This window comes from Vibrio jasicida CAIM 1864 = LMG 25398 (genome assembly GCF_000400365.1).
Classification (GTDB): Bacteria; Pseudomonadota; Gammaproteobacteria; order Enterobacterales; family Vibrionaceae; genus Vibrio; species Vibrio jasicida.
The window spans coordinates 1-57,671 of the sequence record NZ_BAOG01000004.1 but is presented as its reverse complement, the minus strand read 5'-3'; the positions used below and the strand labels follow the sequence as shown (position 1 = coordinate 57,671).

Annotated in this window: 58 protein-coding genes (1 of these 58 running past the window's edge); 26 read left to right on the top strand and 32 right to left on the bottom strand. The window is 46.0% G+C overall.

The window, feature by feature from the left end; translation table 11 throughout:
• The 22 genes from VJL_RS01905 to VJL_RS01805 form a co-directional block, all read right to left on the bottom strand.
• On the bottom strand, window positions 1–317 hold the 5' portion of the coding sequence (locus VJL_RS01905) for a F0F1 ATP synthase subunit epsilon (protein WP_005429758.1). Its footprint begins 106 nt before the window's first position; 317 of the gene's 423 nt are visible here — the first part of the coding sequence; the start codon lies at window positions 315–317; the stop codon falls past the left edge of the window.
• Window positions 318–335: 18 nt separating this feature from the next.
• Window positions 336–1,739 (bottom strand): F0F1 ATP synthase subunit beta, encoded by a 1,404-nt coding sequence (gene atpD / locus VJL_RS01900; RefSeq protein ID WP_038870187.1) that lies wholly within the window; start codon window positions 1,737–1,739, stop codon window positions 336–338.
• A 35-nt stretch (window positions 1,740–1,774) separates the two neighbouring features.
• A complete protein-coding gene (gene atpG / locus VJL_RS01895; protein WP_038870188.1) occupies window positions 1,775–2,641 on the bottom strand; it encodes a F0F1 ATP synthase subunit gamma in 867 nt (288 codons plus the stop codon).
• Window positions 2,642–2,685: 44 nt separating this feature from the next.
• The gene (atpA, locus tag VJL_RS01890; RefSeq protein ID WP_038870189.1) at window positions 2,686–4,227 is read right to left on the bottom strand and encodes a F0F1 ATP synthase subunit alpha; all 1,542 of its coding nucleotides are present in this window, start codon (window positions 4,225–4,227) and stop codon (window positions 2,686–2,688) included.
• Window positions 4,228–4,240: 13 nt separating this feature from the next.
• Window positions 4,241–4,774, bottom strand: a complete 534-nt coding sequence (gene atpH / locus VJL_RS01885; RefSeq protein ID WP_038870190.1) for a F0F1 ATP synthase subunit delta — start codon at window positions 4,772–4,774, stop codon at window positions 4,241–4,243.
• A 14-nt stretch (window positions 4,775–4,788) separates the two neighbouring features.
• Window positions 4,789–5,259, bottom strand: a complete 471-nt coding sequence (gene atpF / locus VJL_RS01880; protein ID WP_005451032.1) for a F0F1 ATP synthase subunit B — start codon at window positions 5,257–5,259, stop codon at window positions 4,789–4,791.
• Between the two features lie 56 nt (window positions 5,260–5,315).
• Window positions 5,316–5,573, bottom strand: coding sequence for a F0F1 ATP synthase subunit C (gene atpE / locus VJL_RS01875; protein WP_005372317.1), 258 nt, complete (start codon window positions 5,571–5,573; stop codon window positions 5,316–5,318).
• Window positions 5,574–5,628: 55 nt separating this feature from the next.
• Window positions 5,629–6,441 carry a F0F1 ATP synthase subunit A gene (gene atpB / locus VJL_RS01870; protein ID WP_020195196.1) on the bottom strand — a complete coding sequence of 271 codons (813 nt, stop codon included), beginning with the start codon at window positions 6,439–6,441 and terminating at the stop codon, window positions 5,629–5,631.
• An 8-nt stretch (window positions 6,442–6,449) separates the two neighbouring features.
• Window positions 6,450–6,839: a F0F1 ATP synthase subunit I gene (locus VJL_RS01865; RefSeq protein ID WP_038870191.1), complete on the bottom strand. Its 390-nt coding sequence runs from the start codon at window positions 6,837–6,839 to the stop codon at window positions 6,450–6,452.
• A 189-nt stretch (window positions 6,840–7,028) separates the two neighbouring features.
• Complete coding sequence (locus VJL_RS01860) at window positions 7,029–7,910, bottom strand: ParB/RepB/Spo0J family partition protein (protein WP_038875194.1); 882 nt, start codon at window positions 7,908–7,910, stop codon at window positions 7,029–7,031.
• Window positions 7,911–7,933: 23 nt separating this feature from the next.
• A complete protein-coding gene (locus VJL_RS01855; protein ID WP_038870193.1) occupies window positions 7,934–8,707 on the bottom strand; it encodes a ParA family protein in 774 nt (257 codons plus the stop codon).
• Between the two features lie 10 nt (window positions 8,708–8,717).
• Entirely contained in the window at window positions 8,718–9,353 is a 636-nt protein-coding gene (rsmG, locus tag VJL_RS01850) for a 16S rRNA (guanine(527)-N(7))-methyltransferase RsmG (RefSeq protein WP_038875192.1), read from the bottom strand.
• Window positions 9,354–11,249 (bottom strand): tRNA uridine-5-carboxymethylaminomethyl(34) synthesis enzyme MnmG, encoded by a 1,896-nt coding sequence (gene mnmG / locus VJL_RS01845; RefSeq protein WP_038875190.1) that lies wholly within the window; start codon window positions 11,247–11,249, stop codon window positions 9,354–9,356.
• A gap of 469 nt (window positions 11,250–11,718) precedes the next feature.
• Window positions 11,719–12,159, bottom strand: coding sequence for an FMN-binding protein MioC (mioC, locus tag VJL_RS01840; RefSeq protein ID WP_038870197.1), 441 nt, complete (start codon window positions 12,157–12,159; stop codon window positions 11,719–11,721).
• 99 nt (window positions 12,160–12,258) lie between these two features.
• The gene (mnmE, locus tag VJL_RS01835; protein WP_038875188.1) at window positions 12,259–13,620 is read right to left on the bottom strand and encodes a tRNA uridine-5-carboxymethylaminomethyl(34) synthesis GTPase MnmE; all 1,362 of its coding nucleotides are present in this window, start codon (window positions 13,618–13,620) and stop codon (window positions 12,259–12,261) included.
• A gap of 132 nt (window positions 13,621–13,752) precedes the next feature.
• The gene (gene yidC / locus VJL_RS01830) at window positions 13,753–15,375 is read right to left on the bottom strand and encodes a membrane protein insertase YidC (RefSeq protein WP_038870200.1); all 1,623 of its coding nucleotides are present in this window, start codon (window positions 15,373–15,375) and stop codon (window positions 13,753–13,755) included.
• Window positions 15,376–15,377: 2 nt separating this feature from the next.
• Complete coding sequence (gene yidD / locus VJL_RS27645) at window positions 15,378–15,635, bottom strand: membrane protein insertion efficiency factor YidD (RefSeq protein ID WP_005451046.1); 258 nt, start codon at window positions 15,633–15,635, stop codon at window positions 15,378–15,380.
• Complete coding sequence (gene rnpA, locus VJL_RS01825; RefSeq protein WP_009699098.1) at window positions 15,602–15,925, bottom strand: ribonuclease P protein component; 324 nt, start codon at window positions 15,923–15,925, stop codon at window positions 15,602–15,604. Before rnpA ends, yidD begins: the two co-directional genes overlap by 34 nt.
• A gap of 46 nt (window positions 15,926–15,971) precedes the next feature.
• Window positions 15,972–16,106, bottom strand: a complete 135-nt coding sequence (rpmH, locus tag VJL_RS01820; RefSeq protein ID WP_005378825.1) for a 50S ribosomal protein L34 — start codon at window positions 16,104–16,106, stop codon at window positions 15,972–15,974.
• Between the two features lie 242 nt (window positions 16,107–16,348).
• Complete coding sequence (locus VJL_RS01815) at window positions 16,349–17,086, bottom strand: amino acid ABC transporter ATP-binding protein (protein ID WP_038870201.1); 738 nt, start codon at window positions 17,084–17,086, stop codon at window positions 16,349–16,351.
• Window positions 17,083–17,754: an amino acid ABC transporter permease gene (locus VJL_RS01810; RefSeq protein WP_038870202.1), complete on the bottom strand. Its 672-nt coding sequence runs from the start codon at window positions 17,752–17,754 to the stop codon at window positions 17,083–17,085. Before VJL_RS01810 ends, VJL_RS01815 begins: the two co-directional genes overlap by 4 nt.
• Window positions 17,755–17,859: 105 nt before the next feature.
• Complete coding sequence (locus tag VJL_RS01805; RefSeq protein WP_038875186.1) at window positions 17,860–18,621, bottom strand: amino acid ABC transporter substrate-binding protein; 762 nt, start codon at window positions 18,619–18,621, stop codon at window positions 17,860–17,862.
• Between the two features lie 430 nt (window positions 18,622–19,051).
• Here VJL_RS01805 and dnaA point away from each other — a divergent pair, with 430 nt between their 5' ends.
• The 5 genes from dnaA (at window position 19,052) to VJL_RS01780 (ending at window position 26,150) form a co-directional block, all read left to right on the top strand.
• Entirely contained in the window at window positions 19,052–20,458 is a 1,407-nt protein-coding gene (gene dnaA, locus VJL_RS01800) for a chromosomal replication initiator protein DnaA (protein WP_038870205.1), read from the top strand.
• A 63-nt stretch (window positions 20,459–20,521) separates the two neighbouring features.
• On the top strand, window positions 20,522–21,622 hold the full coding sequence (gene dnaN / locus VJL_RS01795; protein WP_038870207.1) for a DNA polymerase III subunit beta: 1,101 nt from the start codon (window positions 20,522–20,524) through the stop codon (window positions 21,620–21,622).
• Window positions 21,623–21,631: 9 nt separating this feature from the next.
• Window positions 21,632–22,711: a DNA replication/repair protein RecF gene (gene recF, locus VJL_RS01790; protein ID WP_038875184.1), complete on the top strand. Its 1,080-nt coding sequence runs from the start codon at window positions 21,632–21,634 to the stop codon at window positions 22,709–22,711.
• A gap of 13 nt (window positions 22,712–22,724) precedes the next feature.
• Entirely contained in the window at window positions 22,725–25,142 is a 2,418-nt protein-coding gene (gene gyrB, locus VJL_RS01785) for a DNA topoisomerase (ATP-hydrolyzing) subunit B (RefSeq protein WP_038875180.1), read from the top strand.
• Between the two features lie 570 nt (window positions 25,143–25,712).
• Window positions 25,713–26,150 (top strand): Hsp20 family protein, encoded by a 438-nt coding sequence (locus tag VJL_RS01780; RefSeq protein WP_005440850.1) that lies wholly within the window; start codon window positions 25,713–25,715, stop codon window positions 26,148–26,150.
• A gap of 150 nt (window positions 26,151–26,300) precedes the next feature.
• Here the strand turns inward: VJL_RS01780 and VJL_RS01775 are convergent, their stop codons facing one another.
• Window positions 26,301–27,554 (bottom strand): valine--pyruvate transaminase, encoded by a 1,254-nt coding sequence (locus VJL_RS01775; RefSeq protein WP_038875177.1) that lies wholly within the window; start codon window positions 27,552–27,554, stop codon window positions 26,301–26,303.
• 327 nt (window positions 27,555–27,881) lie between these two features.
• Here VJL_RS01775 and VJL_RS01770 point away from each other — a divergent pair, with 327 nt between their 5' ends.
• Genes VJL_RS01770 through VJL_RS01705 form a run of 14 tightly spaced genes read left to right on the top strand, consistent with a single transcriptional unit; the run spans window position 27,882 to window position 39,265 of the window.
• A complete protein-coding gene (locus VJL_RS01770) occupies window positions 27,882–28,100 on the top strand; it encodes a Flp family type IVb pilin (RefSeq protein WP_038875175.1) in 219 nt (72 codons plus the stop codon).
• Between the two features lie 9 nt (window positions 28,101–28,109).
• The gene (locus tag VJL_RS01765; protein ID WP_038875173.1) at window positions 28,110–28,547 is read left to right on the top strand and encodes an A24 family peptidase; all 438 of its coding nucleotides are present in this window, start codon (window positions 28,110–28,112) and stop codon (window positions 28,545–28,547) included.
• Window positions 28,548–28,554: 7 nt separating this feature from the next.
• A complete protein-coding gene (gene cpaB / locus VJL_RS01760; protein WP_038875170.1) occupies window positions 28,555–29,361 on the top strand; it encodes a Flp pilus assembly protein CpaB in 807 nt (268 codons plus the stop codon).
• A gap of 8 nt (window positions 29,362–29,369) precedes the next feature.
• A complete protein-coding gene (locus VJL_RS01755; protein WP_038875169.1) occupies window positions 29,370–30,698 on the top strand; it encodes a type II and III secretion system protein family protein in 1,329 nt (442 codons plus the stop codon).
• Window positions 30,695–31,165 (top strand): hypothetical protein, encoded by a 471-nt coding sequence (locus tag VJL_RS01750; protein WP_038875167.1) that lies wholly within the window; start codon window positions 30,695–30,697, stop codon window positions 31,163–31,165. The genes VJL_RS01755 and VJL_RS01750 overlap by 4 nt, the downstream gene beginning before the upstream one ends.
• 18 nt (window positions 31,166–31,183) lie before the next feature.
• Complete coding sequence (locus tag VJL_RS01745) at window positions 31,184–32,407, top strand: CpaE/TadZ family protein (protein WP_038875165.1); 1,224 nt, start codon at window positions 31,184–31,186, stop codon at window positions 32,405–32,407.
• A gap of 13 nt (window positions 32,408–32,420) precedes the next feature.
• Complete coding sequence (locus tag VJL_RS01740) at window positions 32,421–33,704, top strand: TadA family conjugal transfer-associated ATPase (RefSeq protein WP_038870222.1); 1,284 nt, start codon at window positions 32,421–32,423, stop codon at window positions 33,702–33,704.
• A gap of 3 nt (window positions 33,705–33,707) precedes the next feature.
• The gene (locus VJL_RS01735) at window positions 33,708–34,625 is read left to right on the top strand and encodes a type II secretion system F family protein (RefSeq protein ID WP_038875162.1); all 918 of its coding nucleotides are present in this window, start codon (window positions 33,708–33,710) and stop codon (window positions 34,623–34,625) included.
• The gene (locus VJL_RS01730) at window positions 34,625–35,512 is read left to right on the top strand and encodes a type II secretion system F family protein (protein ID WP_050566715.1); all 888 of its coding nucleotides are present in this window, start codon (window positions 34,625–34,627) and stop codon (window positions 35,510–35,512) included. Before VJL_RS01735 ends, VJL_RS01730 begins: the two co-directional genes overlap by 1 nt.
• Window positions 35,505–36,269: a tetratricopeptide repeat protein gene (locus VJL_RS01725; protein WP_038875160.1), complete on the top strand. Its 765-nt coding sequence runs from the start codon at window positions 35,505–35,507 to the stop codon at window positions 36,267–36,269. The genes VJL_RS01730 and VJL_RS01725 overlap by 8 nt, the downstream gene beginning before the upstream one ends.
• Window positions 36,259–36,744 (top strand): TadE/TadG family type IV pilus assembly protein, encoded by a 486-nt coding sequence (locus VJL_RS01720; protein ID WP_038875159.1) that lies wholly within the window; start codon window positions 36,259–36,261, stop codon window positions 36,742–36,744. The genes VJL_RS01725 and VJL_RS01720 overlap by 11 nt, the downstream gene beginning before the upstream one ends.
• Window positions 36,719–37,288 (top strand): tight adherence pilus pseudopilin TadF, encoded by a 570-nt coding sequence (gene tadF, locus VJL_RS01715; RefSeq protein ID WP_038875157.1) that lies wholly within the window; start codon window positions 36,719–36,721, stop codon window positions 37,286–37,288. The genes VJL_RS01720 and tadF overlap by 26 nt, the downstream gene beginning before the upstream one ends.
• Window position 37,289: 1 nt before the next feature.
• Window positions 37,290–38,618: a pilus assembly protein TadG-related protein gene (locus VJL_RS01710; RefSeq protein WP_038875154.1), complete on the top strand. Its 1,329-nt coding sequence runs from the start codon at window positions 37,290–37,292 to the stop codon at window positions 38,616–38,618.
• 11 nt (window positions 38,619–38,629) lie between these two features.
• A complete protein-coding gene (locus tag VJL_RS01705; RefSeq protein ID WP_038875152.1) occupies window positions 38,630–39,265 on the top strand; it encodes an OmpA family protein in 636 nt (211 codons plus the stop codon).
• Here VJL_RS01705 and VJL_RS01700 read toward each other — a convergent pair.
• The 5 genes from VJL_RS01700 to glyQ form a co-directional block, all read right to left on the bottom strand.
• Entirely contained in the window at window positions 39,262–40,629 is a 1,368-nt protein-coding gene (locus VJL_RS01700) for an ATP-binding protein (RefSeq protein ID WP_038875149.1), read from the bottom strand. The genes VJL_RS01705 and VJL_RS01700 overlap by 4 nt on opposite strands.
• 9 nt (window positions 40,630–40,638) lie before the next feature.
• Complete coding sequence (locus VJL_RS01695) at window positions 40,639–41,319, bottom strand: response regulator transcription factor (protein WP_038875147.1); 681 nt, start codon at window positions 41,317–41,319, stop codon at window positions 40,639–40,641.
• Between the two features lie 117 nt (window positions 41,320–41,436).
• Window positions 41,437–43,521 (bottom strand): alpha-amylase, encoded by a 2,085-nt coding sequence (locus VJL_RS01690; RefSeq protein ID WP_038875144.1) that lies wholly within the window; start codon window positions 43,519–43,521, stop codon window positions 41,437–41,439.
• Window positions 43,522–43,738: 217 nt separating this feature from the next.
• Complete coding sequence (gene glyS / locus VJL_RS01685) at window positions 43,739–45,805, bottom strand: glycine--tRNA ligase subunit beta (RefSeq protein WP_038870239.1); 2,067 nt, start codon at window positions 45,803–45,805, stop codon at window positions 43,739–43,741.
• Between the two features lie 13 nt (window positions 45,806–45,818).
• Entirely contained in the window at window positions 45,819–46,736 is a 918-nt protein-coding gene (gene glyQ, locus VJL_RS01680; RefSeq protein ID WP_038870241.1) for a glycine--tRNA ligase subunit alpha, read from the bottom strand.
• Window positions 46,737–47,219: 483 nt separating this feature from the next.
• On the opposite strand from glyQ, the gene VJL_RS01675 reads away from it, so the two are divergent.
• Window positions 47,220–47,774, top strand: coding sequence for a TMEM165/GDT1 family protein (locus VJL_RS01675; RefSeq protein ID WP_038870243.1), 555 nt, complete (start codon window positions 47,220–47,222; stop codon window positions 47,772–47,774).
• A 159-nt stretch (window positions 47,775–47,933) separates the two neighbouring features.
• A complete protein-coding gene (locus tag VJL_RS01670) occupies window positions 47,934–48,194 on the top strand; it encodes a hypothetical protein (protein ID WP_038870244.1) in 261 nt (86 codons plus the stop codon).
• 44 nt (window positions 48,195–48,238) lie between these two features.
• Here VJL_RS01670 and tusA read toward each other — a convergent pair whose 3' ends face one another.
• Window positions 48,239–48,487, bottom strand: coding sequence for a sulfurtransferase TusA (gene tusA, locus VJL_RS01665; RefSeq protein WP_005426051.1), 249 nt, complete (start codon window positions 48,485–48,487; stop codon window positions 48,239–48,241).
• 132 nt (window positions 48,488–48,619) lie between these two features.
• On the opposite strand from tusA, the gene VJL_RS01660 reads away from it, so the two are divergent.
• Together VJL_RS01660 and VJL_RS01655 are read left to right on the top strand one after the other, a co-directional pair.
• Window positions 48,620–48,802, top strand: a complete 183-nt coding sequence (locus VJL_RS01660) for a hypothetical protein (RefSeq protein ID WP_005458692.1) — start codon at window positions 48,620–48,622, stop codon at window positions 48,800–48,802.
• Between the two features lie 168 nt (window positions 48,803–48,970).
• Window positions 48,971–49,912 carry a LysR family transcriptional regulator gene (locus tag VJL_RS01655; protein WP_038870249.1) on the top strand — a complete coding sequence of 314 codons (942 nt, stop codon included), beginning with the start codon at window positions 48,971–48,973 and terminating at the stop codon, window positions 49,910–49,912.
• Between the two features lie 73 nt (window positions 49,913–49,985).
• Here VJL_RS01655 and acuI read toward each other — a convergent pair whose 3' ends face one another.
• The 3 genes from acuI to fadB all read right to left on the bottom strand — a co-directional run bounded on the left by acuI (window position 49,986) and on the right by fadB (window position 54,594).
• Window positions 49,986–50,966, bottom strand: coding sequence for an acrylyl-CoA reductase (NADPH) (gene acuI / locus VJL_RS01650; protein ID WP_038875139.1), 981 nt, complete (start codon window positions 50,964–50,966; stop codon window positions 49,986–49,988).
• 266 nt (window positions 50,967–51,232) lie between these two features.
• The gene (gene fadA, locus VJL_RS01645) at window positions 51,233–52,408 is read right to left on the bottom strand and encodes an acetyl-CoA C-acyltransferase FadA (RefSeq protein ID WP_038875136.1); all 1,176 of its coding nucleotides are present in this window, start codon (window positions 52,406–52,408) and stop codon (window positions 51,233–51,235) included.
• Between the two features lie 14 nt (window positions 52,409–52,422).
• Window positions 52,423–54,594, bottom strand: a complete 2,172-nt coding sequence (gene fadB, locus VJL_RS01640; protein WP_038875134.1) for a fatty acid oxidation complex subunit alpha FadB — start codon at window positions 54,592–54,594, stop codon at window positions 52,423–52,425.
• A gap of 268 nt (window positions 54,595–54,862) precedes the next feature.
• Between fadB and VJL_RS01635 the strand changes: the two genes are divergently transcribed.
• Genes VJL_RS01635 through hemG form a run of 3 tightly spaced genes read left to right on the top strand, consistent with a single transcriptional unit; the run spans window position 54,863 to window position 57,527 of the window.
• Window positions 54,863–55,486 (top strand): YigZ family protein, encoded by a 624-nt coding sequence (locus VJL_RS01635; RefSeq protein WP_038875131.1) that lies wholly within the window; start codon window positions 54,863–54,865, stop codon window positions 55,484–55,486.
• A gap of 46 nt (window positions 55,487–55,532) precedes the next feature.
• On the top strand, window positions 55,533–56,990 hold the full coding sequence (locus tag VJL_RS01630) for a TrkH family potassium uptake protein (protein ID WP_038875128.1): 1,458 nt from the start codon (window positions 55,533–55,535) through the stop codon (window positions 56,988–56,990).
• A gap of 9 nt (window positions 56,991–56,999) precedes the next feature.
• On the top strand, window positions 57,000–57,527 hold the full coding sequence (hemG, locus tag VJL_RS01625; protein WP_038875125.1) for a menaquinone-dependent protoporphyrinogen IX dehydrogenase: 528 nt from the start codon (window positions 57,000–57,002) through the stop codon (window positions 57,525–57,527).
• Window positions 57,528–57,671 lie beyond the last annotated feature (144 nt).

Here is a 57,671-nt window from a genome sequence, read left to right as displayed (position 1 = left end):
TGCTCCTCAGCGCGACGCTTGGCTTCTTCTGCCTTCGCTGCGTCTAGATCTTCACCACGAATCGCTGTATCAGCCAGTACTGTAGCAGTACCAGGCTGAACTTCGACCATACCACCAGAGACATAAATGAACTCTTCGTGGCCGTGCTGTTTCACAATACGCACCATACCAGGCTTAATAGCGGACAGGAGCGGAGTGTGGCCGTGGAAAATACCCAGCTCACCTTCGCTACCGGTCACCTGAAACGTTTCAACGCGACCTGAGAAAATACGTTTCTCAGCGCTTACTACGTCTAGGTGAAAGGTTATTGGTGCCATATCGCCTCCTAGTTAGCCTTATAGCTTCTTCGCATTCTCGATAGCATCGTCAATCGAACCGCAGTACATGAACGCTTGCTCTGGAATGTCATCGTATTCACCAGCTAGTAGACCTTTAAAGCCACGTAGAGTCTCTTTAAGAGGTACGTAAACACCAGGGTCACCTGTAAATACTTCCGCTACGTGGTAAGGCTGAGTTAGGAAACGCTCAATCTTACGTGCACGAGATACAACTTGCTTATCTTCTTCAGATAGCTCGTCCATACCTAGAATCGCGATGATGTCTTTCAGCTCTTTGTAGCGCTGAAGAGTCTGCTGAACACCACGAGCTGTGTCGTAGTGGTCTTGACCAACAACCAATGGATCTAGCATACGAGATGTAGAATCCAGTGGGTCGATCGCAGGGTATAGACCCATTGCTGCGATGTTACGGTTAAGTACAACCGTTGCATCCAAGTGCGCGAACGTTGTTGCTGGAGATGGGTCAGTCAAGTCATCCGCTGGTACGTATACCGCCTGTACAGACGTGATAGAACCTTGCTTAGTTGACGTGATACGCTCCTGTAGTACACCCATTTCTTCTGCAAGCGTAGGCTGGTAACCTACCGCAGATGGCATACGACCTAGAAGTGCTGATACTTCTGTACCTGCAAGCGTGTAACGGTAGATGTTATCGATAAACAATAGAACGTCACGACCTTCATCACGGAAACGCTCAGCCATCGTTAGACCTGTCAGAGCAACACGTAGACGGTTGCCCGGTGGCTCGTTCATCTGACCGTAAACCATTGCTACTTTTGATTCTTCAGGTTTCTCGATGTTTACAACACCCGCTTCCTGCATCTCAAAGTAGAAATCGTTACCTTCACGAGTACGCTCACCAACACCTGCAAACACAGATAGACCTGAGTGTTGAAGTGCGATGTTGTTGATAAGCTCCATCATGTTAACGGTCTTACCTACACCTGCACCACCGAATAGACCGATTTTACCACCCTTAGCGAATGGACAAATCAAGTCGATTACTTTAACACCGGTTTCTAGAAGTGCAGTTTCGTTTGATTGCTCTTCGTAGCTTGGTGCTTCACGGTGGATAGAGTAAAGCTCTTCCGCACCGATCTCACCACACTCATCAATCGCGTCACCTAGAACGTTCATGATACGACCTAGGGTTTTAGTACCTACTGGTACTGAAATTGGAGCGCCAGTGTTAACCACTTCAACTCCGCGACGTAAACCATCAGAGCTACCCATTACGATACAACGAACTACGCCACCGCCTAGCTGTTGCTGAACTTCAAGAACAAGACGTTCTTTTGAGTCCGTAACGTTTAGAGCGTCATATACACTAGGTACATTGCTCTGTGGGAACTCTACGTCGACTACCGCACCAATGATCTGTACGACCTTACCTGTAGCCATCGTTAATCCTCTAAACTATTTCGTTTAACCTAAGCTTAAACCGCTGCAGCACCTGATACGATTTCAGACAGTTCTTGTGTAATCGCAGCCTGACGGGCTTTGTTGTACACAAGTTCTAAGTCTTCAATCAGGTCACTCGCGTTATCCGTTGCAGCTTTCATCGCAATCATTCGAGCCGCTTGCTCACAAGCAAGGTTCTCAACCACACCTTGGTAAACCTGAGACTCTACGTAACGCACTAGAAGTGTGTCCAGTAGAGGTTTTGGTTCAGGCTCATAGATGTAATCCCATGAATGCTCACGCTGCATCTCTTCGCTGTCCGATTTAGGCAAAGGTAGCAATTGATCGATCGTTGGTTGCTGAACCATAGTATTCACAAATTTGTTAAACACTACGTACAGGCGATCCAATTCACCCTCATCGTATTTCTTTAGCATTACGCTTACAGAACCGATTAGGTCTTCAAGGCTTGGGCTATCACCCAGACCTGAAACCTGAGCAGCAACTTTTGCGCCACTGCTTTTGAAAAATGCTGTCGCTTTTGAACCAACAACTGCCAGTTCAACTTCTGCACCTTTCTCTTTCCAAGCCTGCATATCTGTCACAGCTTTTTTGAACACGTTAATGTTCAAGCCGCCACACAGGCCACGGTCTGTAGAAACGATGATGTAACCAACACGCTTGGCTTCACGCTCTTCTAGGTACGGATGACGGTACTCTAGGTTTGCGTTTGCCACATGACCGATCACTTTACGCATTGTTTCAGCGTATGGACGAGAAGCTTCCATTGCATCTTGAGAACGACGCATTTTTGAAGCTGCTACCATTTCCATCGCTTTCGTAATTTTCTGCGTGCTTTTAACACTACCGATTTTATTACGTATCTCTTTTGCGCCGGCCATCGTTACTCTCCGTTAGTTGGTGGCAGAAACTGCCACCGACCTAATTACCAAGTTTGGGTTGCTACGAAGTCGTCAGTCAGCTTCTTCAACTGAGCTTCAACTTCATCGTTGTACGCACCCGACTTGTCGATCTCAGCTGCAAATTCAGCGTATTGACCGCGAGCATACGATAGTAGAGCCGCTTCAAAATCTAGCAGTTTGTTTAGTTCAACATCTGCTAAATAGCCGCGCTCTGCCGCGAAGATAACTAGTGCTTGGTCAAATACAGACATTGGAGCGTACTGCTTCTGCTTCATTAGTTCTGTTACTTTTTGACCGTGGTCTAGCTGTTTCTTCGTTGCTTCATCAAGGTCAGACGAGAACTGTGCGAATGCAGCTAGTTCACGATACTGAGCTAGTGCAGTACGGATACCGCCAGATAGCTTCTTGATGATTTTCGTCTGAGCTGAACCACCTACACGAGATACTGAGATACCTGGGTCAACGGCTGGGCGAACACCCGCGTTGAATAGCTCAGTTTGTAGGAAGATCTGACCATCGGTAATCGAGATTACGTTAGTCGGTACGAATGCTGAAACGTCACCTGCTTGAGTTTCGATGATAGGAAGAGCAGTTAGAGAACCAGTCTTACCTTTCACTTCACCGTTAGTGAAACGCTCTACGTACTCTTCGTTTACACGAGCTGCACGCTCTAGTAGACGAGAGTGTAAGTAGAATACGTCACCTGGGAATGCCTCACGGCCTGGTGGACGTTTTAGTAGTAGAGAGATCTGACGGTAAGCTACCGCTTGCTTAGATAGATCATCGTAAACAATCAGTGCGTCTTCACCGCGATCGCGGAAGTATTCACCCATCGCACAACCTGCGTATGGCGCTAGGTATTGTAGCGCTGCAGATTCAGAAGCAGATGCAACAACAACGATAGTGTTAGCTAGCGCGCCGTGCTCTTCTAGTTTGCGAACTACGTTAGCGATAGTCGATGCTTTCTGACCGATTGCTACGTAGATTGAGAAAATACCAGAGTCTTTCTGGTTGATAATCGCATCGATCGCCATTGCTGTTTTACCAGTCTGACGGTCACCGATTACAAGTTCACGCTGACCACGACCGATTGGGATCATTGAGTCAACTGATTTGTAGCCAGTTTGTACAGGTTGGTCTACCGATTTACGGTCGATTACACCTGGTGCGATTACTTCTACAGGCGAAGTCAATTTAGCTTCGATTGGACCTTTACCATCGATAGGTTCACCTAGCGTGTTTACTACGCGACCTAGTAGCTCTGGACCAACTGGCACTTCAAGAATGCGGCCAGTACCTGTAACTTTCATGCCTTCCTTAAGGTCAGCATATGGGCCCATTACTACCGCACCAACCGAGTCACGCTCAAGGTTAAGTGCTAGTGCATAACGGCCACCCGGTAATTCAATCATTTCACCTTGCATCACGTCCGCTAGGCCGTGGATGCGGATGATACCATCGCTTACCGATACGATAGTACCCTCGTTGCGAGCTTCACTAACAACGTCGAAAGATTCGATGCGTTGTTTGATTAGATCGCTAATTTCCGTGGAATTAAGTTGCATGCTCCAATCCCCATTAAGACTGCAATGCATCGCTCAGGCGGTTCAAACGACCTCGCGCTGAGTCATCGATGACTAGGTCTCCGGCTCGAATAATAACCCCACCAAGTAGGGTCTCATCTACGCTGCAATTCAGCTTCACTTTGCGTTCAAGACGCACTTCAAGTTTGCTGCCAATATTTGCTAGCTGTTCATCAGAAAGTTCGCTTGCTGAAATGACTTCAACATCGATTTCTTTCTCATGTTCTTTCTTCAATAAGAAGAATTGCTCACAAACATCGGGAAGGGCCGTTAAACGACCATTCTCAGCCATAACCTTAATCAGGTTTTGACCGTGCGCATCAACTTGTTCACCGCAAACTGCAACAAAAATTTCTGCCATTTTCTCGGCGGAAACAGAACCGGTTAAAAGTTCATTCATTTGTTCGTTTTTGGCAACTTCAGTAGCGAAAGACAACATTTGGCCCCATTGGTCCAACTGGTCTTTGTCTACAGCAAAGTCAAAAGCTGCTTTAGCATAGGGGCGTGCGATTGTAGTCAAATCAGACATATGCGCCCCCAGACTTAAAGTTTTGCAGTAATGTTGTCGAGAATATCTTTCTGAGCGTCTTTATCGATAGTACGCTCAAGGATTTTCTCGGCACCAGCTACAGCCAGAGTAGCAACTTGTTTGCGCAGCTCATCGCGTGCACGATTACGTTCAGCTTCAAGTTCTGCTTCCGCTTGCGCTAGGATTTTCTGGCGTTCTGCCTGAGCTTCCTCGCGAGCTTCATCAATAATTTGAGACTTACGCTTATTCGCTTGGTCGATGATCTCAGTTGCTGTGCGCTTCGCTTCTTTCATCTGATCAGAAGCGTTGGCTTGTGCTAGATCCAAGTCTTTTGCAGCACGTTCTGCTGCTTGAAGACCATCAGCAATTTTCTTCTGACGTTCTTCGATCGCTTGCATCAACGGTGGCCATACATACTTCATGCAGAACCACACAAATAGTGCGAACGAGATTGCTTGACCTAGCAGAGTTGCGTTTATATTCACAACAGCTACTCCCTTTTAAGAATCAACTACAAAAATACAATTAACAGAGTTGTTAATTAGCCTGCTAGTTGACCCACAAATGGGTTTGCGAAAGTGAATAGTAGCGCGATTACGATACCGATCATTGGAACCGCATCAAGTAGACCTGCGATGATGAACATCTTAACTTGTAGCATAGGAGCCATTTCTGGTTGACGTGCAGCACCTTCTAGGAATTTACCACCTAGCAGTGCGAAACCAATCGCTGTACCAAGAGAAGCAAGACCGACGATAATACCTACGGCGATTGCAGAAAAGCTCAGTAAAGTTTCCATTACTATCTCCAATTTATAGTTGTTGGCTTAGTGCCCAAATAAAAAGCTTAAAAAATTAATGATCAGCGTCTTCGTGTGCCATTGACAGGTAAACAATTGTCAACATCATGAATACGAAGGCTTGAATCGTAATAACCAAGATATGGAAGATTGCCCACGGTAGTGAACCCATCCATTGTAAGTACCATGGTAGCATTGCCGCACAAAGAATGAATACAACCTCACCCGCGAACATGTTACCGAATAAACGCATACCAAGAGAAAGAGGCTTCGCTAGTAGCGATACCACTTCGATCAGTAGGTTAAACGGAATCATTAGTGGGTGATTGAATGGATGTAGTGCAAGTTCTTTTGCGAATCCACCTAGACCTTTCACTTTGATGCTGTAGTAAATCATCAATGCGAAAACGCCTAGAGCCATAGCCATGGTGATATTCACATCAGCAGACGGTACAACCTTAAGGTAAGGGATACCTAGCCAATGCTCTGCTGGGTAAGGCAAGAAGTCGATCGGGACTAAGTCCATCACGTTCATCAAGAATACCCAACAAAAGATAGTCAGTGCTAAAGGCGCGATCAGTGGGTTGCGTCCATGGAACGTGTCTTTGACGTTTTCCGCGACAAATTCAACGATCATTTCTACAGCACACTGAAGCTTACCCGGTACACCCGCTGTTGTTCCCTTCGCTACTTTGTAAAAAATTCCGAGGAAAATTAAACCAGTAAACCAAGAAAAAAACAGGCTATCGATATGTACGTTCCAGAAACTTGCTTCATCCGCTACCAAGCCTAACTTAGCTAAAGAAAGGTTTGATAAGTGGTGGGCAATGTATCCGGACGATGTTAGCGCTTCACCTGGCGCAGCCATAACTCATCCTATTTTTTGTTGTTAATGAATAGCACTGGTGCACAGATATTAATACCTAGTACCAGCAAATAGGTTAGTTTGAGGGGAACAAGTTCCACCTGCATATACATGTAGGCAACGTAGAATAGCGCAACCGTGATGAGAATTTTCAGAGCTTCGCCTGTGAAAAATGAAGCTGCAATACGCTTTGCAGCGCGAGCCCCACTAAACATAAAAGCAAAGAGCGCGAATACTGCATTGGCAACGACAAAAATGCCACCACCAACCAACGCTGAAAATCCCCATTCAGGATTCACGGCCACCGCCATTCCTGCCGCCACAAAAATAACCGCGCCAGACTGGATCATTAACAATTGCTTTGCGAGCTCTCGTCCTGGTCTAGCTAACGCAGCTACCATGTATTCGTACCTCTAGTAATATCCACTTCGCACTAAACTCTATGTGCAGGGAAATTGGCGAAAATTATACGGTGAGAACAATTGAATGCAATTATATTGCATCAAAAACTTACAGTTTTGTTTACAATCCGACAACTTTCACACAAAATTCGATTAAATTGATTAATTGACCTAAATCAATTATCTCATCTAGGCCTCTAGCTTGGCAATCAGTTGATCCAATTTGTGAGGCTCATCAAGACTTATCGTCACTTTCGCTTTGCCGTTTGCAGAACGGACCAAAGAAACCTTAGCATCAAGCAGTTGACTCAATTTATGCGACATTTGCTCCGCTTCGGTATCTTCTTGTTGCGCTTTTTGCTCATTTTGTGGCGCTAAGCACTTTTTTACTAACTGTTCGGTTTGGCGAACTGTCATTTGCTTCTTAGCGACTTGCAGAGCTACTTCAATTTGTTGTTCGCCTTCTAAAGCCAACAATGCTCGAGCATGACCCATTTCTAATTTTTTATTAGCGACCAGACCTTTTACGTCAATTTCTAATTGATTCAGACGTAATAAGTTACTGACGGTCGTTCTTGATTTGCCAATCACATCGGCCACTTGCTGATGAGTCAGCGTGAATTCATCTTGCAAACGCTCAAGCGCTTGCGCTTCTTCAATCACATTCAAGTCTTCACGTTGAATGTTCTCAATCAGCGCCATTGCGATGGCTGCTCGGTCTTCAACCTTTTTCACCAAGCAAGGAACACGTTTCAGCCCTGCTTGCTTAGCAGCGCGCCAACGGCGCTCACCAGCGATAATTTCAAACTGACCGCCTGCGACTTGACGTACAACGATAGGTTGAATGATGCCTTGTGATTGAATAGAAGCCGCTAGCTCTTCTAGGGCTTCTGGCGCCATATCTTTACGCGGTTGGTAAACACCCGGTTGCAATTGACCGATCGCTAAATCCGTCAGTTCACCATCTGCCGACAATGCTTGGCTGTGCGATGCAATATGCTGTTTTTCACGAGCCAGCGAACTGGTCGACAACAGCGCATCCAGTCCTTTTCCTAGACCACGCTTAGACATGGGATGAATTCCTTAGGTTAGAGTTAAACTGGGATTTCTTCGCGGCGGAGCATTTCGCCCGCTAGAGCAAGATACGCTTTGGCGCCTGCGGAGTACTTGTCATAGTACATTGCCGGTTTACCGTGGCTCGGCGCTTCGGCCAAACGCACATTACGTGGGATCACGGTACGGTAAACTTTACTACCAAAGTGTTTTTTAAGTTGATCGGATACTTCATTAGACAGGCGGTTACGTGGATCGTACATCGTACGCAGTAAACCTTCGATTTTGAGGTTTTCATTGACCACGGCCGCTAACTTGCTGATTGTATCCATAAGAGCAGTTAAACCTTCTAACGCAAAGTATTCACATTGCATCGGCACCAGCACAGAGTCGGCTGCGGCCATGGCATTGATTGTAAGAAGGTTTAGAGAAGGAGGACAATCAATAAAGATGAAATCATAGTTATCGCGAACTGGCGCAAGTGCGTTTTTTAAACGAACTTCGCGAGCGAACACTTCCATCAATTTGATTTCCGCAGCGGTAACGTCTCCGTTCGCAGCGATAAGATCGTATTTACCAGTGGTTTCAGTGCAAACCACTTGTTCAAACGGGGTATCTTCAACCAGAAGATCATACGCCGTTGCGTCAACCATGTATTTGTCGACACCACTGGCCATAGTAGCATTACCTTGAGGGTCGAGATCGATCACCAAAACCTTGCGCTTTGTTGCCGCCATCGAAGCTGCTAAGTTAATGCACGTTGTTGTTTTGCCGACCCCACCTTTCTGGTTGGCGATTGCTACTATTTTACCCACGATTACCTCGCTAATTTTCCTTGCGCGATAAGATTACTAGATGACGATCACCTTCCAACTCAGGAACAGCTAAAGATATGATCTCTGTCACACTACACCATTCAGGAAGCTGATCCATTTCATCTTTAGGGTGCTGTCCTTTCAGTGCTAGGAACACCCCGTTATCTTGTTTAGGCAGATGGTGACACCATTCCACCATGTCCGTCATTGAAGCAAAAGCTCGACTCAGAACGCCATCAAATTTTTCTTCTGGTTGGAATTCTTCGACACGACTTTGAATAGGCGTCACATTTTTCAGACCTAGCGTATGAACCACTTGTTTAATAAAACGAATGCGTTTGCCTAGACTATCTAGCAAGAAGAACGTTTTATCAGGACTCATTATGGCCAGAGGAATACCTGGTAAACCAGGGCCAGTACCCACATCGATAAAACGCTCGCCTTGTAAGTGAGCGCTAACCACTATGCTATCAAGAATATGTTTCACTAACATCTCAAGTGGATCACGAACCGATGTGAGGTTATACGCTTTGTTCCACTTGTCGAGCAGTTCGACATAGCCGACCAACTGCTCGCGTTGTTTTTCAGATACCTCTAAATCGGTTTTTTCGATTAGGGCATCCAGTTTTGTGCGTAGTGCGCTCATTTACTCGTCCTCGCCTTTTTTCAGCAAGCCGTGTTTTTTCAAGTGAACCAGCAAAATAGAAATTGCCGCAGGGGTAATACCTGAAATTCGAGAGGCAATCCCGATACTTTCCGGTTTTGCTTCCGTCAGCTTAGCTACAACTTCATTAGAAAGACCTTTCACGTATTTGTAGTCCAGATCAGTTGGTAACTTGGTATGCTCATGACGCAATGATTTTTCAATCTCTTCTTGCTGGCGCTTAATGTAACCATCGTATTTCACTTGAATTTCAACTTGCTCTGATGCTTGTTGATCGTCGAGTGCTGGTGCGAACGCATCAAGTTGCGTCAGTTGTGAATACGAGATCTCAGGACGACGAAGAAGATCTTCACCGCTAGCTTCACGTGCCATTGGCGTTTTCAATAGCTTGTTTAGCTCATCGATACCTGCAGAATTCGGATTCATCCACGTCGATTTCAGACGTTGACGCTCGGTTTCCATGTTGTCGATTTTTTCATTGAAACGCGCCCAACGAACATCATTAATCAAACCAAGTTCTCGCGCTTTTTCCGTCAAACGTAAGTCGGCGTTATCTTCACGCAGCAACAGACGGTATTCAGCACGAGACGTAAACATGCGGTATGGCTCTTTGGTACCCATGGTCGACAAATCGTCAATCAACACGCCCATGTAAGCTTGATCACGGCGTGGGCTCCAACCTTCTTTGTCTTGACTATGCAGACTAGCGTTCAGGCCAGCCATTAAACCTTGCGCTGCAGCTTCTTCGTAACCAGTCGTACCGTTGATTTGCCCAGCAAAGAATAGACCACTGATGAATTTGGTTTCGTACGTTTGCTTCAAATCACGAGGGTCGAAGAAATCGTACTCAATCGCGTAGCCTGGACGAACGATATGTGCGTTTTCAAAACCTTTCATTGAACGAACAATTTGCACTTGTACGTCAAATGGCAGGCTGGTGGATATACCGTTCGGATATAACTCGTGCGTTGTTAGACCTTCTGGCTCGATGAAAATCTGATGGCTGTTTTTATCTGCAAAGCGCATCACCTTGTCTTCGATAGACGGGCAGTAACGTGGACCGATACCTTCGATCACACCCGCATACATTGGGCTACGATCGAGGTTATTACGGATCACCTCATGAGTTTGCTCATTGGTGTGCGTAATAAAACATGGGATTTGACGTGGATGTTGATCACGATTACCCATGAAAGAAAATACAGGCGTTGGATTATCACCATGTTGTGCTTCAAGCACTGAGAAATCAACACTGCGTGCATCAATACGTGGTGGTGTGCCTGTTTTTAGACGATCCACACGGAACGGTAGTTCGCGTAGTCGATCCGCTAATGCGATCGACGGTGGATCCCCAGCACGGCCACCAGATGAGCTTTCCATACCAATGTGGATCTTTCCGCCAAGGAAAGTACCAACGGTGAGTACCACCGCTTTAGCTCGGAATTTAAGACCCATTTGCGTAACCACACCAACCGCTCGATCTTGCTCAACAATTAGATCATCAACCGATTGCTGGAACAAAGTAAGGTTTGGGGCGTTTTCTAATGCATCGCGAACATACGCTTTGTACAGCGCTCTGTCCGCTTGTGCACGTGTTGCACGTACTGCCGGACCTTTAGAGGCGTTCAGTGTTCGAAATTGAATACCTGCATGGTCGATAGCTTCTGCCATCAAACCGCCCATAGCATCCACTTCTTTTACTAAGTGACCTTTACCGATACCACCGATAGCTGGGTTACAAGACATTTGGCCTAATGTATCGATGTTATGGGTAAGGAGAAGCGTTTTTTGTCCTGTGCGTGCAGATGCGAGCGCGGCTTCCGTTCCTGCGTGTCCGCCACCGACAACAATGACGTCAAAGTTTTCGTGATAAAGCATGAACTGACCTCAGGTATTCAAAGGATTTAATGGACAGATAAAAAAGAGCGGTATTTTACCTTTTTTCTCTGTGAGAGAGAATCGTTTTCTCGCTTTTCAAATTTTAGTCTCCAAGACTATATATATAAGATCTATATATATGATCTTTTATTGGATCTATTATTAGGATCGACCATTTCTGTGGATAAGTAGAAAATGATCAACAAGATCATGGATCTTCTTTGGATCAAAAGTTGTGATCATGATTTGATCTGATCGAGGATTACCTGAGATCAAAATCGCTACTTATGCACAGGGGTAAAAATGGATCAAAGTTATTATTTGGATAACTAAAGGAAAGTCACTGGATCTTAGTATACTTATCCACAGATGGTTTGGGTGTTTTTTGAGCGGTTGAACAAAATTTTTTGAGAGAAGTTATTTACAATAGGGAGAAACAGAGCCGCAATGCGACTCTGTGATAGAGGAATTAAGCAGAAAAGCGAGCCAGATTTTCCTTCAACCACACTTCTGCAGCGTCTTCAGGTACGTCGTAGCTAAGTACATCAATCTTCAAGCAGTCTGTGATTGGTGTTGCGCCAATGTCTTCTAATAGGTCGAAAGCATGTTGGCCAGCAGCACAGAACGTATCGTAACTTGAGTCACCAATTGCTATCACAGCAAACTTTACGTCTGCCATCTTAGGCGGTGTGTTTTGTAATGCAGCAATAAAAGGCTGAATGTTATCTGGATATTCACCCGCGCCGTGAGTTGAAGTTATCACCAACCAAGTGCCTTGATTCTCGATAGCAGACAACTCTGGCTGGTTGTGGATCGTTGTTTCGAAGCCGTTTGCGTTGAGGAGATCACTTAAGTGATCTCCTACGTATTCCGCGCCACCTAAAGTACTGCCTGTAATAATGTGGATCATGTGTCTTCCTTATTGAGTCATACCAACGCCCGTAGGTATCTGAGCGTCAGTACAAAAAGAAACGCGGTGGTAAGCTCAAGCCTAACACCGCGCATTTTATTATTTGCCGATACAGAATGAAGAGAAAATTCGGCCGAGTAAGTCATCAGAGCTAAACTCACCAGTAATTTCATTGAGGTGCTGCTGAGTAATGCGTAGCTCTTCTGCGAGGATTTCCCCTGCCATGTACCCTTCTAGCTGCTCTTGGCCGATTTGAAGGTGTTGAGCTGCGCGTTCTAGCGCATCTAGGTGTCGACGGCGCGCCATAAAACCACCTTCAGTGTTACCAGAAAAGCCCATGCACTCTTTTAAGTGAGTGCGCAAAGCATCCACACCCGAGCCCGTCTTCGCTGAGAGGCGGATTAAGGTTGGATCATTGACGTGGCAGATCCCCATACTTTCACCGGTTTGATCCGCTTTATTACGGATCACTGTCATGCCCATATTGTTCGGCAAGCGATCGACAAAATCAGGCCAGATGTCTTTAGGATCGGTGGCGTCGGTTGTTGTACCGTCCACCATGAAAAGCACACGGTCAGCTTGTGCAATTTCGTCCCAAGCGCGTTCGATACCGATTTTCTCTACTTCATCTGAAGCGTCACGCAGACCAGCAGTATCGATGATGTGCAGTGGCATTCCATCAATATGGATGTGCTCTCGTAGTACGTCACGAGTAGTGCCTGCGATATCGGTTACGATGGCGGACTCTTTACCTGACAGTGCATTCAATAGGCTTGATTTACCCGCATTAGGACGACCTGCAATGACAACTTTCATGCCCTCGCGCATGAGCGCACCTTGGTTAGCTTCTTTACGCACGGCATCAAGGTTGTCGATGATGGCTTGCAAGTCTCCAGACACTTTACCATCTGCAAGAAAGTCGATTTCTTCTTCAGGAAAGTCGATAGCTGCTTCTACGTAGATACGCAGATGAATAAGAGATTCCACCAGCGTTTGAATACGCTGTGAGAATTGACCTTGTAGCGACTGAAGTGCCGATTTTGCGGCTTCTTCAGAGCTAGCATCAATCAGGTCAGCGATGGCCTCTGCTTGGGTTAAATCCATCTTATCGTTTAAGAACGCGCGCTCAGAGAACTCACCAGGACGTGCGGCACGAACGCCCTCAATACCCAAGATGCGCTTGATCAGCATGTCCATTACCACGGGGCCACCGTGGCCCTGCAGCTCTAACACATCTTCGCCTGTGAACGAGTGTGGGTTAGGGAAGTAAAGGGCAATGCCTTGGTCTAGCACGGTGCCATCTTCTGCTTGAAATGGCAGGTATTCTGCGTAGCGAGGCTTTAGGTTTTTACCGGTTACCTCTAGTGCTACTTGGTTGGCCTTAGGGCCAGAAACACGAATAATGCCGACACCGCCACGACCCGGTGCGGTTGCTTGAGCGACAATCGTATCTGTAGTCATAATCTTGCCTTTTGAGCTGGGCTATAGGATTTGAAGTCCTAGGGAGCCATAACCATTAATTAGCTGAATTGTAATCAGCCAAAAACAAAAAGGCGACCTTTTGGCCGCCTTTCTTATTCTTTTACTAAAAGGTTACTTGGTGTGTAAGCCTTTTTTCTCCAGCGCTTTGTAAATCAAAGTTTGTTGGATCAGCGTAACGATGTTCGACACCAACCAGTATAGAACTAGGCCTGATGGGAAGAACAAGAAGAAGAAGGTAAACATAACCGGCATAAAGGTCATGATCTTCTGCTGCATTGGATCCGTTACTGTCGTTGGGCTCATTTTCTGGATTAGGAACATTGATGCACCCATCAGAAGTGGCAGGATGTAGTACGGGTCCTGCGCTGAAAGGTCATGAATCCAACCGAAGAATGGTGAGTGACGTAGCTCAACCGATTCCATTAGTGCCCAGTATAGCGCGATGAAGATTGGCATCTGTAGGATAAGAGGTAAACAGCCACCCAGTGGGTTCACTTTCTCTTTCTTATACAGTTCCATCATCTCTTGGCTCATACGCTGACGGTCATCACCGATACGTTCACGCATTGCTTGCAGTTTAGGCTGTAGCATGCGCATTTTCGCCATAGACGTATATTGCGCTTTCGTTAGTGGGTACATTGCACCACGAACGATGAAGGTCAAACAGATGATTGCCACACCCCAGTTACCCACGAAGCTTTGGATGAAAGCAAGCAATGAGTGAAGTGGTTTAGCGATGAACCATAACCAACCGTAGTCAACTACTAAGTCTAGGTTTGGTGCTACTGCTGCCATGTCATTTTGTAGTTTAGGGCCAACCCATAGCGTCGCTTCGAACTGAGCTTGGTCACCTGTTGCGATAGTTTTGTTCGGCATACGAACGCCGATATCGCCAAGGTTACCAATTACGCGAGTGTATAGGTTTGTACCTGGTTCGTTACGTGGGATCCACGCTGCAGCGAAGTAGTGTTGGATCATTGCTGCCCAACCTTGGCCGTCTGCTAGGTTGATAGACAGGTTACGATCCTGCATATCTTCGAAGCTGTATTTCTTGTAACGAACATCTTCAGTTGAGTAAGCACCGCCACGGTAAGTTGGCATCGTGATGCTACCGCCTGCGTCCATTAGGTTTTGACGCAAGTGAGCGTACATACCAAAGGTTGCATTGTTACCTGAGTTGTTCACGACATCGTATTCTACGTTTAGCGCGTAGCTGCCACGTGTGAATACGTAAGTCTTAGTGTATTCGATACCGTTCGCAGTGAAAGTCATTGGAACACGCAGTTCGTCTTGACCGTCAGCCATAGTAAAGCTGTCTGCGCTCACGTTGTAGTGAGGACGGTTAGTGCTGCTTAGGTCAATACCTTGAGGACCCACTAGACCGCTTTGTGCGATGAACTGGTGGCCTTTAGTATCTTTAAGCAGAACGAAAGGGTCTGATGAATCAAGTTCAGCAGCGTATTTGTTTAGGTCGGCATGTACCACATCGCCACCAACGGTGTCGATCGACAGAGTTAAAACATCAGTCGTTACTGTGATAGTTTTTGCAGAAGCTTGCTGTTGACCAGGAACTGGGTCTAGATCGTCAGCAAAAGATGGTGCAGGTAGAGTACTGCTTGATTGAGCCTGTTCAACCGCTTGAGGTGCTGGGTTCTTTGCTACTTGCCATTGTTGAAATAGCAAGAAAGAAACCAGTGCCAGAGCGATGAGCAGGATATTACGTTGAGAATCCATCGTTAGTTATCTCTGTCTTGTTTTTGGACTGGTGGAACGGGGTCATACCCCCCTTCATTCAAAGGGTGGCATTTTAATAGACGTTTGCCTGATAACCAACATCCTTTTACAAAACCGTGAGCTCTCAAAGCTTCTAGCGCGTAAGTAGAACAAGTTGGTGTGAACCGGCAACGAGGACCAATCAAAGGGCTGATAAACCAGCGATACAGATTAACGAGCCCAATGGCTATCCACGTGAAGGGCGAGACAGGCGATGCCATAGCTTATCAAACAACTTAAATAGTTCCTCATTGCTTAAATCTTGCGCGCTTTTCTTGGCAATCACAACAAAATCTTTATTTGGAAGTTGATGTTGATTGTTACGAAAGCTTTCACGAGCCAAACGCTTAAAGCGGTTTCTACCGACAGCAGTTTTGATTTGCTTTTTCGGAACAGCTAAACCTAATCGTGGGTGAGAAAGTTTGTTATTGCGAGCAATGATGGTGAAATGAGGCGAGCCAGCTCGATGAGCTTGCTGGAAGACGTTTTGATAATGCTCGGGAGTTAACAAGCGTAACTCCCGATTAAACGCGTACGTGTTCAAAATAAACTAGCGATTATTTTGATAGGCGCGCACGGCCTTTTGCACGACGTGCGTTGATAACTTTACGACCGTTCTTAGTTGCCATGCGAGCACGGAAGCCGTGAGTACGCTTGCGCTTTAGAACTGTAGGTTGAAAAGTGCGTTTCATGATAATTACCTTTACTGATCAGTAGTTTTAGGTTCTTGTTAAACCCGGCGTGGGCAATATGCTTTCTTATATAAAGAAACTCTTTATATAGAGAGAAGCAACCGACGCCTCTCAACAAAGAGGCGGAATTGTAATCACACTCACATAATGTGTCAATGACTCATGAGTACGAAATTCCGGCCGAGCGATTATACGTAGTGTGAGTAAAATCTCAAGGATCGATTGATCTTGATGCTTGATCTTTACTCTATCCCCACTTGGTTAAGGAATTTTTGCAGTCGAGGATCTTGTGGATTATCGAAGATATCTTGTGGAGAACCTTGCTCGACAATGTTGCCTTCGGCCATAAAGATCACTCGGTCAGCGACTTCTTTCGCAAATTGCATTTCATGTGTGACCACCAGCATGGTCTGATGTTGGTTAGCTAACTTCTTCATTAATGAGAGAACTTCTCCAACCCATTCAGGATCCAACGCAGAAGTTGGCTCATCAAACAGCAGCAGTTCAGGTTGAAGTGCCATCGCTCGACCGATGCCCACACGTTGTTGTTGGCCACCAGACAATGCCGCTGGATAACTTTCGCCTTTATCACCAAGACCGATGTCATCCAGAATCTCTTGAGCACGCTGAAGTGCGTCGTCTTTCTTCCAACCGCGTACCGTGATCAAGCCCTCTGCGATGTTCTGACGTGCATTCATATGGGCAAACAAGGCATAGTTTTGGAAAACAAACCCAGTGCGGCGTCGCAGGGCTAATACTTCGGCTTTGGTATGCTTTTGTGTGTCGACGGAAATGTCATCAACGGTGATGCGACCTTCATCCGCTTGCTCAAGAAAGTTCACCGTGCGCAGTAATGTCGATTTACCCGTACCGCTGGACCCTATAATGACGATGATCTCACCTTGTTGGATATCGAGATCAATGCCTTTTAACACTTCAGTGTCACCAAAGCGTTTGTGGATGTTTTCTAATTTGATCATCGTACGTACGCCTTATTCAATTTCGCTTCTGCCCAAATTTGTACTCGCGTCAGAATTACAACTACCCCCCAGTAAATTAGGGCGACAGCAAGAAACGCTTCAAAGAAGCGGAAACTCGATGACGCTTCCATTTGTGCTTTGGCCATGATTTCTGCCACACCAAGAGTGAAGGCGAGGGAAGTCGACTTAATCATATCGATGAAATAGTTCATCAATGAAGGCAGTGCGACACGCGTTGCCTGCGGAAGAATCACACGGCGCATGGCCTGTGGGGTTGTCATTCCAACCGATAAGCTCGCTTCCATTTGGCTACGATCAATGCCGATGATTGCGGCTCGGATGCTTTCCGCCATATACGCAGCAAAATGCAGTGTTAAACCAATCACTGCCGCTGAGAAGGCATCAAGACCGACCATGATCGGGAAGATTTGTGGTAAGCCGTAGTAAAGTAAAAACAGTTGAACTAAAAGTGGGGTCCCACGGAAGAAGCTGATGTAAAGTTGGCTCAATTGATCGAGAACTGGCAGCTTAAATACGCGAATATTAGCTAAAATGATGGCTAAAATCAGTGAAAAGACCAATCCCCATGTGGCCATTTCCATGGTTGTGCCAAGATACTTGAGCAGTATTGGCAGCAGTTCCAACATGTAATTAAAATCAAATCCCATACGACTTACCTTGAGAAAAGAAAAGGTGGAATACGAAGTTCCACCTTGTCATTGAGTTAAAAAAGGACGCGAGATAAAGCTCTGCGTCCTAAAAGAAGAAAAGTTTTACTTAGTGATGTCGGCACCAAACCATTTCACTGAAATCTTCTCTACTGTTCCGTCGGCGCGCATTTCTGCAAGTGCTTTATTCACTTCCGCCTGTAGCTTACGACCTTTTTCGTTATCAACGAATGGCCAAGCGTTTTCAATGGTTTCAAATGGTTCACCCGCCAGTTGCAGCGGTAGACCTGTTTTCTTAATCAGTTCTAGTGCAGACAAACGGTCCATGATGAAGGCATCAGCACGGCCCAGCGCCACATCATGTTCAATACCCGTATCGTAAGTTTTGATGTTAATCTTGCCGTCTTTGTCGTAACTGCGAAGCAACTGTTCAAAGTTAGAGCCTAGGTTAACTGCAACCGTTTTGCCTGCTAGGTCTTCCACGCCTTGGATGCTGTCATTGCCTTTACGTACCGTGATTTGAGCGCCATCTACCACGTATGGATCAGCAAATAGGTATTTCGCTTTACGTGCGTCTGTCATGGTGATTTGGTTCGAGATGGTATCAATACGACCTGTTTCTAGCAGGCCAAACAAACCAGAAAAGTTCGCTGTGACGTATTCGATCTTGTAGTCGTTACGTTTACCGATTTCATCCCACATATCCACTTCGAAACCTTGCAGCTTATCTTGCTTCACAAAGGTGAATGGGAAGTAGCGGCCAGACATGCCTACTTTTACTTCAGTAGCGGCAGTGTCGACAGCTGCTTGAACAGTCGCAGCAGACAAAGCGATGGCTGCAACGGCAACCTTAATCCAGTTTTTCATAATACATCTCCATACTTTTATGGTTGGAAATACTACTGTCAGTTAGCTCAATTAAATAAATAACCAAGTGCAATAACCTAGTCCTGAGAGTAATAAGATCGTATTTGGTATAGAGAGTAGGCAAAAATTAGCAATAAATGATGAAAAAACGATCGAAAAGAGCAGGAGTGGCGATCAAAAAACAACGGTGACGGAAAATTCATACACAGAGTTATCACCAATTACTGGATCTGACGGATTTTGCCCAAATGTGGATCGTTGTGTGGGCAATCTTGGGGCAAGATGTGTTGATCTCTCTATGTTCAGCTAAATAATTGTGAATAACTTAGATCTTATTCACTGGATCGTCGATCAATTGCTGGCGATCTTGGTTATCAACAGGTAAAATTGCCAGTCTTTTCCGATAATTCAAATACTCAGTGGGGGCACCGTGTCATCTTCGCTTTGGTTGCAATGTTTGCAGCAGCTTCAAGAAGAGCTACCAGCTACAGAATTCAGCATGTGGGTTCGTCCGTTACAAGCGGAGCTCAATGACAATACTCTCACTCTGTTCGCCCCAAACCGCTTTGTTTTGGACTGGGTTCGTGACAAGTACCTGAACAGCATCAACCGTTTACTGCAAGAATACTGCGGTAACGACGTCCCTAGCTTGCGCTTTGAAGTGGGCAGCCGCCCAGTTGCAGCGCCTAAGCCGGTACCGACACGTACGCCGGCCGATGTGGCTGCTGAGTCTTCAGCGCCTGCACAATTGCAAGCTCGCAAACCTGTACATAAAACGTGGGATGACGACGCTCAAGCGATTGCGAACATCAACCACCGCTCAAACGTGAACCCGAAACACAAGTTCAACAACTTCGTTGAGGGTAAGTCGAACCAACTTGGTTTAGCGGCAGCACGTCAGGTTTCAGATAACCCAGGCGCAGCCTACAACCCACTTTTCCTATATGGTGGTACGGGTTTAGGTAAAACACACTTGCTTCACGCTGTAGGCAACGCGATTGTGGATAACAATCCAAACGCAAAAGTGGTGTACATGCACTCTGAGCGTTTTGTGCAAGATATGGTAAAGGCACTGCAAAACAACGCGATTGAAGAATTCAAACGTTACTACCGCAGTGTTGATGCACTTCTTATCGATGACATCCAATTCTTTGCTAATAAAGAGCGTTCACAGGAAGAATTTTTCCATACCTTCAACGCGTTATTGGAAGGCAACCAACAGATCATTCTAACGTCTGACCGTTATCCAAAAGAGATCAGCGGTGTAGAAGATCGTCTGAAATCTCGCTTTGGTTGGGGTCTGACTGTTGCGATCGAGCCACCAGAACTTGAAACGCGCGTGGCGATCTTGATGAAGAAAGCAGAAGACCATCAAATCCACCTAGCGGATGAAGTGGCCTTCTTTATTGCTAAGCGTCTACGCTCAAATGTTCGTGAGCTCGAAGGTGCACTGAACCGCGTTATCGCAAACGCAAACTTTACGGGTCGTCCAATTACGATTGATTTCGTTCGTGAAGCGCTACGTGACTTGTTGGCACTGCAAGAAAAGCTCGTGACCATCGACAACATTCAAAAGACGGTGGCGGAATACTACAAAATTAAAGTGGCGGACCTGCTGTCTAAACGTCGCTCTCGCTCGGTTGCTCGTCCTCGCCAGTTGGCAATGGCATTAGCAAAAGAGCTGACCAACCACAGCTTGCCGGAAATCGGCGATGCATTTGGTGGTCGTGACCACACCACGGTACTGCATGCTTGTCGCAAGATTGAGCAGCTGCGTGAAGAGAGCCACGATATTAAAGAAGATTACTCTAACTTGATTCGCACCCTGTCTTCTTAATCGGTTAGAATGACAGTATTCCAAGCAAATCATTAATTGAGCTGACAGCGTAAAGAGCCAAGCATGAAATTTACTATTGAACGTAGTCATTTAATCAAACCGCTACAACAGGTTTCAGGCGCATTAGGCGGCCGACCGACCCTACCAATTCTGGGTAACCTACTGCTTAAAGTAGAAGATAATGTGTTATCCATGACCGCGACCGACTTGGAAGTGGAATTGGTGAGCAAAGTGACTCTAGAAGGGGATTTTGAAGCGGGCAGCATTACCGTTCCTTCTCGTAAGTTTCTCGATATCTGCCGCGGTCTTCCAGATGACTCTATCATCACCTTCGTGCTGGAAGGCGATCGTGTACAAGTTCGTTCTGGTCGTAGCCGTTTTTCATTGGCCACACTTCCTGCGAACGATTTTCCGAACATCGAAGATTGGCAGAGTGAAGTTGAAGTGTCACTGACTCAGTCTGATCTACGTACACTGATCGAAAAAACACAGTTCTCAATGGCGAACCAAGACGTTCGTTATTACCTAAACGGCATGCTGTTTGAAATCGACGGTACGACGCTACGCAGTGTAGCGACTGATGGTCACCGTATGGCAGTATCTCAAACACAACTGGGTGCAGATTTTGCGCAAAAGCAAATCATCGTGCCACGTAAAGGCGTACAAGAGCTGGTTAAGCTAATGGATGCGCCAGAGCAACCTGTTGTACTACAAATCGGTAGTTCAAATGTGCGTGCAGAAGTGAACAACTTCATTTTTACTTCTAAGCTCGTTGATGGCCGTTTCCCAGATTATCGCCGCGTAATGCCGCAAAGTACCAACAAAACATTAGAAGCAAGCTGTGATGAATTACGCCAAGCGTTTTCTCGCGCTGCCATTCTTTCTAATGAAAAATTCCGTGGTGTTCGCGTGAATCTTGCGGGCAGTGAAATGCGCATTACGGCGAACAACCCAGAGCAAGAAGAAGCAGAAGAGATGCTGGACGTAACCTTTGAAGGTGACGCGATCGAAATCGGCTTCAACGTAAGCTATGTGCTGGATGTGCTTAATACATTGCGCTGTGAAAAAGTGCGAGTGTCGATGTCGGATGCCAACGCCAGTGCGTTGATTGAAAACGCAGACGACGACAGTGCCATGTATGTGGTAATGCCAATTCGTCTATAAGCCATCTGAATGCCACTTTCTCGCCTTATCATTCAGCAATTTCGAAACATTAAAGCCTGTGATATTCATTTATCGACAGGCTTTAACTTTCTTATTGGACCGAACGGCAGCGGTAAAACCAGTGTCTTAGAAGCGATTTACTTGCTCGGACATGGACGCTCTTTCAAGAGCTCGTTGACCGGACGAATCATCCAAAATGAGTGTGATGAACTGTTTGTTCATGGTCGTTTTTTGAACTCGGATCAATTTGAGCTACCTATAGGCATTAATAAGCAGCGTGATGGTTCAACAGAGGTTAAAATAGGCGGTCAATCTGGGCAAAAACTGGCGCAGCTTGCACAAGTTCTGCCGTTGCAGTTGATACATCCAGAAGGGTTTGATCTCCTTACGGATGGACCTAAACATCGCCGTGCATTCATCGATTGGGGTGTGTTTCATACGGAACCCGCTTTTTATGATGCATGGGGGCGATTTAAACGTCTCAACAAGCAACGTAATGCACTGTTAAAAACCGCTAACAGTTATCGAGAGCTCAGTTATTGGGATCAAGAAATGGCTAGGTTGGCTGAAAATATCAGCCAATGGCGTGCGCATTACATCGAACAGATGAAAACCGTAGCGGAAACCATCTGCCAGACATTTTTGCCAGAATTTGAGATCCAATTAAAGTATTATCGTGGATGGGATAAAGATACACCCTATCATGAGATACTAGAAAAGAATTTCGGGCGTGATCAGTCATTGGGGTACACCTTTAGTGGCCCGAATAAGGCTGATTTGCGAATTAAAGTGAATGGAACACCAGTAGAAGATGTTCTTTCACGCGGTCAGTTAAAACTCATGGTGTGTGCATTGCGTGTAGCGCAGGGGCAACATCTTACCGAGATGACCGGAAAACAATGTATTTACCTAATTGACGACTTTGCGTCGGAATTAGACAGCCAACGTCGCAAGCGTCTTGCTGACTGCTTAAAAGAGACGGGCGCACAAGTATTTGTAAGCTCTATCACTGATAGCCAAATCGCCGATATGTTGGACGATACGGGCAAATTGTTTCATGTGGAACATGGCAGGATAGAGTCAAACTAGAAGAGAGAAACTCATGTCTGAAAATTACGATTCATCGAGTATTAAGGTACTAAAGGGTCTGGATGCGGTTCGTAAGCGTCCAGGTATGTACATTGGCGACACGGACGATGGCACCGGTCTTCACCACATGGTCTTTGAGGTGGTGGATAACTCAATTGATGAAGCGTTGGCAGGTCACTGTAAAGACATCGTTGTGACAATTCATGAGGACAACTCGGTTTCAGTTACGGATGATGGTCGTGGCATTCCAACAGAATTGCACCCAGAAGAAAAAGTATCAGCAGCAGAAGTTATCATGACGGTACTTCACGCTGGTGGTAAGTTCGACGATAACTCATACAAAGTATCGGGCGGTCTTCACGGCGTAGGTGTTTCAGTAGTAAACGCACTGTCTGAAAAAGTAGTACTGACTATCCATCGTGGCGGTCATATCCATACGCAAACTTACCACCATGGTGAACCTCAAGCGCCACTAGCGGTTGTGGGCGATACAGACCAAACGGGTACACAAATCCGTTTTTGGCCAAGTGCTGAAACCTTCACAAATATCGAATTCCATTACGATATCCTAGCAAAACGTCTACGTGAGCTTTCTTTCCTAAACTCTGGTGTTTCTATCAAGTTGGTTGATGAGCGTGAAGCAGACAAGAGTGACCACTTCATGTTTGAAGGTGGTATTCAAGCGTTCGTTGATCACCTAAACACCAACAAAACACCAATCATCGAGAAAATCTTCCACTTCGATTTTGAACGTGAAGATGGCATTGCAGTAGAAGTGGCAATGCAATGGAACGATGGCTTCCAAGAGAACATCTACTGTTTCACTAACAACATCCCACAACGCGATGGCGGTACTCACCTTGCAGGTTTCCGTGCGGCGTTAACGCGTACGCTGAATACCTTTATGGATAAAGAAGGTTTCTCTAAGAAAGCGAAAACAGCAACGTCGGGTGATGATGCACGTGAAGGTCTAACTGCAGTTGTTTCGGTTAAAGTGCCAGATCCTAAGTTCTCTAGCCAAACTAAAGACAAACTGGTTTCTTCAGAAGTTAAATCAGCGGTTGAATCCGCAATGGGTGAGAAACTGTCTGAGTTCCTAATTGAGAACCCGACAGAAGCTAAGATGGTTTGTTCTAAAATCATCGATGCTGCTCGTGCTCGTGAAGCAGCGCGTAAAGCTCGTGAAATGACTCGTCGTAAAGGCGCGCTAGACCTAGCTGGTCTGCCAGGTAAACTTGCAGACTGTCAGGAAAAAGATCCAGCACTCTCTGAACTATACATAGTGGAGGGTGATTCGGCAGGCGGCTCCGCAAAACAAGGCCGTAACCGTAAGAACCAAGCAATCCTACCGCTAAAAGGTAAGATTCTTAACGTAGAAAAAGCACGTTTCGACAAGATGCTATCTTCTCAAGAAGTCGCAACGCTGATCACTGCACTAGGCTGTGGTATCGGTCGTGACGAGTACAACCCGGACAAACTGCGTTACCACAACATCATCATCATGACCGATGCTGACGTCGATGGTTCGCACATCCGTACGCTACTGTTGACCTTCTTCTACCGTCAAATGCCAGAGCTTATCGAGCGTGGCTACGTGTACATCGCTCAGCCACCGCTTTACAAAGTGAAGAAAGGTAAGCAAGAGCAGTACATCAAAGATGAAGACGCGATGAACCAATACCAAGTGGCTTTGGCACTTGATAACGCATCGCTACACGTAAACGCAGAAGCGCCAGCATTGGCAGGCGAAGCGCTAGAGAAGCTAGTTCAGCAATACAACGCAGGTATCAAGCTGGCGGATCGCATGAGCCGTCGTTACCCAAGCGCGCTAGTTCATGAGCTAATCTACACGCCGCGCCTAACGGCAGAGCAATGCCACGACGCTGCAGCAGTAGAAGCGTGGACAAAACAGCTAGTTGAACAGCTAAACGCGAAAGAAGTGGGCGCAAGCCAATACAGCTTCGAAGTTGAGCAACACGAAGAGCTAGGTCTAAACCTACCTAAGATTATCGTACGTACTCACGGTGTGACGCATGACTACGCACTAAGCATCGACCTATTGAACTCGAAAGAGTACAACAAGCTAGCTGAGCTTTCGGAAGCATTAGATGGCCTGATTGAGGAAGGCGCTTACATCAAACGTGGCGAGCGTACTCAGCCTGTAACAAGCTTTGCATCTGCACTTGAGTGGCTAATCAAAGAGTCGCGTCGTGGTCTAAGCCTACAGCGCTACAAAGGTCTAGGTGAGATGAACCCAGATCAGCTTTGGGAAACCACAATGGACCCTGAGACACGTCGCATGATGCAAGTAACCATTGAAGATGCGGTAGGCGCAGACCAATTGTTCACCACGCTAATGGGTGACCAAGTTGAGCCGCGTCGTAACTTCATCGAAGAGAATGCGCTTAAAGTAGCAAACCTAGACGTTTAGACTATTTTTCCTTTGCTGGATATGCTGATTTCGTTGTCGAAGGTGCTCACATACACTTGTATGCTGCGCGCCTTCTCCTAGAACTAAGCATATCCCCCTGCGGAAAAACGAATCTAAATTTCTTTTGATAGAATTTTAAAAGCACTGCCTTCGGGTGGTGCTTTTTATTGAGTGGGAGAAACCAGATAAAAGTAACGAGAACGGCTGCGCCCTATGAATATGGGAACGCTTCGAGAGAGAGGAACGACCGAGTTGGGGATCTAAAAATATTTTCACCGGAGCCCTTGAAAGCCCATTTTTCGACCTTATATCTAGTTATGAAGAGGGATGGCTAACTTGCTCAACAAGAGAAGAACAGCGCCTCTGGAATCGCTAAACGAGATCGCTCAGGAGAGGATACTCAGTATTAGCACACAACTTGACCCTAGATTCGACATCATGTCCCCGCACCTAAAGAGTAGGTCAGAGGAATGAACCATCGGATCCCTTAGCTCGGTGTTTTCTTGCATAAATGCGCCACGTGGATGACCTTCGTCTGGGCTAAGACTATTGCTTAAAAGAGGATAGATTATGCGTAATGTAGATTTCTCACCACTATACCGTAATGCAATTGGCTTCGACCGTCTGTTCAACCTGATGGAAGCAAGCTCTGCGAAGAACACTTCTGGCGGTTACCCTCCATACAACATCGAGCAAAAAGACGAGCACAACTACCGTATTACTATGGCAGTTGCTGGTTTTGCTGAAGATCAGCTCGATTTGACTCAAAACGAAAACATGTTGATCGTGAAGGGCGAGCGTAAAGCCGAAGAAGGTAAAAACTACGTTTACCAAGGCATTGCAGAGCGCGACTTTGAACGTAAATTCCAACTTGCGGATTACGTAAAAGTTGTCGGTGCATCAATGGAAAACGGTCTGCTGCATGTGGATTTAGTTCGTGAAATTCCAGAAGCAATGCAACCACGTAAGATTGCTATCGGTGGTAACAACCTGATTGAAAACAGCTAATCAGCTAAAGATATTTCAGCTAACCACACGGTTATAGAATGAGAAAGAGCGCCTTCCATTATGGAAAAGGGCGCTCTTTTTAGTTTGGGGCTTTCAAAGCCACTATTGCAAGGCCGTAATTTCAAAGAGAAGCGGCTGAGTTTAATCGGTCTATTTACCTTTGCGGTAAGCCTTTTCCACTTCTTCAGCAATAATCGTAATGCCTTTTTGCATCATCTCATCATCTTGAACGTAGTTCATACGCAAGCATTGGTGTGCATGATCCCACTCGTCTTTCTGACCAATAAAGAAGTATTCTCCCGGAACAATCAGAACCCCACGCGCTTTCAAGCGTTGGTACAGTTCCATTGTCGTAATTGGCAGTTCATCAAACCATAGCCACAAGAATATAGCGCCCTCTGGTTTGTGGATACGGAAGCGCTCATCGGTAATTGCTTCTTGGAGCAGTTCAACTGCACGTTGAGACTTCTGCTTGTAGAATGGCTTAATCACCTCAGAGCTCAGTTTAAGCAGATCGCCTTTACCAATGATGTGGTTTGCCAACGCTGGACCAACACTGCCTGGAGCTAGGCTGATGATGCCGTTCATATTGGTCAACGCTTGCGTGATTTCCTCACTCGCAATCACAATGCCACAACGCACGCCCGGCAAGCCAAGTTTAGATAGGCTCATGCACAGGATGGTGTTTTCATTCCAGAACGGTTCGACATCTTCAAAGATGATGTTCGGGAAAGGTAGACCGTAGGCGTTATCGATAATCAGTGGGATGTTGTTCTCACGTGCTAGCTTGTCCAGCTTACGAACTTCCTCATCTGTCAGTACGTTACCTGTTGGATTGGTTGGGCGAGACGCGCAGATTGCCGCAACAGAGCCATCGACGGTGAGCTGCTCAAAATCGACATGGTATTTAAACAGACCGTTATCTAGCAGCTCGATCTCTGGGTGGTATGAGACAAAGATATCTTCATCAATGCCTGCATCACCATAACCGATGTACTCAGGCGCGATAGGCAGTAGCACTTTCTTGTGCGAACCGTCTGGCTGTTTACCTGCTAACAAGTTGAACAAGTAGAAGAAGCCGCTTTGGCTGCCGTTAGTTAGGCTGATGTTCTTCTCGGAAATATCCCAGCCGTAAGTTTCACGGAATAACTGAGCCAACGCTTTAACGAACGCGTCTTTGCCTTGCGGACCATCATAGTTGGCGAGGGCGGCGACGAGCTCCCCACTGGCGAGCATTTCTTCACTGGCTTGGCGAAAGTAATCGAGCATGGCAGGAATGGCGGCTGGGTTGCCTCCACCGAGCATGATGGCACCTGGTGTGCGCAGACCATCATTCAAATCGTCCATTAACTGCGTGATACCTGAATACTGATTAAATTTTTCACCAAACTTTGAGAACTGCATTTGTCGTTATACCTAATTCATTGTGATTGCTTTATGTGTCTTAACGCCAGTCTTTGACTAGTCAATAGGATAATCCTTGACCTTACCTTAATGTCTATACGACGCAAAGTGTGAATTAAGCCGAAAAAGAAAAAATCGGACCACAATGATTTTTGTTGTGATTAAGTAAACGTTTTCCTATGCGAAAACTGAATCCAACCTGAATGAAATCTCGCTATCTGTCAGAGCAGTGTCAGGCAGCATGGTCTTGGTTTGCTCAAAAAGCCCTCAATTCTTATTATTCGCCCCGTCATCTTTTTGACGTGTTAGAAAAATTGAGGAGTCAAAATGTTAACTAACCTATTTGTAAAAACACAACTGTTTATCGAATCATTCAAAAACGACGAGCGCGGCGTAACAGCAATTGAATACGCAATCCTAGGCGTGTGTATGTCTGCAATCGTACTCGCGGTATTTAACGATGCGCTATATGACGCATTAGACGGTGCAGTTAAAACGATCTCAAGCAACATCACTGCTGCAAATGAAGTAACTCCAGGCAGTTAATTATATTTCATGCCGTTAAAACTATGGTGGCTGCTTCCCCTTGCCACCATGGCTTTTATAGCCAGTTATCAAGACATCAAATACCGAAAAATACCCAATGGAGTGGCGTTAAGTGTTGCTTTGCTGGGTGTTTTTTTTGTCTTGAGTAAAGGGGAGTACAGTCACGCACTGTCTTCAATGGTGATATTGGTGATAGGTGCTGTGCTGTTTCAACTACGAATCCTCGCAGCGGGGGACAGCAAATTACTGGCTGCATTTGCACTGATGATTGCACCGCAGTTTTTGCCGTTGACGATTTGGTTGATTGTCACTTTGGGCGGAGTGCTTGCTCTGACGCAGTGGATCGTTAGCCAAGTCGGTAATCATCCTGCTGGGATGGAAAGAGGTGTGCCTTATGGTGTGCCCATTTGTCTCGGAAGCCTGTTTGGCATCGCTGCATCTTTATAGGTGAACCATGAATTCAAAAGTCATTCTTGTTTTGGCGGCGATTGCCATTTCGGTCGGGCTTTATGGCGTGACTCAATCACAGCCAACTGCTCCGGTTGTACAAACACAACAGCCGAAGAAAGAAGAGAAAAAATTTAAAGTCTGGACGTTAAAGCGCGACCTAAAACGAGGTGAAGCACTGCAGCGTCGAGATTTGGTGATTGAATACTTAACCGAGTCACAAGCGGCGCAACAAGGGATTGATAGCGATATTAAGCTCGATTGGAGCAAGCGCCTAATTGCGGTTGAAGCTCTGAATCAAGGTGAATGGGTGACGAAAGAGGTGCTGACTTCTCCGGGAGAAAGCGATTACCTCTCGACCATGGCCAAGCCTGGTTACGCCCCGTTCAATATCACGGTACCGGGTGATGATGTGGTAGGAGGAACGATTGCCGTTGGTGATTTAGTCGATATCTCTGTTATTTCCACCATGGATCAAAACCTCTCGGCAGACAACACCGTGTCGGATATTGAACATCTGACCATGACACCACTGATTGCTCAAGTGCCTGTGCTGTACATGATCTCAAAACAACGCTTAGTCAGTACATTGACTGACCAGAAAACCACTGATGTCACTTTAGTGTTGCAAGTAACTAACCGTCAGTTGGCTAAGTTGTCGGTAGCAAAACGCATTGCAGAAATTACGGTACATAAATCGATTGGTGAGCAGTTTGTGGATGAACTGCATGCGAACTCAAGCGATGTGATTCGTTTTGCTGATGAAAGGCAAACCACGAAAACCCAATCGATCAAAGAATATCGATTCAACTAGGAGGCAAGATGAAAACCATAACTCGATTTAGCATCTATTGCTTAATGCTTGTTTCCACGGCTTTACAGGCTCAGGGCATAACGACGCTTTCGACTGGTGGCGCAAGAACCCTATCGTTTAAAGCTGAAGTTGATTCGGTGTTTGTTTCTAACCAAAAAGTGGCGGACTACCAAGTTATCGATGCTCACAAGGTGGTGTTACTGGGTAAATCAGAAGGTGAAGCATCGTTCATCGTGTTTGACCGTGATGGTTTTGAGCTTATCAACCAAACCCTGATTGTCAGCAAAAGCTACCGCAATATTGAGCAGCAAATTCAAGTGCAGTATCCATACTCTGATGTTCAGGTTAACGGTATTGGTAGCAACGTTGTACTGAGTGGTAGTGCCGTTTCAGACAATGAACGCGACAACATCTACACCTTGGTGGGTGAGTTGTTGGGTAAGTCTTCCAGTAACCATGATTTTGAAATGCCAGAACTCGATAGTTCGACTGACGACCTTCAAGTGGATTTTATGTCTCGCCCTACCTATCAAGGTGTGGTGAACAACATTGAAGTCACCGCGACGAAGCAAGTTAACGTCAAGTTGACCATTGCAGAAGTCTCCCACAGCTTTATTCAAGATTTTGGTATCAAGATGGGCTCTGGCGGTGATGTTGGCATCTTTGTCGATCAGTTAACCAGTTTTAGTGCCGATGACATTGTTTCTGTTATCTCAGCAGTCGGTTCTGACAAGGTCGGCCAAGTGCTGGCTGAACCAAATCTATCGGTAATTTCTGGCGAGCAAGCAAGCTTCTTAGTTGGTGGTGAAATGCCTGTTGTGACGGTGGTCGATGGTGCTAGCGATGTCGATTACAAAGAATTCGGTGTGCGTTTAGATCTGATGGCGAAAGTGCTGCGTGACGACAAAATCAAATTAGCATTGTCACCAGAGGTTAGCTCTTTAGATAACACCTACACCAGTGAAGTGTTTGATTTACCGGCTTTCAAAACTCGTCGTGCACAAACCACCGTTGAATTAGGTGACGGTCAAAGCTTTGTTTTGGGTGGCCTGCTTAATAGTGAAGAGCGCGAATCACTGACACGAATTCCTTTTATTGGTGACATTCCTGTTTTAGGAGCGCTGTTTCGTCACACAGGAACAGAGCGCAACAAAACCGAGCTGATTATTGTGGCAACCGTCAACTTGGTGAAACCAGTGAAAGCCAATCAAATCCAGCTACCAACCATGGAAAAAACCGGTACGTTACGACGCTTTTTTGCACTTGATGGTAGTTATGACAAGGCTCAAGACCAATGGGCTGGTGAGGTTCTTAACGCGGGAGGTTTCCGTCAATGAAAAACTGGATGTTAGCGCTATTTGCGATTACAGCACTATCCGGCTGCGCCGACCATATTGTTGAGCCTCGCGGGACCAGCATTTCACTCAAGCCAACTGAATTTAGCTTTGCGGTACAAAGCCAGAATCAAACTTACGCCATGAATAAGCTCACTCAGTTTGTTCGTAAGTATCCGAATCAAGCGGGCAGTAAATGGCAGATCACCAGCTACAACGCTCAAGGTAAAAAGTTGGCGCAGCAGTACCGCATCGCACTGTTGCAGCAAGGCGTAGCGGCCGAACAGTTAGCACTCGAACATCGCTCAGAGTTTCATCGCTTTGATGTACAAGTATCGGTGATTCAGCTTCAAGCTCAGCTTGAGGTATGCCACCAAGAGGTTATTGGTGATTACGGTTTGGGTCACCTAGGTTGTTATACCGATGGCAGCCGTTGGCAGTCGATGGTTAATCCGCAGAATGCGCTTTGATAATGAGGAACACTCATCATGTTTGATTTAGTGGATAAGTTGAGTAGGAGCACGCCAAATCACACTCAACAAAAAGAAAATAAGTGTGCGTTCTTGTATCAAACCGCTGCGTGCAAAGACTTAGTTCATAAGGCGTTTCGCTTTGAAGGCTTAGTCGAGCCAATTACGGTGAACAACCAAGAAAAAAACTACCCAGAATTGCATACGCACTCAAGTGTGGAAGTGGTGATTGTTGAGCTGAATAAAAGCCAAAGCGTGGTTGAAGATGCAAAAAATATTGCCCATCAATTGCCTACGCATGTGTCGGTTGTGGTCGTTGGCAGCGAAGATGCGATCTCAACGATTCGTGCATTAAAACAGCTTGGTTTTTATTACCTATTTTGGCCTGCGACCGACAAAGAAATCATGGAGTTTTACCATGGTGTACGTCGTAACCGTCAGCAGCAAAGTGGTGTGGCTTCGAATCGAAAAGCAAAGCAAGTGGCGTTTCTTGGTGTGAAAGGCGGTGTTGGAACGTCTTTGATCGCCAGTGAAGTGGCGCGTTCATTGGGGCGTCATCATAAAACGCCTACCTTGTTGGTTGATCATACCTACACCGGCAGTAATATCGATGTGCTTTTAGGTTTGCAGAAATTCAGTAAACGCAGTGTACGCAAAGGTACTTTGGTATCGAGCATTGATGGTGATTTCGCCACTAGTTTAGTACAACGTCTGGAACGAAACCTCGCTATTTTGGGTTTGGAGTCGGATGCGTTTACGCGTGCTGAGCTACATGAATATACCCAAGCGCTCAAAGAGCAAGTGGTTAAGAACCATTCATTTGTGATTGAAGACTATTCACATACCGTCACCACAAATGAAGAGTTCGATCGTGCAGTGGCTGAGATTGATACGTTAGTGGTGGTGTTTGATGCCACGGTGTCGTCGCTACGAGAATTAAACCGCGTTGTGTCTGAGCTAGAAACGCGCTATCCAGAGCTGCCGCTTCTTACCGTGATGAATCAATCGCGTCCAGACAATGCGGCCTCAATCAGTATGTCTGATGTCAGCAAGTATTTCGGTCGCAAAGCCGATTGCAAAATAGAGTTTGACCACAAAGCGAACCATTACCTACTTCAAGGTCATCAACTGATTGATACCAAATCAGAAATGCAGCAAGGCTTGAGTGATTTAGTCGCATTGCTGGTGGGTGATAAGCCACAACAAAAACGTTCTTGGGTACAAGAACTGTTTAGTCGCTAAAAAGGAGTAGGGAATGCAACATTCGAAACAAACCTACATCCATCTGCGTGACCAAATTTTTAATGCCTTGGATGCATCTGCACTAGAAAGCTTATCGAAAAGTGACCTAGAGCGTCAGTTGAGTAACGCGGTCGATATGTTGGTCAGTCGCGACCAGCTATCAGTTTCTTCTCTGGCGAGAAGTGAATACGTCGTCAGCATGATTCACGAGTTAGTAGGTTTGGGACCGCTTCAGGTCCTGATGGATGACGACACCATTACCGATATCATGATCAATGGCCACCAGCAAGTGTATGTCGAGCGCTTTGGTTTAGTACAGCAAGCGGATGTGCACTTTCTCGATGAAAAGCAACTCGCAGATATCGCGAAACGTATTGCCAGTCGTGTTGGTCGTCGTGTTGATGAATCGTCACCTACGTGTGATGCGCGCTTAGAAGATGGTAGCCGCGTAAATATCGTCCTGCCGCCAATTGCCATTGATGGCACTGCAATATCGATTCGTAAGTTTCGGCAGGAAAGCATTGGCTTTGCTGACTTAGTTGAATTTGGCGCATTGAGTCCTGAAATGGCTAAGTTGCTGCAATTGGCTGCGCGTTGTCGCCTGAACATTCTTGTCGCCGGTGGTACAGGATCGGGCAAAACAACGTTGTTGAATGCATTGTCTCAATACATCTCGCAAGGTGAACGAGTAGTGACGATTGAGGACACTGCGGAGTTGAGACTGCTTCAGCCTCATGTGGTTCGCATGGAAACTCGAACAGCAGGTATCGAAGGCTCTGGTGAAGTGAATTCACGCGATCTAATGATTAACTCGCTGCGTATGCGTCCAGATCGCATCATTGTTGGTGAGTGCCGTGGTGCTGAAGCGTTTGAAATGTTGCAAGCGATGAACACTGGCCACGATGGCTCGATGTCGACACTGCATGCTAACAGCCCACGTGACGCCCTTGCCCGAGTAGAATCCATGGTCATGATGGCAACCAATAACCTGCCACTAGAGGCGATACGCCGCTCTTTGGTAAGTGCAGTGGACCTCATTATACAGGTCAATCGCCTTCACGATGGTTCTCGCAAAGTGATGAGTATTACGGAAGTGATTGGTATGGAAGGACAAAACGTAGTGCTTGAAGAACTGTTTTGCTTCCAATCTGATCCGCATCATTACGAAGGCAAAATTACCGGCCGTTATGAAACGACGGGTGTTATGAGCCGCTCAGTTTTGTTTGAAAAAGCACGTTTCTACGGAGTGGACAAAGATCTCGCTGACACCATCAGTGCGATTGAAGCAGTGGGGTAAGGCATGTATTGGTTCATTTTAATCGGTGGCATTGCTTTAGTCGCTGTCGCCTTGTTGAGTGAAAAGAACAAGCATCTTGATAGTTATCTCATCCAGTATCAAAAACGTGATCGTGTTGAGACAAGGCTTACTCGCCAAGCGGTGAACGTTGCCAGTTTATCAGACAGAAGCTTACGCCAAGGTTTGAAAACACGCTGGGATAACCTAAAGCGCCAATTGGGCCGTTTAGCTCTGCTTAAAATAGCGCTCTACACCATGTTGGTTATTGTGCTGGCTTTGGTTGTGAATAGCACATTTACACGATTTGCTGCTTATGAGCTATTGCCCTTTGCGGTGCCATTTGGCTGGTGGTTTGGTTATCAATGGCTACAGAAGCGTGAGCAAAAGCAGTTTGATGAAACCTTTCCGGATGCATTGAATATGTTGGCAAGCGCAATCAGTGCAGGAGAGAGCATTGGCCGCGGCATCATGTACGTGGGTGACAATCTCGAGGGTGAAGTCGGACGTGAGTTCAAGTTAATGGGTGAGCGTCTAAAAATGGGCGAGTCAATTGATGAGGTGTTTCGTAAATCTTGTCTGCGTTTTCCAAACCCGAACTTTCATTTCTTCGTGATTACACTGCGAGCTAATATGCAGCGCGGTGGTCAGTTGAAAGAAATCATGACGCGTTTGAATCGCCAGATGTTTGAAGCTCGAGCTGTCGAGCGAAAGAAATTCGCCCTGACGTCTGAAGCGCGAATTTCAGCAAAAATCGTTTCGGCGACGCCATTTTTCTTTCTGTTTATCTTGCAGTTTTTAAGTCCAGAGAACTTTGAGTTCGTGATGTTCAACCCAGAAGGTCGTCCGCTGCTTTATTACTTAGTGATCAGCGAAGCGATTGGTATGGCGATCATTTGGGCACTAATGAAGAGAGTGAAGTAATGATGACTCAAACGATGTTTTGGCTGTTTTTCTCTCTCGTTGGTGTCAGTTTCGGCGTACTTCTGCTTACTTACTGGATGCTTAACCATTTCGGCTATCAACGACGTGTGGCAAGAATCGTGCGCCAACACAAAGGTGATCAGCAAGAAGAGTCACGACTAGAGTCGATCCTATCTCCGTTATCGAACTTAGTAGAGAAGCGAGATGCGAGTTTGTCACAGCGTTTACACCTCGCTGGGATTGATAACCCCAATGCTGCCACTTGGTTTGCGCCATTAAAGTATGCGGCTTTGCTGCTTGGGGAGTTGTTGATTGCCGTGTTGGTCTTCACGTTAGATATCGCAACCAACTATTGGGTTGCTCTTGCTGCTGCTTGGGCGATGGCAGTGATTCTATTGCCTGATATGTGGCTTGAAGTTCGTAAGACCAATCGCCAACGACGTATCAGCCGCAGCTTACCCTATTTAATCGATCTTATGGCGATATGTGTTCAGACCGGCATGTCGATTGAAGCGTCGTTGAAATACTTGGCGATAGAGATTCAAAGTTTTAACCCTGAGTTGGGCAAGTTATTGGATAACACCAACCAGCGTGCCCGTATTGTGGGTATGGAGCGTGCGCTACAAGAGCTGTATCAGCAAGTGCCATCGTCTGAGATGCGCAGTTTTATGCTGACACTAACCCAGAGCATGCAACACGGCTCATCCATCTACACCATGTTGACGACATTGTCCGGCGATATTCGTGAAGTGCAGATGTTGGAGCTTGAAGAGCAAATAGGGAAGTTGGCGGCCAAGATGTCGATCCCATTGATTGTCTTTATCTTGATTCCACTTGTTTTTGTTATCACCGCTCCTGGGGTGATGAGGATGATGTCCCATGTTTAAAAAAATTCTGATTTGTTTGTTACCAGCCATGCTTGCAGCGTGCAGTTCTACCCAGCAAGCGTGGCAACAGCAAGACTCCAAAGAAGCCATTTACCAGAAAACTAATAACCACACTCAATTGGTTGCCTTGTATAAACAACAACTTCAACAAAGCGATGATGTGCAGGTGCGTGAGAAGCTGGCGCAAAGCTATCTCGCTCTTGGTGATGCCGAATCAGCGTTGTTTTATATCAAGCCATTAACCAATAAATCAGCAACGAGTGTCGATACCTTGCTAATCCAGGCACAAGCCTATGGTGAATTGGCGCAATACCCTGCTGCGATTGGCAGTGCAAAGGCGGCACTCGCGCTTGAAGAGACCAATGCAGAAGCAGAAAACTTGCTTGGTACTTACTACGGTTATAACTACCAATATGACTTGGCTCGTCGCTATTTCGAACGTTCACGCGAACACTTCTTTGATGGAGTAACGGTCAACAACAACCTTGCGGTCCTTGATATTGCAGAGGGGCAATACAAACAGGCGATTCAGCGTCTCCTGCCTCTTTATAAAAACGGTCAAGCGGATGAGCAAGTGATGGCCAACCTGACGTTGAGTATGGCCAAAGAAGGTCAGTATGAGTTTGTTAAACAAGTATTGAGTGAGAAATACAGTAACCACCAGATCGACAATATTTATCGTGCTTTACGCGGTTATGACCCATTAAAAGCGAAGCAGAAAAAACGCGCTTTAACTGAGGTGAGTCGTGAAAGCTAAGCAACGTGGCGTTGCCAGTATTGAGTTTGCCATTGGGTTCTTCGCTTTTTGGCTGATGTGCATGGCGTGGGTAGAAATGAGCTATATGTCTTACATTTCAGCCATCAACGATCTGACCATTTCAGAGATCTCACGCACCGCTAAAAAACGTAATGACGACTACATGCAAACAGTGCAAGCCGTGCTGAATCGAGAGGGCAGTATTTGGAATACCGCGGTGGATGTGGAGCGCTTTCGCGTTTCTATCCAATACCTCGATAACATCGAATCTCTCACGGCTTATACCGAGCAATGCGAGTTAGCACCGGAGCAAGCCAGCAGAGAATGCGGTGATGCAGAGAATGCAGCCTTGGCTGTTTATCATATCGATTACAACTTTCAACCAATCTTTAGTTACTTCCTGAGCTTACAAAGCACGATGAGCCGAGAAATGGTGGTGGTACAAGAATATGAACGCTCCCAATTTGCAATTTAATTACTGTCGAGGGCAGAGCAAGCAACGTGGCACTTTCAGTATTGAGTTTGCCATTGTTGGTATCTTCTTCAGCCTACTGTTGGCGTTTAGTGGTGATGTAATTATTAAGCTGTCGGTAAAAGGGAAGTTGGACCGATTGACTTATTCGCTAGTGAATGTGGTGAAAGAGCGTACCCAGCTTTATGGTGCGGATTATGAGCTTTCAAAAGAAGAAGCTGACGATGTCGATACCATCATTCGCCATTCATTGGAGCGTACGTTCGGGAACTTTCAAACCAGTCAGTATGGCTTACAAGTTGAAGAGTTAAGCTTCGCCGCTGTGGATAAACCCAACCCAGTGATTATTGAAAAACGTGGCGCGATAGATTGCCAAGTTGGGGAAGGCATCAGTTCATTGAGTTCATTGTCTGTGGTGAGTAACCGAGGTCGTCAAATGCCGCTGTATCGTGTTTCTGTTTGCTATGAAACCGACAATTGGATTGGCAGTTTGTTGGGTGTTGAGTTCACTCGAGTTGAATCTGATGCTGTCGTGATCGGGAGGTAAAATGCCACATAGTATTCAAAGACACCCTAGTTTGAAAAAACAAAGCGGTCATGTCGGCATGTTATTCGCCATGATCATTCCCATCCTTTTTGGTGTCTTCATGTTGGGATCCGATGGAGCGAGGGCATTACAGACTAAAGCCCGTTTAGAAGAGGCGGCAGAAGCAGCGGTGCTGGCGGTTTCTGCAGAAGATTCAGAAAATCACACGTTGGCGCAGAACTACATTGAGCACTATGTGTATGACGTTGAAGGTATTGAGAACCTAAACGTGCAGCGTTTGTCTTGTGATGAGATGCCGGATTGCCAAGCTGGGTTATCAAAGGGGCAAGCGCGTTATTTTGAGTATCGTGTTGCGGGGCGAACTCGTCACGAATCTTGGTTTCCTGGGCAGGGTGTGATTGTTGGTTTTGGTGAAACATTCGATGTTACTGGAAGCTCGAAAGCACGACGTTATCAAGGTCAGCCTGTCGATATTACCTTTATCGTCGATTTTTCTGGCTCGATGAATGAAACCTGGAGTGGTGGTAAGAAAACCAAAATCGAAGATCTGAAAGACATCATCGAAAAAGTAACCGATGAATTAGAGCAATACAATGTCTTAAACGTTGAGCATCCACATCGAGTTGCTATCACGGGATTCAACCGCCGCACTATCAATACAGGCAATAACAATAAGCTGATTATTCGCGATCAACGCATCACTAAGTATGACGCAGATGGTTGGGACAAAGACGATACGTTTTACCCGCAAAAGACCATTAACAACCAATTTGTGGTTAAGGGAGCAGCGAAGCGTATCCCAAATGAAGATGATTTAGCGGAGTTCTATGACATTTTCTATACCACGGACTTTAATAGCTTTACTCGTCAGGTGAATAGCTTTAAAGCCTCCGGTGGTACGGCCTCGCTGCAAGGCATTATTCGAGCAGGACAAATCGTCACTCAACTAGCAAAGAACCCCAAGCAGTTGATCATTATTTTGTCCGATGGTGAAGATTTTAATCACTATGCAGGGCAAACCGAAGAACTCGTGGATCGCGGTATGTGTTCGAACATCCTCAATATGATTAATGGTGGAAAAGTGACGGCAGATGGAGCCAGTGATTCGATAGAGGTCATTAATGGCGTGAGCCAAGGCATGAAAACACCAGAGGGCGAACAGATGAGTGCCAGTATGTCGGTGATTGGTTTTGATTATGAATTGAATGCCAATGTGGGCTTACGTAATTGTGTTGGGGCGGACAACGTCTACAAAGCACAAAATACCGACGACATATTGAATCAAATCTTATCGCTGATCACCGAAGAAGTCGGTCACCTAACCTTGTAGAGAGCAATACAATGAACAAGTTAATTCTGGCATTAGCCGTGAGCTTATCTGTGCCATCATTTGCACAAGATAACACTAATCAAGCGCTGTATTACTATTGCCAGCAAGGGCAGAGTCAGTATCAAGAATCGGTGTCTTTTGGGCATCAAACGGAAGTGAAATACCATCAAGGTCCGTTTATGCAAATTACCGTTAATGGTGAACAGAGTGCTCTTGAGCCCATGCTACTGTCTCAGTTGGAACAGGCTGGTATTGATAAATCTTGTGCGACTTATTTATTGAGTCGAGCACAACTAACAGAGCAAAAACAGGGAGAACTTGCTGCCCGAGTGCTGTTTGAGTTTGATAAAGCGAGTTTGAATGCTCAATCGAAGTTCATTCTCACTCAGTTGAATCAGCAACTGAAACAGCGACCTCAATCTTCATTGTTGGTGGTTGGTAATACAGATGCGAAGGGGAGTAATGGGTATAACCTAACGCTTGGCTTAAAGCGTGCGAACGCTGTGGGTCAATACCTTGAAGGGTATGATGAAGTGGTGTCCACTTCACGCTCTGATGGCGAAACGCACCCAGTGAGCAGTAATGCAAATACTCACGGGCGCGAGTTAAATCGCCGTGTTGATATTAGCTTGCCAACGCAAGGCTAACGGTAAGGTAATAGTATCTTTAAGCTTGCACCCATGGATGGGTCGCTTGGTGTTTCAAACCAAATAGCACCTTTGTAGCTGTGTACAATCTCATCACACAACGCCAAACCTAATCCTGTTCCTGGGTTTTGCTCATCAGCACGAACACCGCGTTTAAATAAAGTGTCGCTTATCGACTCATCCACGGCCGGACCATCGTTGTTAAAGGTAATGATAATGCCTTCTTCGGTATTGTTGATGAACACATCGATACGCTTATTGGCATAGCGGTACGCGTTCTCCAAGACGTTGCCAAACACTTCCATCACATCCGCTTTACTCATCGGCAGAGTCTGATCATTATTGATAAACTGTTCGACGCGAATACCCTTATCCATGTGGACTTTATCAAACATCAGCAGTAGGCTGTTGAGGATAGGTTTGATTGGAGTGGTATTCTCTATAATCCCTTTCACACCCAATGATGCACGCTTAAGTTGACCTTGAATCACATCATCCATTTCTAATAACTGTTGGTTTATATCGTGAATTTTTCCTTCTTCAATATCATCTAACAGTGCTTGGGATACAGCGACTCGTGTTTTCAAGCTATGTGCGAGATCGTTTAATGCGCGGCGATAGCGCTGCTCGTTCTCTTGTTGCTGGAACATAAGTTCATTAAACGCTCTAGTAATACTTTGCAGATCTTCTGGGTACTGATCGTTTAATCTCGTTCGTTTACCAGCTTTAATCTCTGATAGTTCAGTTTTCAGTGTATTCAATGGTTTGAAACCAACGGTAAATAGTAAATACACAATAATTAATGTTATCAGAGTCCCTAAAAGGGCAAACTTTACGATTCTCCACTTAAGTTGCTTAATGGGCTTAATGCTCTGATCCATTTTTTTTATGGAAATTAAGCGCCCACCAGGGATTTTGTCTTGTTCAAATAAGCCAATAGTGTGAAGTAGTACATGTGAACCTGAGTTAAGCGCTATCATTTTTATTGAGCCAATTTTCTGTGAAAGCGCATCGCTACGACATAGGTCGTTGAGTTTTACTCCATCGAGTTCAGATAAGGAATGAAAAGCGCTTGGAGAAATAGAGCGCCAGAGCTCATTATTTTTCTTGTCGCAGATCACCATGGAGAATTTATCGGAGCTATTTGCGTAGCTGTCTTGCCATTGTTCGAATGGAGGGAGAAGGTTTGAGCTCCATATTTCAGCAAGGAATGAAGGTAAATCATTAGTTAGTTCAACCGCATACTGAATTAGTAGTCGGTTTTTTTGGTATTGATAACCCATTAGCCCAAGTAGTGAGCCTACCGCTACCGTCAAAACAATCGATGCTATGACAACTTGTCTGCGAAATCTTGTTGTTAACATTAAGCGTCTCTACCTAGCCTCTAGCTCAAAGCGATAACCCTGGCCGCGAATGGTACTAATGATTTTTTCTTCAGTGTGTGCAGCAAGTTTTTTACGCAGGCGCGAGATGATCACTTCGATATTGTTCAGTTGTACGCTTTCTCCGGCGTCGTAGAGTGAGTCAGCAATCTGCTCTTTGGATATGACTTTTTGGCGGTGACGGATTAGATACTCAAAGATTTGATATTCCAACGCGGTGAGATCTAGGACGTTGTCTGCGTAGCTTATGCTTTTTGCCTGAGTATCTAACGTTACCTCACCTGCATTGATGGTGCTGGTGGAGAAGCCTTGATAACGACGGACAAGTGCTTCTAAGCGAGCCATTAATTCTTCAAACTGAAACGGTTTGGTGAGGTAGTCATCAGCACCAGAGTTCAGCCCTTCTACTTTATCTTGCCAATCGCCACGAGCGGTCAATATTAAGATCGGTACATTAATCTCTTTGCGGCGGATCTGCTTTATTAAGGTGATACCATCAAAATCAGGTAAGCCAAGGTCAATGATCATGGCATCCGCATTGGGGTGTTTTTGAATGGTTTGCAGGCAAGCGGATGCGGTTTTATCGGCATACACTGTATTGCCACGATCTTTGAGCTGCGAGGCTAAATGATGATTGAGAATTTCGTTGTCTTCGACCAGTACGACTAACATGAACAACCTAATCAATGGATTTCATAACTGGATTAACCTTAGCATTCAACAAAAAAAAGGGAAGCCATGCTTCCCTTTAAACCTTGTTAATTCACCATATTCTTGTTGCTGAGCAAGTTACTCACCGGTGTAAACAATCAGCACCTTGTCGTCTTGGTATTGGCGTTCGAACGCGTAGTAACCTTCTTGGTTGCGAGTAATGTGCTTACCTTGAGCAACCGCCGGGTGACGTTTACGGAATTCGCCTAGCTTTTGCCAATGTTGCAGTAGATCTTCTCGCTCGCCATGAATCTTATCCCATGGCATATCTGAGCGTGTGCCTTGGTGGGCGTCTGAACCAGTAATGCCAAAATCACGAGCTATCTCATCACCGTAATAGATCTGTACTGCGCCTGGAGTCAGCATCAGAGCATTTGCTGCACGTGCTTGGTCATCAAAGCTGCGGCTGCGCGCTGACCAAAACAGCTGTGTATCGTGTGAAGACAGGTAGCTCAACACGTTGAACTCAGGATCGGTATTGATGCGCTCTGCATAGCGGCGGTAATCATTATCAAGTTGAGCGAAACACTTCAGCGCTTTTGGTGCCACATCAGATTGGAACTCGAAGTTGATGATGGAATCGAAGCCGTTGTCGAAATACGGGCTCTTCACTACGCTGTGTGCCCATACTTCACCCGTCATCCAGAAAGGTAGATCATCCAAGGCTTTATCTGGGTTGTTTTGCTTCCACTGGGCAAGCGCCTGAGTGGTGCTGGCTTTCAACTCTGCCCACGCTTCCATTTCAACGTGTTTGGCAGTGTCGACGCGGAAGCCATCAATGCCGTAGTCGCGCACCCAATCGGATAACCACGTAATCAGATGTTCACGCGGGGTTTGCAACTCATCTTGCGCATTGGTGTCTTTATTGCGGAAGAAGTTTGGTAATCCGGTTTTCTGAGTCGATTCGGTTTTTAGATCCGGTAGGTAGTTCAAAGACATGGTGATGTCGTTGTAGCCCGGAGCATCGTAGTCGCCAATGTCGGTGCGGATCCAATCTTTGCCCCACCATTTATCCCACGCTTCGCTATCACCGTATTTGATGTAGTCGTTGAAGCTATGCCAGCTTTGTCCTGATTTTGGCTGCCAGTCGGTCCATTTTTCACCAAGGACTTCTTTGGCTTCTTGGTCATCAAGGTAAAGCTGACCAAATCCGAATTCCTGCATGTCTGCTAATGTCGCGTAGCCTGTGTGGTTCATGACTACATCCCAAATCACGCGGATGCCTTTCTTGTGGGCGGTATCGACGAAGGTTCTGAGTTCATCTTCGGTACCCATGTTGGCATCAAGTTTGGTCCAATCTTGATGGTAGTAGCCGTGGTAGCCGTAGTGCTTGAAGTCGCCTTTATCGCCGCCGCCAACCCAACCGTGGATTTGTTCTAGTGGTGAAGTTATCCAGATAGCATTCACACCAAGTGATTCGATGTAATCGAGTTTTTTCGTTAGACCCGCTAAGTCACCACCGTGGAAGGTACCAATCTCATATTTTCCGTCTTTGCTGCGACCGTAGCTGTTGTCGTTGTCTGGGTTGCCATTGTAGAAGCGGTCAGTCATGACGAAGTACACCGTTGCGTTATCCCAACTGAACGGTTTATCGGCTTGCTGTTCAACTTCTTCTAGCAGCAATAGACCTTGGCTCATAGGACCCGGTTGCATGGTGACGCTGCCATTGGCGACTGTGGTTTCTTGTCCGGTTAAGGCATCACGAACGACAGTGCCATCATTAAAGGTTTGAGCAACATTGATGGTTTTTGGCGCGTCAGTTGCGACAGGGCAAGAGTAGGTGATGTCCTGACTCTGCTTTGGTTTGATTTTTACCGTCAGCTCGTTGGTGGTTGGATTGAGTGTAAATTGATAGGTATTGACTTTGAAGATGCGCAGCGGCATTTGTGCATCAGTGGCGCAGTTATCCATTTTTAATGGACGATTGAATTTGATGCGATCTTCTTCTGCTAGAGCAAAGCTACTGCCACAGCTTTGCTTGCTGTCAGCAATGGTAAAGGTATAACTGCCTTTTTCGAGTTTTTGCTCGACGACAAGTAAGCCTTGTGAGTTTTCCTCAAAAACAGCGGTATCATCACCAACGCTTAATACGATGGCATTTTCTGGAATCTGGTTGCAGGCGCTCAGTAGACCGATAGAGAGTGCGAGAATTGTTTTTTTCATTGTGTCCTTCCCCCGAATAAACAGTCCAGTTATAGCAAAACTGTGCCTCTACAATCCGAGCTCTACACCAACAAGTTAGACGCGTCTCACCCTACAAATTTTAGTCTTGTTCACAAAATGAATAATAAGCGTCACCTTCATCAGTTTGAAGGCAACAAAAAAGGGAAGCACCTGCTTCCCTTTTACTTATTTTTTAATCACTTCGAAGAGTAATGAATTACTTTTGAAGCAAAGAAATGTCTGCGATCTGTAGGAACAGGTTACGCAGGTTGTTCAGTAGTGTCAGACGGTTCTTCTTAAGTGCTTCGTCGTCTGCCATTACCATTACGTTATCAAAGAACGCGTCAACTGGTTCACGTAGGTCAGCTAGCTTGCTTAGGGCTTCTTGGTAGTTACCTGTAGCAAATGCTGGCTCTAGCGCTTCCGTCATTACTTCAACGCTTTCTGCTAGTGCTTTCTCTGCGTCTTCTTGTAGAAGTGCTAGGTCGATGTCTGCTGCTAGTTCGCCGTCGAATTTCGCTAGGATGTTACCTACACGCTTGTTCGCTGCTGCTAGAGACTCTGCCGCTTCTAGTTCACGGAAGTGAGAAACCGCTTTAACACGTTGGTCGAAGTCTGCTGGTTTCGTCGGGCGACGCGCTAGAACTGCTTGAATGATGTCTACGCTGAAGCCTTCGTCTTGGTACCAAGCACGGAAACGACCAAGCATGAATTCGATAACGTCTTGTTCAACGTTGTTGTTGGTTAGACGGTCGCCAAACAGTGACTTCGCTTTCGCTACTAGGTCAACAAGATCTAGGTTGTAGCCGTATTCAACGATGATACGTAGTACACCTAAAGATGCGCGGCGTAGTGCGAATGGATCAGAACCTTTAGGTGCTTGACCAATACCGAAGATACCTACGATAGTGTCTAGCTTGTCTGCCATTGCAACTGCAGTTGAAACACCGTTTGATGGCAGTTCATCACCTGCGAAACGAGGCATGTATTGCTCGTTCAGTGCTACTGCAACTTCTTCTGCTTCACCGTCGTGGCGAGCATAGTGCATACCCATAACACCTTGAGTATCCGTGAATTCGAATACCATTGAGGTCATTAGGTCACATTTTGCTAGTAGACCAGCACGCTTTGATTTCTCAACGTCAGCACCGATTTGCTCAGCAATGTAGCCAGCAAGTTCAGTGATGCGGTCTGTTTTGTCTTTGATAGTACCAAGCTGCTTCTGGAAGATAGCTTGGTCTAGCTCAGGAAGACGGTCGATCAGCGGACGCTTACGGTCTGTGTTGAAGAAGAACTCTGCGTCAGCAAGGCGAGGGCGAACTACTTTCTCGTTACCTTCGATAACGTGACGAGGCTCTTTAGACTCGATGTTCGATACGAAGATAAAGTTAGGAAGTAGCTTCTTGTCCTCATCGTAAACAGGGAAGTATTTTTGGTCACCTTTCATGGTGTAAACCAACGCTTCAGAAGGCACTTTTAGGAACTCTTCTTCGAACTTCGCTGTTAGTACTACTGGCCATTCAACCAGAGACGTTACTTCTTCTACTAGGTCATCTTCTAGATCGGCGATACCACCAACCGCTGCTGCCGCTTTTTGTGCGTCAGCTAGGATGATTGCTTTACGCGCTTCGTAATCTGCCATTACTTTACCGCGCTCTTCTAGGATCGCAGGGTATTGCTCAGCAGAATCGATAGTGAACTCTTGCTCACCCATGAAGCGGTGACCACGGATAGTGCGGTCAGAAGCGACACCAAGGATCTCGCCTTCGATTAGGTCGCTGCCCATTAGCATGGTTAGCGTCTTCACTGGACGGATAAATTGAGTCGTTTTGTTACCCCAGCGCATTGGTTTTGCGATAGGTAGGTTTGCTAGTGCTTTCGCTGCAAGTTCAACTACGATCTCAGATGTTGGCTGACCTTCCACTTCTTGTTTGAACAGTAGCCATTCACCTTTGTCTGTAACCATGCGATCCGCTTGGTCAACCGTGATGCCACAGCCGCGTGCCCAGCCTTGAGCTGCTTTTGTTGGGTTGCCTTCCGCGTCAAACGCTGCAGAAACCGCAGGGCCACGTTTTTCAACAACTTTGTCAGACTGGCTGTCTGCTAGTGCTGCTACTTTTAGTGCAAGACGACGAGGTGCCGCGAACCATTTCACGCCTTCGTGAGCAAGCTCAGCGCCTTTTAGTTCTGCTTCGAAGTTTGCTGCGAATGCTTCAGCTAGAGTGCGAAGTTGCGTTGGTGGTAGCTCTTCTGTACCTAGCTCGATTAGAAATTCTTTTGCCATGTTACTCTACCCCTTACGCTTGTTCTTTCTTACACATTGGGAAGCCAAGAGCTTCACGCGATGCGTAGTATGCTTCTGCAACTGCTTTCGTCAGGTTGCGGATGCGTAGGATGTAACGTTGGCGTTCAGTTACTGAGATCGCTTTACGTGCGTCTAGTAGGTTGAATGCGTGACCCGCTTTTAGAATGCGCTCGTAAGCAGGTAGTGGCAGTGGCTTTTCAAGCTCAAGCAGCTCTTTACACTCTTTCTCACACTGTTCGAAGAAACCAAATAGGAATTCAACGTCTGCGTGCTCGAAGTTGTAAGTTGATTGCTCTACTTCGTTTTGGTGGAAGATATCACCGTAAGTCACGGCGTTGCCGTCCGGTGCGATGTTCCAAACTAGATCGTAAACAGAGTCTACTTCTTGGATGTACATTGCTAGACGTTCGATACCGTAAGTGATCTCACCAGTTACTGGCTTACACTCAAGGCCGCCAACTTGCTGGAAGTAAGTAAACTGAGTTACTTCCATGCCGTTTAGCCAAACTTCCCAGCCTAGACCCCAAGCGCCTAGTGTTGGGTTTTCCCAGTTGTCTTCTACGAAACGGATGTCGTGAACAAGTGGGTCGACACCAAGAACCTCTAGAGAACCTAGGTACAACTCTTGGATATTGTCTGGTGATGGTTTTAGCGCTACTTGGAATTGGTAGTAGTGCTGAAGACGGTTAGGGTTTTCACCATAACGGCCATCAGTAGGACGACGTGAAGGTTGTACGTAAGCTGTAGACATTGGCTCTGGGCCAAGTGCTCGTAGACAGGTCATTGGGTGAGAGGTACCCGCACCAACTTCCATATCTAGTGGTTGAACAATGGTACAACCATTCTGAGCCCAATAATCCTGCAGCGCGAGGATCATTCCCTGGAAGGTTTTGATATCGTATTTTTGCATAAGTCAGGTTCGCGCGATTCTCTTATTACTCGTGAATTCGTCTCTTTTGTTGGGTTTTCTTGCCTCAACAATGGCGATTCAAAGTAATTACGGTTGAATAAATTAACAATCAAGTATACCCAGATATTGAGCATGGGAGTAGAGCTAATCTTGATTAATTCGTGGGCAATTTTCTCCTTTAATGGATTTTTACCGCGTTATCTGCTGAATTTTTCCTAAAAGGGAGTTTTCGCTGTCTTTCACTCTTGAGGTGATGGGGAAACATGGCTAGAATTGCGCCTGTCTTTGGGGAGTAGCTTACCCGATGAAATGTCTGTTTCATCTGGTTCGTTCGTCAACATAATTGGTGCAAAATCACCATGGCGCTCGAGACTCATCAACCCGATGAGTTTAGCAAGACCTTAGACAAATCATCACTAACCGGGGTGGGGCGTGAGATTTGTCTTAGGTTAAATATAATAATCCCGCCCCAATGAGCATGTCGTGAGCGTTTTAGCTATTTCAATTACTACTGTAGCGTTAGCAGAAATTGGCGATAAGACCCAATTGCTATCTCTATTACTTGCCAGTCGTTACCGAAAACCGGTCCCTATTATTGCGGCAATCTTTTTGGCAACCATTGCCAACCACGCTTTGGCTGCATGGTTGGGTGTGGTGGTGGCCGATTATCTTTCGCCTGGGGTTCTCAAATGGGTGCTGGTGGTCAGTTTTGTCGCCATGGCGGCTTGGGTGTTGATCCCAGATAAATTGGATGATGATGAGCAGATATCCAATCGCGGTCCTTTTATTGCCAGCTTTATTGCTTTCTTTGTTGCTGAGATTGGCGATAAAACTCAGATTGCCACTTCTATTTTAGGCGCGCAGTACGCCGATGCATTGAGTTGGGTAATTCTGGGTACGACGATCGGTATGTTATTGGCCAATGTGCCTGTTGTTTTGATTGGTAAATTATCCGCCGACAAGATGCCTCTTGGAGCCATTCGTAAAGTAACTGCATTCCTATTTGTTGCTTTGGCTATTGGTGCCGCGTTATTCTGATTTCTTGTCCGTAAATGGTGTGAATTATCAATAACTAGTCGAGTAATGCACAAGTTCAAACTCTGGCTCAAAATCATTCAGGACCGTGACGGATGACATATTAGTGTCATACTTGTCATGGTAATTTAATGGTGTGAATGATAGCGAGAGGGCAAGTTTATGCTTACACGTTACATGGGTATGACCCCAAAGAGTCAGAGTTATTTATTCACCTTTGGTTTAGCGCTGTGCTTGTTAGCTATGGTGCTGACTGATATGTGGTTGCCAATTGTGGCAGGGTCCTTCATTCTCACTGGTTTGACGGTGGAAGCGTGGATTCGAGTAGCTCACATTATTCCTATGCATGAAGAAATGCGTGCGATGAAGCAACAATTGAATAAGCTACAATCAGAAGTTCGCACTTTAGAATACGATGAATAAAACAAACGGCAGCCTTTTGGCTGCCGTTTTTGATCTTGCTGAGATTATTCCAAACCTTTCTTAATCAGGTACTGGTATGGAAGCTGTTCCGTTTGTGCCGCTATCAACTGGTGATCCATGAATCGGCAGAAGCTCGGGATATCTCGAGTTGTTGATGGGTCGTCTGCTTTCACTAGCAATACTTCACCATCTTGCATGTTTCGAATTGTCTTCCTGACCATCATCACTGGCTCTGGGCAGCGTAATCCTTCCGCCTCTAAGGTTTTTGTCGCCAGTTCAGGATTAAAACTCATAATGTGATTCTCGTAACTAACTGAGCGGTGAATTTTACTTTCGTTGAAAAAATATTCAATAACCACTTGGCAAACTGAATTTTTTGATTTACTTTAAATTAACAATTCGGTAACAACTGGCAAGGAGAGACGATGTTAACAGCGTTAGACAGACTGACTATCTATTCGGTTTTATGCTTCATCTCGTTTTGTGCATTAGTGCTTAGAACGCCAGCTGAAACCTCATTGATGCCTCTTGCAGGCATGAGTGCAACGATTATCGGGATTTGGATTGAGATGCACAAATGGTCAGGTGCATCAGAGCAAGAAAATTAGCACTTCTTGCTGTAATCGAAACCTATTGATATATACGCTCACCAAGTTTAACGACACTTCATTCCGACACTATCCCCATTTTTCTTGGGCTTCCCCGCTGAAAGGCGGGATTTTTTTTGCCTGAAGAGTACAATTTACCTAAACCCCCTACATGTTAAGTGGCAAATCGTGGAATTAGAAGACATCTATCGTCGAGATCTGAATTTATTGGTCGCATTACGTGTGTTGATCGAAGAAAGCAGTGTTAGCAAGGCAGCAACGCGTCTCAATTTAAGCCAATCAGCTATGAGCCGCGTACTCGGTCGATTGCGTGATTTGCTTGACGATCCGTTATTTACACGGCAAGGCCAGCACTTAATACCGACGCAAAAGGCGTTGGAAATCGATCGCTCTTTGGGAGAGCCTTTGGAATCACTGCGCCAATTACTGTCTCCACGAGAATTTGACCCGCGTAGCTGTGATCAAACTTTTAATATTGCCACGACGGATTATGCGATGCAGACCATTCTGCCTTTCGCATTACCACGTATCTATCAAGAAGCGCCGAATGTTTCATTTAACTTTTTGCCGATGCAGCACGACCGTTTGTCTGATCAGTTAACTTATGAAGGCGCGGACTTAGCGATTTGTCGTCCAACTGGCCCAGTAGAGCCTTTGCGAAGTGAAGTACTTGGTCGAGTGGGTGTGTTGTGTATGCTTTCTAAGCAACACCCTTTGGCGAATGAAGAGATGAGCTTAGACGATTACTTAAGTTACCCGCATGCAATGATTGCTATCAGTGATGGGGTAAAGGCGCTGATTGAACAAGCCTTGATGGAAAAGCCAAAACGTAAAATGGTGCTTCGTGCCTACCATTTAGAGGCCGCACTGGCGATCATTGATACTTTACCCATTATTATTACGGTTCCTGCCGATTTAGCGTACTTGGTTGCTGATCGCTATGACTTAGTAGTGAAGCCATTACCATTCCAATTCACGCCGTTTGAATATTCGATGATTTGGCACGCACGTTGCGAACACTCTCCCGCTCAAGAATGGTTGCGTGCAGTGGTTCGTGAAGAATGTAGTCGTCTTATTGCTAAGCGAATTGAAGATATGGGATTAGACTAATTTTTCCGATAATCGAAATAGCAAAAAGCCGGGCAATGACCCGGCTTCATTTATTCTATCGAAGGGTTAACGCTTATAGCTTGATAACCACGCGACCAGTTACTTGACCGTTTGTGATGTCTTCAGCGTATTTTGGTGCTTCAGCTAGTTCTACCTCAGTACAAGCTTGATCGAAGTAGCTGTCTGGTAGTAGCTCAACCAATTTTTCCCATGCTGCAGTACGTTTTTCAAATGGGCATGAAACAGAATCCACACCTTGTAGACGAACGTTACGCAGGATGAACGGCATTACTGTAGTAGGTAGATCGAAGCCACCTGCAAGACCACAAGCTGCAACTGCACTGTTGTAATCCATTTGCGCCAATACTTTTGCTAGTACTTTGCTGCCTACGGTATCAACCGCACCTGCCCATACTTGTTTTTCAAGCGGACGTGCTGGCTCTTCAAATTCAACGCGGTCGATGATGCGGCTAGCACCTAACTTTTCTAGTAGTGGGCCGTTTTTCTCTACGCGACCTGTCACTGCAGCAACTTTGTAGCCAAGCTGTGCTAGAAGCGTTACTGCTACTGAGCCTACACCGCCACTTGCACCAGTTACTAGGATTTCGCCGTTTTCAGGTTTGATGCCTGCATCAAGCAGTGCTTGAACACATAGCATTCCAGTGAAACCAGCAGTACCAACCATCATTGCTTTCTTGCTGTCTAGACCTTTTGGTAGTGGTACTAGCCAATCCGCTTTTAGGCGAGCACGTTGAGACATACCGCCCCAGTGGTTTTCACCTACACCCCAACCAGTAAGAACAACTTTGTCGCCTGCTTGGTAGCGGTCGTCTTCTGAGCTTACTACTGTACCTGCTAGGTCAATACCCGGCACCATCGGGAAGTTACGGATGATTTTACCTTTACCTGTAATTGCAAGACCGTCTTTGTAGTTCAACGATGAGTAATCAACGTCAATCAGAACGTCGCCTTCAGGCAGTTGTGTTTCATCGATTTGCTCGATGCTAGCGATAGTACGTTTGTCTTCTTGATTTAGAACTAGAGCATTAAACATAAGGTTCTCCGATTGTGCGGTATCGTGACTCTGGGTCACATGCAGCAAGATATCAACTGCTGCTAAGTGTATGTCTTCTTTGTCTATGAATAAAATGAAACTTGAGCATTTAATGTATGCCTTTTGTGCATGTAAGCAATGTTTGGCGTAAAACAAAGGGCGACATCAGATGCCGCCCTTAAGTGTAATGCTAAAAATTTTCAGTATTGGTTCATTTGCTCGTGATTGTTGGATTGATCACTACAACCTAGCGTTTCTTAAACAAACTATGGTCGTTCAAATACCGTTGCAATCCCCTGACCTAAACCGATACACATGGTTGCTAGGCCGTATTTTGCGTCTTTCGCTTCCATTAAGTTGATCAACGTCGTCGAGATACGTGAGCCAGAACAACCAAGTGGGTGACCCAATGCAATCGCACCACCGTTAAGGTTGACCTTCTCATCCATAACATCAAGCAGACCCAAGTCTTTAGCACATGGTAGAGATTGCGCTGCAAATGCTTCGTTTAGCTCAACCACACCCATGTCTTCAATTGATAGACCTGCGCGCTTAAGTGCTTTCTGTGTCGCTGGTACAGGACCATAACCCATGATAGAAGGGTCGCAGCCCGCAATGGCCATGCCTTTGATGCGTGCACGAATCTTCAAACCAAGCTCATTGGCTTTCTCTTCGCTCATGATCAACATCGCTGATGCACCATCAGACAGCGCCGATGATGTACCAGCTGTTACTGTGCCGTTAGCAGGGTCGAATACTGGACGAAGTTGAGATAGGCCTTCAACAGATGTTTCAGGGCGAATCACTTCATCGTGATCTAGAGTGAATAGCGTGCCGTCTGCTGCGTGGCCTTCAATCGGTAGGATTTCGTTTTTAAAACGACCCTCTACGGTTGCTGCATGTGCACGAGCATGAGAACGCGCGGCAAACTCGTCTTGTTGCTCACGGCTAATGCCATGTAGCTTACCAAGCATTTCAGCGGTTAATCCCATCATGCCTGCTGCTTTTGCAACTGTCTTTGACATACCAGGGTGGAAGTCCACGCCGTGGTTCATTGGTACGTGTCCCATGTGCTCAACACCACCAATTAGACAGATTTCAGCATCGCCCGTCATGATGGCACGTGTACCGTCGTGAAGCGCTTGCATTGATGAACCACACAAGCGGTTCACCGTCACGGCGCCAATCTCAATTGGCAGACCAGCAAGTAGCGCCGCATTACGTGCAACGTTAAAGCCTTGTTCTAGGGTTTGTTGTACACAGCCCCAGTAGATATCTTCAATCTCACTTGGGTTCACCTGTGGGTTACGCGCAAGAATACCCTTCATTAGGTGTGCGGATAGATCTTCTGCTCGCGTATGACGGAAGGCACCACCTTTAGAGCGACCCATTGGAGTACGTAGACAATCGACTACGACAACATTTCTTGTTTGATTAGTCATTTTAAAATCCCTCCTTAGATAGAACCTTGCTGTTGTGCACCGTAAAAGCTTTCACCTTTCGCCGCCATATCAATCAGCATCTGTGGTACTTGGTACATTGCACCTAGCTCTGAGTATTGTTTTGCCATTGAAACAAACTCAGCAATACCTACGCTATCTAGGTAGCGGAATACGCCACCGCGGAATGGAGGGAAGCCAAGACCGTAAACCAGTGCCATATCCGCTTCTTGTGGAGTGGCAATGATGCCTTCTTGTAGACACAGTACCACTTCGTTGATCATTGGAATCATCATGCGTTGAATGATGGTCTGCTCGTCAAAGCCCTGCTTATCGGCACAAACGTCAGCGAGTACCGGCAAGATTTCTTCAGAGAAGGTTTTCTTCGGCTTACCTTTTCTATCAATGGTGTAGCTGTAGAAGCCACTGCCATTTTTCTGGCCGTATTTATCTGCTTCGAACAGTGCATCGATCGCGTCACGACCTTGTTTGCCCATGCGCTCAGGGAAGCCTTGCGCCATCACAGCTTGTGCGTGGTGGGCGGTATCAATACCAACAACATCGAGCAAGTATGCAGGTCCCATCGGCCAGCCAAACTTACGCTCCATGATTTTGTCGATTTTCGTAAAGTCAGCACCATCACGAAGTAGCATGCTGAAGCCGCCAAAGTATGGGAACAATACGCGGTTTACAAAGAACCCAGGGCAGTCATTGACGACAATTGGTGATTTGCCCATTTTCGCTGCGTAGGCTACAACACGATTGATGGTTTCATCAGACGTATGTTCACCACGGATGATCTCGACGAGAGGCATACGATGCACTGGGTTGAAGAAGTGCATGCCACAGAAGTTTTCTGGGCGTTTCAGCGATTTTGCCAATAGGTTGATAGGAATCGTCGAGGTGTTTGAGGTGATAACCGTGTCGTCACCTAAATGCGATTCGACTTCACTCAGCACTGCTGCTTTTACTTTCGGGTTTTCTACTACAGCTTCAACAATCACGTCTGATTCTTCGATGCCTGCGTAATGTAAGCTTGGTGTGATAGACGCTAAAATTCCAGCCATCTTAAAGCCATCAATGCGACCACGAGATAAGCGTTTATTCAACAGCTTAGATGCTTCAGTCATGCCTAAGTCGAGCGAAGGTTGCGCGATGTCTTTCATTAACACCGGTACGCCTTTTAATGCAGATTGGTAGGCGATGCCGCCGCCCATAATACCTGCACCAAGCACAGCCGCACGTTGCGTGTCTTTACTTGCTGACTTAGCTGATTTTTTCGCAAGTCCTTTAATGTATTGGTCGTTAAGGAACAAACCAACCAGGGATTTTGCTTCTTCAGATTTAGCCAGTTTTACGAAGTGCTTACGTTCAATGTCGAGTGCTTCATTACGAGCAAAGCGAGCGCCTTCTTCAATAGTGATAACGGCTGTCATTGGAGCTGGGTAATGAGGACCGGCTTTCTGAGCCACTAGACCCTTCGCCATGGTAAAGCTCATCATTGATTCAAGTTTACTTAGCGTTAGAGGCGATGTTTTTTGCTTGCGACGAGCTTGCCAGTCTAGTTTTTCGTTGATTGCCGATGTCAGTGTCTTAAGTGCTGACTCGTAAAGTGCGTCGCTATCGACAACCGCATCCAGAAGACCAATCTTCAATGCTTCATCCGCACGACATGCTTTACCTTGCGTGATCACTTCCATTGCGCTGTCGGCGCCAATAACACGTGGCAGACGCACACAACCACCAAAGCCCGGCATGATGCCTAAGTTTGTCTCTGGTAGACCGATGCTGGTGGTCTTGTCACCAATTCGTATGTCAGTGGTAAGCACACACTCACAACCGCCACCTAACGTGTGACCTTTTAGTACCGAGATAGTCGGGACCGGCAAGTCTTCCAGCTTGTTGAAGATGCTGTTGGCAAATTGCAGCCACTGATCGAGCTCAGCGTCTGTCTTGGCAAAAAGACCTAAGAATTCGGTGATATCCGCGCCAACAATGAACGCGTCTTTATCTGAGGTGAGCATCAAGCCCTTCAGTCCTTGGTGTGCTTTTAGTGCATCAAGGGCTTTGTCGAGTGACTCTAGTGTTGCTAGATCGAGCTTGTTAACGGATTTTGGAGAGCAGAAGCTAAGCTCTGCAATGCCATCTTGTACTTCCTTTACCTGTAGGGTTTCGGCTTGGTAAATCATTGTCTATCTCCATGACATACAATCTTGGATTGTCTGTATACCGATTTGATGCGGGCTGAGCGCCTGTAAGGCAACAAATAGATATAGAGGAAAGTCGTTTTATTTATAGTTCTGGTTAGACCAGTGAAGTTAGTTTGGACTTCGGATTGGTTAATTTCAATACATTTTTTAAACAAGTGTTTAACATTGTGCGCTAAGGCAGATCTTATGCGACTCACAATTACCTCTCGTGATAGACTTTGGACAAAGAGAAAAGTGACCTAATCCTATGAATGACCTGCCTTATCTTATCCCTGCCGCGCCTGCTCAATTTGAAGAAGAAATCAAAAAGAGCGTCTTTATTACCTATTTGGCTCATACGCCGAACATAGAGGCTGCAAAGGCGTTCGTAGAGCAGATCAAAACCAAGCACTCTGATGCAAGGCATAACTGCTGGGGATTTGTTGCGGGTCGACCAGAAGATTCGATGAAGTGGGGGTTTAGCGATGACGGAGAACCATCGGGGACAGCCGGAAAACCGATCCTAGCTCAATTGTCTGGTTCTGGTGTAGGAGAACTCACAGCTGTTGTTACTCGATATTCTGGTGGCATTAAGTTAGGCACGGGTGGTTTGGTGAAAGCTTATGGTGGCGGTGTGCAACAAGCGCTCAAGCTGCTTCAAACAATTGAGAAAAAAATAACCACAAAACTCCGTCTAGAGTTAGACTATGGTTTTATGCCTATCGCACAGTCGATCATGCCCCAGTTTGGTGCGGTTGAAGTTGAAGCTGAGTACAGCGATCAGGTGGTATTAGTGTTGGAAATTGAGCTACGTGAAGTGAGCGCCTTTACCCAAACTATCATCAACAAAAGCGGTGCAAAGGCAATTGTCACCCCTATAGACGGACAATAATGAAATATAGGAAGCCACAGGGACAGCTTCGCTAGTCAATTAATCCATGCAATTTCGTTCAATTATTCGAATCGTCGGGCTATTGCTCGCGCTTTTTAGTGTCACAATGCTCGCGCCAGCATTGGTCGCACTCATCTATCGAGATGGTGCGGGTGTACCTTTTGTCACGACTTTCTTCGTACTTCTATTGTGTGGTGGGATATGTTGGTTCCCAAACCGCAGGTATAAACACGAGTTAAAAGCACGTGATGGCTTTCTTATTGTTGTTCTTTTCTGGACAGTACTAGGCAGCGCAGGCTCGATCCCTTTTCTTATCTCAGACAACCCAAATATATCTGTGACTGACGCCTTTTTTGAATCCTTCTCTGCTTTAACGACCACTGGTGCGACAGTTATCGTTGGACTTGATGAATTACCCAAAGCAATCTTGTTTTACCGCCAGCTTCTACAGTGGTTTGGAGGTATGGGGATCATCGTATTAGCCGTTGCAATCCTACCAGTGCTTGGTATCGGTGGTATGCAGCTTTATCGTGCAGAAATCCCAGGGCCAGTCAAAGATACTAAGATGACGCCGCGTATTGCCGAAACGGCTAAAGCGCTATGGTATATCTATTTAAGTCTGACGATCGCATGTGCCGTGGCATTTTGGTTGGCCGGTATGACGCCATTTGATGCGATTAGCCATAGCTTCTCAACTATTGCCATCGGTGGTTTCTCTACGCACGATGCCAGCATGGGCTATTTCGATAGCTATGCGATTAACATGATTACTGTTGTCTTCTTGTTAATCTCGGCATGTAACTATTCTTTGCACTTCGCCGCGTTTGCGTCTGGCGGCGTGCATCCTAAATACTATTGGAAAGATCCAGAGTTCCGCGCTTTCATCTTCATCCAAGTCGTTCTGTTCTTGGTGTGTTTCTTATTATTGTTGAACCACCATTCTTACGATTCAACCTATGATGCATTCGACCAAGCGCTTTTCCAGACTATTTCCATCTCTACTACGGCTGGCTTTACAACGACAGGCTTTGCCGACTGGCCATTGTTTTTACCAGTATTGTTACTGTTCTCTTCTTTTATAGGAGGGTGTGCTGGTTCTACTGGTGGCGGTATGAAAGTGATCCGTATCTTATTGCTGACCTTGCAAGGCGCTCGTGAACTTAAGCGTTTGGTTCATCCTCGCGCGGTCTACACCATTAAAGTCGGTGGAAGCGCTCTGCCGCAAAGAGTTGTAGATGCAGTGTGGGGTTTTTTCTCTGCTTATGCTTTAGTGTTTGTGGTCTGTATGCTGGGTTTGATTGCGACCGGAATGGATGAGCTAAGTGCGTTCTCCGCGGTTGCTGCAACGCTGAACAACTTAGGTCCAGGCTTGGGTGAAGTTGCGCTTCACTTTGGCGATGTAAACGACAAAGCAAAATGGGTGCTGATTGTTTCCATGTTGTTTGGTCGTCTGGAAATCTTTACCTTACTTATTCTACTTACGCCGACGTTTTGGCGTAGCTAAGGGGAAATCGTGGCAAAAGCATTATTTCTATATTCCTCCCGTGAAGGGCAGACTAAAAAAATTCTCCGCTATATAGATGAGAAGCTAACAGACTTCGAATGTGAGTTGGTGGATTTACATAATGTTGAGACGATTGATTTTAGCCAATACGAAAGGGTATTGATTGGAGCGTCTATTCGTTATGGTCATCTTAATAAGAAGCTGTACCAGTTTATTGAGCGAAACCTCAATCAACTTGAACAAAGTAAAGTGGCGTTCTTCTGCGTAAACCTAACCGCTCGTAAAGAAGACCAAGGAAAGGATACGCCAGAAGGCAGCGCTTACATTCGTAAGTTCCTAATTAAGTCACCTTGGAAACCAACCTTAATCGGTGTTTTTGCTGGTGCTCTTTATTACCCACGTTATGGTTGGTTCGACAAAACGATGATTAAGTTCATTATGTCGATGACGGGTGGCGAAACCGATACGACCAAAGAAGTGGAATACACCAATTGGGAGAAAGTGGCTCTTTTCGCAGATAAATTCAAAGAACTGTAGAAATAACGTGCTCTTTTGACCGCTTTTGACGCAAATTTATCCGAACGGTAAAAAAGTCAAAAAAAAGGTGAAAAAGGGCTTGCCAATGTGATCGCAATCTCTATAATGCCACCTCGCTGACACGGCAACGCTTCGAAAGAAACG

What these genes read in the sequence shown, in the direction of transcription:
- VJL_RS01695 (WP_038875147.1), bottom strand. Translation starts at nt 41,319, where the DNA reads ATGTTAGTCGTACTGGTCGAAGACAACGAAATTCTCAATCATCATTTA.
- gyrB (WP_038875180.1), top strand. Translation starts at nt 22,725, where the DNA reads ATGTCTGAAAATTACGATTCATCGAGTATTAAGGTACTAAAGGGTCTG.
- VJL_RS01770 (WP_038875175.1), top strand. Translation starts at nt 27,882, where the DNA reads ATGTTAACTAACCTATTTGTAAAAACACAACTGTTTATCGAATCATTC.
- tadF (WP_038875157.1), top strand. Translation starts at nt 36,719, where the DNA reads ATGAACGCTCCCAATTTGCAATTTAATTACTGTCGAGGGCAGAGCAAG.
- tusA (WP_005426051.1), bottom strand. Translation starts at nt 48,487, where the DNA reads ATGAGTTTTAATCCTGAACTGGCGACAAAAACCTTAGAGGCGGAAGGA.
- rpmH (WP_005378825.1), bottom strand. Translation starts at nt 16,106, where the DNA reads ATGAAACGCACTTTTCAACCTACAGTTCTAAAGCGCAAGCGTACTCAC.
- VJL_RS01705 (WP_038875152.1), top strand. Translation starts at nt 38,630, where the DNA reads ATGAACAAGTTAATTCTGGCATTAGCCGTGAGCTTATCTGTGCCATCA.
- atpD (WP_038870187.1), bottom strand. Translation starts at nt 1,739, where the DNA reads ATGGCTACAGGTAAGGTCGTACAGATCATTGGTGCGGTAGTCGACGTA.
- VJL_RS01750 (WP_038875167.1), top strand. Translation starts at nt 30,695, where the DNA reads ATGAAAAACTGGATGTTAGCGCTATTTGCGATTACAGCACTATCCGGC.
- VJL_RS01670 (WP_038870244.1), top strand. Translation starts at nt 47,934, where the DNA reads ATGCTTACACGTTACATGGGTATGACCCCAAAGAGTCAGAGTTATTTA.
- VJL_RS01730 (WP_050566715.1), top strand. Translation starts at nt 34,625, where the DNA reads ATGATGACTCAAACGATGTTTTGGCTGTTTTTCTCTCTCGTTGGTGTC.
- yidC (WP_038870200.1), bottom strand. Translation starts at nt 15,375, where the DNA reads ATGGATTCTCAACGTAATATCCTGCTCATCGCTCTGGCACTGGTTTCT.
- VJL_RS01690 (WP_038875144.1), bottom strand. Translation starts at nt 43,521, where the DNA reads ATGAAAAAAACAATTCTCGCACTCTCTATCGGTCTACTGAGCGCCTGC.
- mnmE (WP_038875188.1), bottom strand. Translation starts at nt 13,620, where the DNA reads ATGACTACAGATACGATTGTCGCTCAAGCAACCGCACCGGGTCGTGGC.
- mioC (WP_038870197.1), bottom strand. Translation starts at nt 12,159, where the DNA reads ATGATCCACATTATTACAGGCAGTACTTTAGGTGGCGCGGAATACGTA.
- fadA (WP_038875136.1), bottom strand. Translation starts at nt 52,408, where the DNA reads ATGACTAATCAAACAAGAAATGTTGTCGTAGTCGATTGTCTACGTACT.
- VJL_RS01660 (WP_005458692.1), top strand. Translation starts at nt 48,620, where the DNA reads ATGTTAACAGCGTTAGACAGACTGACTATCTATTCGGTTTTATGCTTC.
- atpB (WP_020195196.1), bottom strand. Translation starts at nt 6,441, where the DNA reads ATGGCTGCGCCAGGTGAAGCGCTAACATCGTCCGGATACATTGCCCAC.
- VJL_RS01815 (WP_038870201.1), bottom strand. Translation starts at nt 17,086, where the DNA reads ATGATCAAATTAGAAAACATCCACAAACGCTTTGGTGACACTGAAGTG.
- VJL_RS01725 (WP_038875160.1), top strand. Translation starts at nt 35,505, where the DNA reads ATGTTTAAAAAAATTCTGATTTGTTTGTTACCAGCCATGCTTGCAGCG.
- VJL_RS01700 (WP_038875149.1), bottom strand. Translation starts at nt 40,629, where the DNA reads ATGTTAACAACAAGATTTCGCAGACAAGTTGTCATAGCATCGATTGTT.
- dnaN (WP_038870207.1), top strand. Translation starts at nt 20,522, where the DNA reads ATGAAATTTACTATTGAACGTAGTCATTTAATCAAACCGCTACAACAG.
- rsmG (WP_038875192.1), bottom strand. Translation starts at nt 9,353, where the DNA reads ATGAGCGCACTACGCACAAAACTGGATGCCCTAATCGAAAAAACCGAT.
- VJL_RS01775 (WP_038875177.1), bottom strand. Translation starts at nt 27,554, where the DNA reads ATGCAGTTCTCAAAGTTTGGTGAAAAATTTAATCAGTATTCAGGTATC.
- VJL_RS01810 (WP_038870202.1), bottom strand. Translation starts at nt 17,754, where the DNA reads ATGGGATTTGATTTTAATTACATGTTGGAACTGCTGCCAATACTGCTC.
- VJL_RS01630 (WP_038875128.1), top strand. Translation starts at nt 55,533, where the DNA reads ATGCAATTTCGTTCAATTATTCGAATCGTCGGGCTATTGCTCGCGCTT.
- VJL_RS01740 (WP_038870222.1), top strand. Translation starts at nt 32,421, where the DNA reads ATGCAACATTCGAAACAAACCTACATCCATCTGCGTGACCAAATTTTT.
- glyS (WP_038870239.1), bottom strand. Translation starts at nt 45,805, where the DNA reads ATGGCAAAAGAATTTCTAATCGAGCTAGGTACAGAAGAGCTACCACCA.
- mnmG (WP_038875190.1), bottom strand. Translation starts at nt 11,249, where the DNA reads ATGCTTTATCACGAAAACTTTGACGTCATTGTTGTCGGTGGCGGACAC.
- atpG (WP_038870188.1), bottom strand. Translation starts at nt 2,641, where the DNA reads ATGGCCGGCGCAAAAGAGATACGTAATAAAATCGGTAGTGTTAAAAGC.
- cpaB (WP_038875170.1), top strand. Translation starts at nt 28,555, where the DNA reads ATGAATTCAAAAGTCATTCTTGTTTTGGCGGCGATTGCCATTTCGGTC.
- VJL_RS01805 (WP_038875186.1), bottom strand. Translation starts at nt 18,621, where the DNA reads ATGAAAAACTGGATTAAGGTTGCCGTTGCAGCCATCGCTTTGTCTGCT.
- glyQ (WP_038870241.1), bottom strand. Translation starts at nt 46,736, where the DNA reads ATGCAAAAATACGATATCAAAACCTTCCAGGGAATGATCCTCGCGCTG.
- VJL_RS01780 (WP_005440850.1), top strand. Translation starts at nt 25,713, where the DNA reads ATGCGTAATGTAGATTTCTCACCACTATACCGTAATGCAATTGGCTTC.
- yidD (WP_005451046.1), bottom strand. Translation starts at nt 15,635, where the DNA reads ATGGCATCGCCTGTCTCGCCCTTCACGTGGATAGCCATTGGGCTCGTT.
- atpE (WP_005372317.1), bottom strand. Translation starts at nt 5,573, where the DNA reads ATGGAAACTTTACTGAGCTTTTCTGCAATCGCCGTAGGTATTATCGTC.
- fadB (WP_038875134.1), bottom strand. Translation starts at nt 54,594, where the DNA reads ATGATTTACCAAGCCGAAACCCTACAGGTAAAGGAAGTACAAGATGGC.
- VJL_RS01745 (WP_038875165.1), top strand. Translation starts at nt 31,184, where the DNA reads ATGTTTGATTTAGTGGATAAGTTGAGTAGGAGCACGCCAAATCACACT.
- VJL_RS01710 (WP_038875154.1), top strand. Translation starts at nt 37,290, where the DNA reads ATGCCACATAGTATTCAAAGACACCCTAGTTTGAAAAAACAAAGCGGT.
- VJL_RS01735 (WP_038875162.1), top strand. Translation starts at nt 33,708, where the DNA reads ATGTATTGGTTCATTTTAATCGGTGGCATTGCTTTAGTCGCTGTCGCC.
- atpH (WP_038870190.1), bottom strand. Translation starts at nt 4,774, where the DNA reads ATGTCTGATTTGACTACAATCGCACGCCCCTATGCTAAAGCAGCTTTT.
- VJL_RS01765 (WP_038875173.1), top strand. Translation starts at nt 28,110, where the DNA reads ATGCCGTTAAAACTATGGTGGCTGCTTCCCCTTGCCACCATGGCTTTT.
- acuI (WP_038875139.1), bottom strand. Translation starts at nt 50,966, where the DNA reads ATGTTTAATGCTCTAGTTCTAAATCAAGAAGACAAACGTACTATCGCT.
- recF (WP_038875184.1), top strand. Translation starts at nt 21,632, where the DNA reads ATGCCACTTTCTCGCCTTATCATTCAGCAATTTCGAAACATTAAAGCC.
- atpA (WP_038870189.1), bottom strand. Translation starts at nt 4,227, where the DNA reads ATGCAACTTAATTCCACGGAAATTAGCGATCTAATCAAACAACGCATC.
- VJL_RS01755 (WP_038875169.1), top strand. Translation starts at nt 29,370, where the DNA reads ATGAAAACCATAACTCGATTTAGCATCTATTGCTTAATGCTTGTTTCC.
- VJL_RS01865 (WP_038870191.1), bottom strand. Translation starts at nt 6,839, where the DNA reads ATGGTAGCTGCGTTAGCTAGACCAGGACGAGAGCTCGCAAAGCAATTG.
- VJL_RS01860 (WP_038875194.1), bottom strand. Translation starts at nt 7,910, where the DNA reads ATGTCTAAGCGTGGTCTAGGAAAAGGACTGGATGCGCTGTTGTCGACC.
- VJL_RS01635 (WP_038875131.1), top strand. Translation starts at nt 54,863, where the DNA reads ATGAATGACCTGCCTTATCTTATCCCTGCCGCGCCTGCTCAATTTGAA.